Annotated in this window: 59 protein-coding genes, 1 tRNA gene, 1 other RNA gene, 1 pseudogene and 1 riboswitch (1 of these 63 running past the window's edge); of the genes and pseudogenes, 13 read left to right on the forward strand and 49 right to left on the reverse strand. The window is 38.4% G+C overall.

Annotated features, from left to right (window positions below):
- Positions 1 to 445: 445 nt before the first annotated feature.
- Together LRP83_RS10360 and LRP83_RS10365 are read right to left on the reverse strand one after the other, a co-directional pair.
- On the reverse strand, positions 446 to 1,216 hold the full coding sequence (locus tag LRP83_RS10360; protein ID WP_230496773.1) for a sporulation protein: 771 nt from the start codon (positions 1,214 to 1,216) through the stop codon (positions 446 to 448).
- Between the two features lie 168 nt (positions 1,217 to 1,384).
- Positions 1,385 to 1,558 carry a YozD family protein gene (locus tag LRP83_RS10365; RefSeq protein ID WP_230496637.1) on the reverse strand — a complete coding sequence of 58 codons (174 nt, stop codon included), beginning with the start codon at positions 1,556 to 1,558 and terminating at the stop codon, positions 1,385 to 1,387.
- Positions 1,559 to 1,711: 153 nt separating this feature from the next.
- On the opposite strand from LRP83_RS10365, the gene LRP83_RS10370 reads away from it, so the two are divergent.
- Positions 1,712 to 1,858: a hypothetical protein gene (locus tag LRP83_RS10370; protein ID WP_230496638.1), complete on the forward strand. Its 147-nt coding sequence runs from the start codon at positions 1,712 to 1,714 to the stop codon at positions 1,856 to 1,858.
- On the opposite strand, the gene yodN is transcribed toward LRP83_RS10370, so the two are convergent.
- On the reverse strand, positions 1,837 to 2,532 hold the full coding sequence (gene yodN, locus LRP83_RS10375; RefSeq protein ID WP_230496639.1) for a germination protein YodN: 696 nt from the start codon (positions 2,530 to 2,532) through the stop codon (positions 1,837 to 1,839). The genes LRP83_RS10370 and yodN overlap by 22 nt on opposite strands.
- A gap of 143 nt (positions 2,533 to 2,675) precedes the next feature.
- A complete protein-coding gene (locus LRP83_RS10380) occupies positions 2,676 to 2,891 on the reverse strand; it encodes a YozE family protein (RefSeq protein WP_230496640.1) in 216 nt (71 codons plus the stop codon).
- A gap of 274 nt (positions 2,892 to 3,165) precedes the next feature.
- On the opposite strand from LRP83_RS10380, the gene nagZ reads away from it, so the two are divergent.
- A complete protein-coding gene (gene nagZ, locus LRP83_RS10385) occupies positions 3,166 to 4,854 on the forward strand; it encodes a beta-N-acetylhexosaminidase (protein WP_230496774.1) in 1,689 nt (562 codons plus the stop codon).
- A gap of 82 nt (positions 4,855 to 4,936) precedes the next feature.
- On the opposite strand, the gene LRP83_RS10390 is transcribed toward nagZ, so the two are convergent.
- The 3 genes from LRP83_RS10390 to LRP83_RS10400 form a co-directional block, all read right to left on the reverse strand.
- On the reverse strand, positions 4,937 to 5,479 hold the full coding sequence (locus LRP83_RS10390; protein WP_230496775.1) for a helicase: 543 nt from the start codon (positions 5,477 to 5,479) through the stop codon (positions 4,937 to 4,939).
- Positions 5,480 to 5,627: 148 nt separating this feature from the next.
- A complete protein-coding gene (locus LRP83_RS10395; RefSeq protein ID WP_230496641.1) occupies positions 5,628 to 5,918 on the reverse strand; it encodes a DUF2277 domain-containing protein in 291 nt (96 codons plus the stop codon).
- Positions 5,919 to 6,107: 189 nt separating this feature from the next.
- On the reverse strand, positions 6,108 to 6,539 hold the full coding sequence (locus LRP83_RS10400; protein WP_354002342.1) for an amidohydrolase family protein: 432 nt from the start codon (positions 6,537 to 6,539) through the stop codon (positions 6,108 to 6,110).
- 251 nt (positions 6,540 to 6,790) lie between these two features.
- Here LRP83_RS10400 and LRP83_RS10405 point away from each other — a divergent pair, with 251 nt between their 5' ends.
- The gene (locus tag LRP83_RS10405) at positions 6,791 to 7,639 is read left to right on the forward strand and encodes a DUF2935 domain-containing protein (protein WP_230496643.1); all 849 of its coding nucleotides are present in this window, start codon (positions 6,791 to 6,793) and stop codon (positions 7,637 to 7,639) included.
- 349 nt (positions 7,640 to 7,988) lie between these two features.
- Here the strand turns inward: LRP83_RS10405 and ssrA are convergent.
- From ssrA to LRP83_RS10450, 9 genes and pseudogenes are all read right to left on the reverse strand, one after another.
- Positions 7,989 to 8,348: a transfer-messenger RNA gene (gene ssrA / locus LRP83_RS10410) on the reverse strand.
- A 177-nt stretch (positions 8,349 to 8,525) separates the two neighbouring features.
- Positions 8,526 to 8,993 carry an SsrA-binding protein SmpB gene (gene smpB / locus LRP83_RS10415; RefSeq protein ID WP_230496644.1) on the reverse strand — a complete coding sequence of 156 codons (468 nt, stop codon included), beginning with the start codon at positions 8,991 to 8,993 and terminating at the stop codon, positions 8,526 to 8,528.
- Positions 8,994 to 9,099: 106 nt separating this feature from the next.
- The gene (rnr, locus tag LRP83_RS10420; RefSeq protein WP_230496645.1) at positions 9,100 to 11,592 is read right to left on the reverse strand and encodes a ribonuclease R; all 2,493 of its coding nucleotides are present in this window, start codon (positions 11,590 to 11,592) and stop codon (positions 9,100 to 9,102) included.
- A 31-nt stretch (positions 11,593 to 11,623) separates the two neighbouring features.
- Positions 11,624 to 12,370: an alpha/beta hydrolase gene (locus LRP83_RS10425; RefSeq protein ID WP_230496646.1), complete on the reverse strand. Its 747-nt coding sequence runs from the start codon at positions 12,368 to 12,370 to the stop codon at positions 11,624 to 11,626.
- A 473-nt stretch (positions 12,371 to 12,843) separates the two neighbouring features.
- Complete coding sequence (gene secG, locus LRP83_RS10430; protein WP_230496647.1) at positions 12,844 to 13,077, reverse strand: preprotein translocase subunit SecG; 234 nt, start codon at positions 13,075 to 13,077, stop codon at positions 12,844 to 12,846.
- Between the two features lie 161 nt (positions 13,078 to 13,238).
- Positions 13,239 to 14,540: a phosphopyruvate hydratase gene (gene eno, locus LRP83_RS10435; RefSeq protein WP_230496648.1), complete on the reverse strand. Its 1,302-nt coding sequence runs from the start codon at positions 14,538 to 14,540 to the stop codon at positions 13,239 to 13,241.
- A gap of 45 nt (positions 14,541 to 14,585) precedes the next feature.
- The gene (gene gpmI / locus LRP83_RS10440; RefSeq protein WP_230496649.1) at positions 14,586 to 16,124 is read right to left on the reverse strand and encodes a 2,3-bisphosphoglycerate-independent phosphoglycerate mutase; all 1,539 of its coding nucleotides are present in this window, start codon (positions 16,122 to 16,124) and stop codon (positions 14,586 to 14,588) included.
- On the reverse strand, positions 16,121 to 16,879 hold the full coding sequence (gene tpiA / locus LRP83_RS10445) for a triose-phosphate isomerase (protein WP_230496650.1): 759 nt from the start codon (positions 16,877 to 16,879) through the stop codon (positions 16,121 to 16,123). Before tpiA ends, gpmI begins: the two co-directional genes overlap by 4 nt.
- 22 nt (positions 16,880 to 16,901) lie before the next feature.
- Positions 16,902 to 18,059, reverse strand: a pseudogene (locus tag LRP83_RS10450) (phosphoglycerate kinase); the annotation flags it as partial.
- On the opposite strand from LRP83_RS10450, the gene LRP83_RS23370 reads away from it, so the two are divergent.
- Complete coding sequence (locus LRP83_RS23370; RefSeq protein ID WP_435531347.1) at positions 18,024 to 18,107, forward strand: hypothetical protein; 84 nt, start codon at positions 18,024 to 18,026, stop codon at positions 18,105 to 18,107. The pseudogene LRP83_RS10450 and the gene LRP83_RS23370 overlap by 36 nt on opposite strands.
- A gap of 209 nt (positions 18,108 to 18,316) precedes the next feature.
- On the opposite strand, the gene gap is transcribed toward LRP83_RS23370, so the two are convergent.
- The 5 genes from gap to LRP83_RS10475 form a co-directional block, all read right to left on the reverse strand.
- Positions 18,317 to 19,324, reverse strand: coding sequence for a type I glyceraldehyde-3-phosphate dehydrogenase (gap, locus tag LRP83_RS10455; protein ID WP_230496652.1), 1,008 nt, complete (start codon positions 19,322 to 19,324; stop codon positions 18,317 to 18,319).
- Positions 19,325 to 19,360: 36 nt separating this feature from the next.
- The gene (locus LRP83_RS10460; protein ID WP_230496653.1) at positions 19,361 to 20,398 is read right to left on the reverse strand and encodes a sugar-binding transcriptional regulator; all 1,038 of its coding nucleotides are present in this window, start codon (positions 20,396 to 20,398) and stop codon (positions 19,361 to 19,363) included.
- A gap of 136 nt (positions 20,399 to 20,534) precedes the next feature.
- Positions 20,535 to 20,789, reverse strand: a complete 255-nt coding sequence (locus tag LRP83_RS10465) for a glutaredoxin family protein (RefSeq protein WP_230496654.1) — start codon at positions 20,787 to 20,789, stop codon at positions 20,535 to 20,537.
- 14 nt (positions 20,790 to 20,803) lie between these two features.
- Complete coding sequence (gene rpoN / locus LRP83_RS10470; RefSeq protein WP_230496655.1) at positions 20,804 to 22,126, reverse strand: RNA polymerase factor sigma-54; 1,323 nt, start codon at positions 22,124 to 22,126, stop codon at positions 20,804 to 20,806.
- A 180-nt stretch (positions 22,127 to 22,306) separates the two neighbouring features.
- Positions 22,307 to 22,378, reverse strand: a tRNA-Arg gene (locus tag LRP83_RS10475).
- Between the two features lie 179 nt (positions 22,379 to 22,557).
- On the opposite strand from LRP83_RS10475, the gene clpP reads away from it, so the two are divergent.
- On the forward strand, positions 22,558 to 23,217 hold the full coding sequence (gene clpP, locus LRP83_RS10480) for an ATP-dependent Clp endopeptidase proteolytic subunit ClpP (protein WP_290369533.1): 660 nt from the start codon (positions 22,558 to 22,560) through the stop codon (positions 23,215 to 23,217).
- Between the two features lie 42 nt (positions 23,218 to 23,259).
- Here the strand turns inward: clpP and LRP83_RS10485 are convergent, their stop codons facing one another.
- From LRP83_RS10485 to LRP83_RS10515, 7 genes are all read right to left on the reverse strand, one after another.
- Positions 23,260 to 23,514, reverse strand: a complete 255-nt coding sequence (locus LRP83_RS10485; RefSeq protein ID WP_230496657.1) for an HPr family phosphocarrier protein — start codon at positions 23,512 to 23,514, stop codon at positions 23,260 to 23,262.
- A gap of 32 nt (positions 23,515 to 23,546) precedes the next feature.
- Positions 23,547 to 24,494, reverse strand: a complete 948-nt coding sequence (whiA, locus tag LRP83_RS10490) for a DNA-binding protein WhiA (RefSeq protein ID WP_230496658.1) — start codon at positions 24,492 to 24,494, stop codon at positions 23,547 to 23,549.
- Positions 24,495 to 24,566: 72 nt separating this feature from the next.
- Positions 24,567 to 25,526 (reverse strand): gluconeogenesis factor YvcK family protein, encoded by a 960-nt coding sequence (locus LRP83_RS10495; RefSeq protein ID WP_230496659.1) that lies wholly within the window; start codon positions 25,524 to 25,526, stop codon positions 24,567 to 24,569.
- A complete protein-coding gene (rapZ, locus tag LRP83_RS10500) occupies positions 25,523 to 26,416 on the reverse strand; it encodes an RNase adapter RapZ (protein WP_230496660.1) in 894 nt (297 codons plus the stop codon). The genes LRP83_RS10495 and rapZ overlap by 4 nt, the downstream gene beginning before the upstream one ends.
- Positions 26,417 to 26,465: 49 nt before the next feature.
- Positions 26,466 to 26,927 (reverse strand): NUDIX hydrolase, encoded by a 462-nt coding sequence (locus LRP83_RS10505; RefSeq protein ID WP_230496776.1) that lies wholly within the window; start codon positions 26,925 to 26,927, stop codon positions 26,466 to 26,468.
- 383 nt (positions 26,928 to 27,310) lie between these two features.
- The gene (trxB, locus tag LRP83_RS10510; RefSeq protein WP_230496661.1) at positions 27,311 to 28,255 is read right to left on the reverse strand and encodes a thioredoxin-disulfide reductase; all 945 of its coding nucleotides are present in this window, start codon (positions 28,253 to 28,255) and stop codon (positions 27,311 to 27,313) included.
- 106 nt (positions 28,256 to 28,361) lie between these two features.
- The gene (locus tag LRP83_RS10515; RefSeq protein WP_230496662.1) at positions 28,362 to 29,861 is read right to left on the reverse strand and encodes a tetratricopeptide repeat protein; all 1,500 of its coding nucleotides are present in this window, start codon (positions 29,859 to 29,861) and stop codon (positions 28,362 to 28,364) included.
- Positions 29,862 to 30,492: 631 nt separating this feature from the next.
- Between LRP83_RS10515 and LRP83_RS10520 the strand changes: the two genes are divergently transcribed.
- Entirely contained in the window at positions 30,493 to 31,239 is a 747-nt protein-coding gene (locus LRP83_RS10520; protein ID WP_230496777.1) for a CAP domain-containing protein, read from the forward strand.
- Between the two features lie 52 nt (positions 31,240 to 31,291).
- On the opposite strand, the gene hisA is transcribed toward LRP83_RS10520, so the two are convergent.
- Positions 31,292 to 32,023: a 1-(5-phosphoribosyl)-5-[(5-phosphoribosylamino)methylideneamino]imidazole-4-carboxamide isomerase gene (gene hisA, locus LRP83_RS10525; protein WP_230496663.1), complete on the reverse strand. Its 732-nt coding sequence runs from the start codon at positions 32,021 to 32,023 to the stop codon at positions 31,292 to 31,294.
- 154 nt (positions 32,024 to 32,177) lie between these two features.
- A riboswitch (guanidine-I (ykkC/yxkD leader) is annotated at positions 32,178 to 32,312 on the forward strand.
- Between the two features lie 55 nt (positions 32,313 to 32,367).
- Between hisA and LRP83_RS10530 the strand changes: the two genes are divergently transcribed.
- Positions 32,368 to 32,712, forward strand: a complete 345-nt coding sequence (locus LRP83_RS10530) for a DMT family transporter (protein WP_230496664.1) — start codon at positions 32,368 to 32,370, stop codon at positions 32,710 to 32,712.
- Positions 32,709 to 33,023, forward strand: coding sequence for a DMT family transporter (locus LRP83_RS10535; protein ID WP_230496665.1), 315 nt, complete (start codon positions 32,709 to 32,711; stop codon positions 33,021 to 33,023). The genes LRP83_RS10530 and LRP83_RS10535 overlap by 4 nt, the downstream gene beginning before the upstream one ends.
- Before the next feature lie 114 nt (positions 33,024 to 33,137).
- Here the strand turns inward: LRP83_RS10535 and LRP83_RS10540 are convergent, their stop codons facing one another.
- From LRP83_RS10540 to hprK, 5 genes are all read right to left on the reverse strand, one after another.
- Entirely contained in the window at positions 33,138 to 33,665 is a 528-nt protein-coding gene (locus tag LRP83_RS10540) for an acyltransferase (RefSeq protein ID WP_230496666.1), read from the reverse strand.
- On the reverse strand, positions 33,652 to 34,314 hold the full coding sequence (gene ppaX / locus LRP83_RS10545) for a pyrophosphatase PpaX (protein ID WP_230496667.1): 663 nt from the start codon (positions 34,312 to 34,314) through the stop codon (positions 33,652 to 33,654). The genes LRP83_RS10540 and ppaX overlap by 14 nt, the downstream gene beginning before the upstream one ends.
- Positions 34,304 to 35,254 carry a nucleoside recognition domain-containing protein gene (locus tag LRP83_RS10550; protein ID WP_230496668.1) on the reverse strand — a complete coding sequence of 317 codons (951 nt, stop codon included), beginning with the start codon at positions 35,252 to 35,254 and terminating at the stop codon, positions 34,304 to 34,306. Before LRP83_RS10550 ends, ppaX begins: the two co-directional genes overlap by 11 nt.
- Positions 35,255 to 35,296: 42 nt before the next feature.
- Entirely contained in the window at positions 35,297 to 36,118 is an 822-nt protein-coding gene (gene lgt / locus LRP83_RS10555; RefSeq protein WP_230496669.1) for a prolipoprotein diacylglyceryl transferase, read from the reverse strand.
- A gap of 118 nt (positions 36,119 to 36,236) precedes the next feature.
- Positions 36,237 to 37,172 (reverse strand): HPr(Ser) kinase/phosphatase, encoded by a 936-nt coding sequence (gene hprK / locus LRP83_RS10560; RefSeq protein ID WP_230496670.1) that lies wholly within the window; start codon positions 37,170 to 37,172, stop codon positions 36,237 to 36,239.
- Positions 37,173 to 37,373: 201 nt separating this feature from the next.
- Here hprK and LRP83_RS10565 point away from each other — a divergent pair, with 201 nt between their 5' ends.
- On the forward strand, positions 37,374 to 38,105 hold the full coding sequence (locus LRP83_RS10565) for an N-acetylmuramoyl-L-alanine amidase (protein ID WP_230496671.1): 732 nt from the start codon (positions 37,374 to 37,376) through the stop codon (positions 38,103 to 38,105).
- 65 nt (positions 38,106 to 38,170) lie between these two features.
- Here the strand turns inward: LRP83_RS10565 and LRP83_RS10570 are convergent, their stop codons facing one another.
- The 8 genes from LRP83_RS10570 to LRP83_RS10605 all read right to left on the reverse strand — a co-directional run bounded on the left by LRP83_RS10570 (position 38,171) and on the right by LRP83_RS10605 (position 47,167).
- A complete protein-coding gene (locus LRP83_RS10570; protein WP_230496672.1) occupies positions 38,171 to 38,527 on the reverse strand; it encodes a phage holin family protein in 357 nt (118 codons plus the stop codon).
- 57 nt (positions 38,528 to 38,584) lie between these two features.
- A complete protein-coding gene (locus LRP83_RS10575) occupies positions 38,585 to 39,706 on the reverse strand; it encodes a DUF4097 family beta strand repeat-containing protein (protein ID WP_230496673.1) in 1,122 nt (373 codons plus the stop codon).
- A 75-nt stretch (positions 39,707 to 39,781) separates the two neighbouring features.
- Positions 39,782 to 40,102 (reverse strand): magnetosome magnetite crystal formation protein family, encoded by a 321-nt coding sequence (locus LRP83_RS10580; protein WP_230496674.1) that lies wholly within the window; start codon positions 40,100 to 40,102, stop codon positions 39,782 to 39,784.
- 112 nt (positions 40,103 to 40,214) lie between these two features.
- Entirely contained in the window at positions 40,215 to 43,094 is a 2,880-nt protein-coding gene (gene uvrA, locus LRP83_RS10585; RefSeq protein WP_230496675.1) for an excinuclease ABC subunit UvrA, read from the reverse strand.
- Between the two features lie 9 nt (positions 43,095 to 43,103).
- Entirely contained in the window at positions 43,104 to 45,083 is a 1,980-nt protein-coding gene (gene uvrB, locus LRP83_RS10590) for an excinuclease ABC subunit UvrB (RefSeq protein ID WP_230496676.1), read from the reverse strand.
- Between the two features lie 173 nt (positions 45,084 to 45,256).
- Positions 45,257 to 45,496, reverse strand: a complete 240-nt coding sequence (locus tag LRP83_RS10595) for a CsbA family protein (RefSeq protein ID WP_230496677.1) — start codon at positions 45,494 to 45,496, stop codon at positions 45,257 to 45,259.
- Positions 45,497 to 45,766: 270 nt separating this feature from the next.
- Positions 45,767 to 46,699 carry a cation diffusion facilitator family transporter gene (locus LRP83_RS10600; protein WP_230496678.1) on the reverse strand — a complete coding sequence of 311 codons (933 nt, stop codon included), beginning with the start codon at positions 46,697 to 46,699 and terminating at the stop codon, positions 45,767 to 45,769.
- A gap of 87 nt (positions 46,700 to 46,786) precedes the next feature.
- Entirely contained in the window at positions 46,787 to 47,167 is a 381-nt protein-coding gene (locus tag LRP83_RS10605; RefSeq protein WP_230496778.1) for an ArsR/SmtB family transcription factor, read from the reverse strand.
- 197 nt (positions 47,168 to 47,364) lie between these two features.
- On the opposite strand from LRP83_RS10605, the gene LRP83_RS10610 reads away from it, so the two are divergent.
- Entirely contained in the window at positions 47,365 to 48,930 is a 1,566-nt protein-coding gene (locus LRP83_RS10610; protein ID WP_230496679.1) for an ATP-binding protein, read from the forward strand.
- A gap of 278 nt (positions 48,931 to 49,208) precedes the next feature.
- Here the strand turns inward: LRP83_RS10610 and LRP83_RS10615 are convergent, their stop codons facing one another.
- Complete coding sequence (locus tag LRP83_RS10615; protein ID WP_354002339.1) at positions 49,209 to 50,408, reverse strand: PDZ domain-containing protein; 1,200 nt, start codon at positions 50,406 to 50,408, stop codon at positions 49,209 to 49,211.
- Between the two features lie 193 nt (positions 50,409 to 50,601).
- Positions 50,602 to 52,074, reverse strand: a complete 1,473-nt coding sequence (locus LRP83_RS10620) for a S41 family peptidase (RefSeq protein WP_230496680.1) — start codon at positions 52,072 to 52,074, stop codon at positions 50,602 to 50,604.
- Between the two features lie 260 nt (positions 52,075 to 52,334).
- On the opposite strand from LRP83_RS10620, the gene LRP83_RS10625 reads away from it, so the two are divergent.
- From LRP83_RS10625 to LRP83_RS10635, 3 genes are all read left to right on the forward strand, one after another.
- The gene (locus LRP83_RS10625) at positions 52,335 to 52,538 is read left to right on the forward strand and encodes a DUF1657 domain-containing protein (RefSeq protein WP_230496780.1); all 204 of its coding nucleotides are present in this window, start codon (positions 52,335 to 52,337) and stop codon (positions 52,536 to 52,538) included.
- Positions 52,539 to 52,664: 126 nt separating this feature from the next.
- Positions 52,665 to 52,871 (forward strand): DUF1657 domain-containing protein, encoded by a 207-nt coding sequence (locus LRP83_RS10630; protein ID WP_230496681.1) that lies wholly within the window; start codon positions 52,665 to 52,667, stop codon positions 52,869 to 52,871.
- Positions 52,872 to 52,890: 19 nt separating this feature from the next.
- Positions 52,891 to 53,757 carry a DUF421 domain-containing protein gene (locus tag LRP83_RS10635; RefSeq protein WP_435531345.1) on the forward strand — a complete coding sequence of 289 codons (867 nt, stop codon included), beginning with the start codon at positions 52,891 to 52,893 and terminating at the stop codon, positions 53,755 to 53,757.
- A 90-nt stretch (positions 53,758 to 53,847) separates the two neighbouring features.
- On the opposite strand, the gene LRP83_RS10640 is transcribed toward LRP83_RS10635, so the two are convergent.
- From LRP83_RS10640 to LRP83_RS10660, 5 genes are all read right to left on the reverse strand, one after another.
- Positions 53,848 to 55,128 carry a murein hydrolase activator EnvC family protein gene (locus tag LRP83_RS10640; protein ID WP_230496682.1) on the reverse strand — a complete coding sequence of 427 codons (1,281 nt, stop codon included), beginning with the start codon at positions 55,126 to 55,128 and terminating at the stop codon, positions 53,848 to 53,850.
- A gap of 220 nt (positions 55,129 to 55,348) precedes the next feature.
- Entirely contained in the window at positions 55,349 to 56,242 is an 894-nt protein-coding gene (gene ftsX / locus LRP83_RS10645; RefSeq protein ID WP_230496683.1) for a permease-like cell division protein FtsX, read from the reverse strand.
- A complete protein-coding gene (gene ftsE, locus LRP83_RS10650) occupies positions 56,232 to 56,918 on the reverse strand; it encodes a cell division ATP-binding protein FtsE (RefSeq protein ID WP_230496684.1) in 687 nt (228 codons plus the stop codon). The genes ftsX and ftsE overlap by 11 nt, the downstream gene beginning before the upstream one ends.
- Before the next feature lie 318 nt (positions 56,919 to 57,236).
- Entirely contained in the window at positions 57,237 to 57,548 is a 312-nt protein-coding gene (gene cccB / locus LRP83_RS10655; protein WP_230496685.1) for a cytochrome c551, read from the reverse strand.
- Positions 57,549 to 57,601: 53 nt separating this feature from the next.
- On the reverse strand, positions 57,602 to 57,671 hold the end of the coding sequence (locus LRP83_RS10660) for a YitT family protein (protein WP_230496686.1). 794 nt of this gene lie beyond the right edge of the window; the window shows 70 of its 864 coding nt (coding positions 795-864); the start codon falls outside the window, past its right edge; it ends in the stop codon at positions 57,602 to 57,604.

Genomic DNA, 57,671 nt, shown 5'->3' on the forward strand with positions numbered 1-57,671 from the left:
TTTAAATACGGACTCTAACATGGTCCAATAAGCGGATTGACCTTCCTTCACTTCTACTATAAAAAAAATAGTAGCACAAACCATGGCCTTGGTCTGTACTACTAATGTTAGTATGTTTTACTTTCGCTGGTTACTTAATTATGGACAACTCTTCTTTCTCCCGGGGCACCTATTTTTATGTTTAAATATGCCATTCCTATCAAATTTAAACGATGTATTAACAATCGTTTTAGCATATAAACTAACATCATGAGAATGTTCATTCTCACTTTGCTATTCGCATTGCAAATAACCGTGTTAATTCTCAAATTAAAATGTCATAAACGTATACCAATAAAAAATAGCATGCTAAATCATATGATTTAACATGCTACTTGAGTTGTTTTTTCACTTTTTGCACTCCAAAAAGGGTACCAGTTAAAATAACAAGGCGCTTCCGCTTTTCTTATGAATATCTTTCAATGACACTTTGAAGTTTTGAGCGAAGGTTTGGAATGTCGCTTTTCGATACAGACACTCTTACATTTGTTTCATCTGTACCTAGTGACTCAGATAAAAAGCCACCTAACCCTCTTGCCTTACGGTCGACTTGCATATACACTTCCATTTGATCGTTAGATGTTGCTTGGAATACAAGTTCGAGTTCATCCAATTTCCCACGGAAAGGTCCTGAAGTAGGGATAAATTCAAATTCTTGAATAAAAGGGAGACGTTTTCTTAGACGATAAGAAGCTTCTTGACAATCTGCTTCCCGCATTCGGAATCCCATATCTTCAACAGCTTGGAATACTGCTGAAATTAGTGCATTAGGCACAACTTTAATATAATCCTTATCTGTTGGGTCTACAGCATTTTTTATATCTAGACCCGTTTGTACCCATATCTTCGTTCTACCAATTGAAATAGGCGTATCTAATGGCAATTGAAATGAAAAAGGAAGTTCCTTTCTTTCATTAGGACTAATTGTGAAGGACTCTGCAACACGGAAACGGTCAATCATGGCTGAAACCGTGTATTTTTTATCATCTGATTCTTTAATATACGTAGTATGTAACGATAAATAAATCTCATCAACCTTTTGTTCCACATTTCCACCTTGTATTTCAACTACACCTCTTACTAGATCGCCAGCTGTCAAAGTATCTTTTTCAAGTTTTGTATCAACTTTTGCTGCACCGATTCCTACACTTGCAAAAACTTTATTGAAAAATGACATCATAATCCCTCTCTTTACTTTATAGTGACTTCTAATAAATATGTACGTCAAAAAAATGAAAAAGTTTCATATTAGTTGTGATACTTTGAACTTCTGTTCAATAAAAAATAGCGAGCCTCAAGACTCACTATTTCTCGTAAATAGTGGGTGGAAAATTCATTTTAACCCTTAGCCTTCATCTACCTCTTCATCAATAATGCATTTATCTAATAAATATTCAAAGGTGATATCAGCGATTTCTTCAAGCTCTTCTTCTGTCGGAACATAACCTCTTTTGACAAGCTCCTGAAAGAAAAATTCAGCAATTTCCTCTGTATCAATAAAAACTTCTATTTCTTTCATTAAAAATCGCCTCCCTTTCTAAAAAATGTATGATACCTAATCTTAATTAATGCTACCTACTTTTTGATTAGCAAAAACCCTGGCATATTCGAAAAGGGACAAGCATATGTTTGAAGTAACAGGAACTTAAAAAGTGTTGAGAGGGGAATCATAATGGGAACTTGGATGGAAAAACTAAAGGATGATATTAATCAGGAAGATGGAGTTGTTCTTACGATTTTCACTAATGTTACTTCCCAATTATTCAAATGTATCATTTTTCTTGCCATTCCTATTTTTTATATGCTTCTATCGTCGTGACTCAATATCCTCTTGAGCTTACGCAATATACCCTTTTTTATTTTTACGTATTCTTGATCTTGAAACATTTCAGCTAATAGCTTGTAATCATTATAAACATCCAATAAATTATCAATCATTTCTTTTTGGTTTTGTTCATTGTCTTTGTCATTTACGTGAAAATCAACCTTTGGCGAGGGCTTCGGTTCAGGTAGCTTTAACGTGCTTTTTTCCTTATCCAGCATATATAAATACCCTAAGTTTTGAATGAAAGTATCTGCATTTTCTGCTTCAGCAACTAAGGTAAGTTCATCCTCGGCGGCTTCAAGCCATTCAGCATCTGTAATTCTTGATAACTCATAAATTACATCCTCCCAGGAATCCTCTTGATAACGCCAAATTTCTGTTCGGAAGCCAACTACTTTGAATAAGTCTGTACCATAACCCTTCACCTGCACAATATCTCCGAAGAAAAATTGATATTCAATATCAATATGTTCTTTTTCTACAGCTTCCCCCTCGTATTCCGAGAGTAATTGAAGCCGTTCCTCTATAAACAAACCTTCATTCGTATTAATTTCATAAATATACTTACCATCTATCCATTTAATATCAGTAATATCACCCACGATACCGTATGCAATAATCACGACTTTATCACCGATTGTGAATTTTGGTTTTTTTCTTTTAGCCATCGCCTCTACCCTCCTAATGATTCGTCGTGAAGTAAGTACAATATTATATGCGATGATTTTTAACATGATAATGGAAACCTAATATATGTACATACAAAAAGCCTCTTTCAAATAAAAAGAGGCAATGTTTAAAATTATTTACTTTAGTCATTTACATATAAACTCCATGCTTCATCGAAAATGGACATATTATCTAAATAGAAACCATTGAGTTCTAAGTATGAGCTAACTTCTTCATACTTTTTTGATGTTTTTGGAAAGCCATGATCCAAGTAAGCCTGGTTTGCAAACCTACTAATATCGTCTTTAGGTTCAGGATGACGATACTTCATCAGGAAATGGTAAAAGGTTTTGTTCATAATCTTTAACGCCTTTCTTAATTTGTACCATTACTATAAACGATAAGGAAAAATCCGTCCAGATGGAATTTGGCTGCTGTTCAAAGAGGATAAAGTTGCTAAAAGTAGATGACATCCGTAATGTTTGTTTTAAGCTGATTGGCTTTACGATAAATAAAATGTAAAATATAAACTCTATACTTACCATATAAAGGATAGAAAGGGGTATTGGAAATTGAAGAGAAAAAGGGCTTCTAAAAAAAATAAGCTACATATTTTTACGTTTCTACTTTTAATGGTTGCCTTAGTCATTGGAATTTATTATGCAATCAAAGTAAATGATTACGAACAGACTCCAGTTAAAGAAAGCCCAATTATAACTAAGCCATCCGATACTAAACCTTCTGATAACAATACAGTTGATTCGAAGAATGATCAGAAAATAGTAGAAAAAACATTCTCCTTATCTAAGGAAGGTAAAGTTCCGAACATTCCCTTTGTGTCCGGTATAACAGAGTGGAATGAAGTAAACAAAGAGTGGGGAAAATCAGATCATATTTCGGAAACTGCTAAAGGCAGGTATGAGGAATACGAGAGTCATCATTCTACAATCGGCTATACAGATCACACTGTAAATGATATACGCTCTTACGACTCTGAATTACAAAATATTTCATTAGATGAAATTAAAAATATTGGTGGAGAGCCCGATGCCATTCGATACTATGAAGATTCAACTCATGACCAAATGATACTCGTCTATCATGCAACCAATTTTACTGATTTATTATGGGTTTTACCAGTAAAGACAGAGCAGGAACCCAATCCTAAAGTTGACCATATCTCCCTCTATACACAGGTTAAAAAAACACCAAATCAACAAGAAAACCAAACCATTTCAGAAGTAATTTCTAAAATGAGTTTAGAAGATAAAATTGGGCAGATGATTCTTGCTGGGATTTCCGGGACCACAATGGATACAAACGCAAAAAAATTAATAAGCCAATTCCATGTGGGAGGAATTATTTTTTACAAAAATAATTTTGAAACCCCTGAACAAGCCGTTCAACTTGTAAATCAACTAAAGGCTGGAAATAGTTCGAATCTACCGCTTTTTTTAGGCATTGACCAAGAAGGAGGAAGAGTAACAAGATTACCAGGAGGTCTTGTTAACTTCCCTCCAAATAATCAGATTGGAAAAGTAAATAGTCCTGCGTTTTCTTATAAAGTCGGGACACTTTTAGGTCATGAATTAAAAGAATTTGGTTTAAATCTCGATTTTGCACCAGTTCTTGATATTAACAGCAATCCAAATAACCCAATTATCGGGGATCGATCATTTGGGAACAATTCGGAAATAGTAAGTACACTTGGAATTCAAACGATGAAAGGGATTCAGTCTCAAAACGTCATCCCTACCATTAAGCATTTTCCTGGACATGGAGATACATCGATTGATTCCCATCTGGAACTCCCAATTGTCAATAAAAGCCTTAGGGAACTTCAAGAACTAGAGTTAATTCCGTTTGAACGTGCGATTAATCATGGAGCAGATGTGGTAATGGTCGCCCATATCTTATTGTCTGAATTGGATAAAACCAATCCAGCATCCATGTCAAAAGCTGTCATGGCGGATCTTCTTAGAAAACAACTAAGTTTCAAGGGAGTAATCATAACGGATGATATGACGATGGGAGCCATAACAGAACATTTTGATATTGGCAAAGCAGCGGTAGAATCAGTAAAGGCAGGAAGCGATATAATCTTAGTAGGACATGACTATAATAATGTTGTAAAAATTATCTCCTCTTTAATAAATGCTGTTGAAAATGGGGGAATTTCCGAACAAAGATTAAATGAAAGTATAGAAAGAATTATTCAACTAAAAAGGAAATATCTAATTAACGATACGAAAGTAGAAAATCCTAACATAAATGAATTAAATCACTCAATCAATAGTCTTCTGAAAAATTACCTACATTAATAATTTATATAGGTTTATGGGTTAAAAGGATTACTTCTTTCATAATCCGGGTTCTTTAATGAAAAATGAGCGTTATCCTTGTTCAAGGATAGCGCCCATTAAATAATTTACAAAAAATAAAATGATCATCTGGATTCCAAACGTGCAAATGATCAGCACGGTATCCACGCAGCCACAACTCGCCGTTAATGCATCTAAGATAAAAGCCTTTAGGAAAATCATCGTCTTCAGTTAGTATCTCAGACGCTATAGTGATAGATCCTGAAGGAGCCTGATGTCGCTGTAAAGGATCCCCAGAATAACCTTCAGGCTGATCCAAATACTCCATTCTTAGATAAGGTCCCAGTTCAATCGGACACAATTCCAAACCAATTTCTCTCGCTCTATTAAAAATTTGGTCGGTCGTAGCTCCGTCAGGAAAACCAAGGTCTCCAACTGTTAATTCCACGGTCTGAATACTGTATTTAGTATCAGAGGTCGTAAATTTATCATCAGCTAATAGCCTCTCTGCATACTCATTAATCAAGATAGAATATTGTTGTAATTGCTGGATAAGCTGCGATTTCGTAAGTCCGCCAACCTCTACTACTCTGGTAACAAATGGACAATTGGGGTAAATTTTCAAGTCTCGCAATTGTAGTCACTCCTAAACATATTGGTTACATAGGCTTAAAAACTAATATAGTTATATATACAAATATTTTGCGAGACAAACGTAATTGAGACCTGGATACAGTGTATGCGCCTACTTTTGATCGCCATTTTTTCAACTTTCATAATTTATCATCCTCCATATTTGATCCAAACCTTTTAGCTGATCTGGTTCGCGCACGTTCAGCTTCAACCTCACGATTACGAGGCTCGGCACTAGTATCCATTGCGTCCAATAAATTTCTAGAAATCATTGCAATTTCCTTGATTGCTCGATTAAATGCCTCTTCGTTAACCCTTGAAGGCTTGTTAAAACCTGTTATCTTTTTAACGTACTGTAGAGAAGCAGCATGAATTTCCTCATCGGTAGCTGGTGGATCAAAATTAAATAATGTTCTAATGTTTCTGCACATAAGTTACTCCTCTTTGATTTAATGATCAATAAATTGTTCAAGAACCATTAATGTTTGTAAATATGAATAATTACATGTATATTTTTGACCATTAAATTATTTAATTATATTAGAAGTGCATTCGCAATCAGTTTTTCAAATAAAAAAAGTAAGAATCTAAATATATATGACAAAAAATTCCACCTATACTTAGGCATCACTTCTTTCTAAAGATCCCCAAGACAAATTGCCTTTATGAAGGACTGCAGTTCGCTTTGGTAAGCGGGCTACAGCTTCTGCTGAACAGCTAGCCGGAACGAGGACAGCTGTTGCAACGTCTCCAACCTTTGGCCAAATTTGCTTTCCGAATTCATCTAATGGCGTAATTCCGCCAGTAGCCAGTGATAGTGCCCTAGACAAATTATACTCATTGCTCCAGTTATATAATTGTGCTGCGAGATGAGCCTTCTGCAGAATATCGCCAACCCCAAATGGTGACCAATGATCGGTAATACTATCATTTCCAAGCAAAACATTAACACCTTGCTTTTGAAGCAACGGGATTGGCATAACACCCCTACCGATAGGAACAGATGTTGCAATCGATATATCTAAAGAAGCAAGTCTATCTGCAAGTTCAATGCCCTTTCCTTCGGCATACCTTTCGTATCAAATAGAAAATGAGAATGGAATTAAAAACATTGATAACAATACAAATATTGCTAAGATATCTGAAAGTGGTAATACAAAAAATTGATCTAGAAATTCAAGTGGAATCAGATTCGTTTATTTCATAATTTCCAATAGTAAAACGGAACTATTGCTTTAAGGAATATTTATATGACCATATAAATATGATTAGAACGAAAGCAGTATTTCGAGGAGGTTATAGAATGAACGGGGATGAAATATCTTTGCATGCTGATACCGGTGTTACATCTGGAATGTTTGTTGAGCGCTCTTTAAATGAAATTCGTTTTTGGGCTAGGATCATGAAAGAACATTCTTTATTTCTTCGATTGGGTTTTAGAGCAGAAGATACTCAACTAATTCAAGAGGCTAATCAATTTTATCGATTATTTGAACACATCGAACAAATTGCACATTCCTTTAATAATCAAACTGACCCAGAGCAAATAAGAAAATTTAATTCAGAAGTACAGCAAGCTGCAACCAACATTTTCGCTTTTAAACGGAAAGTATTAGGACTAATTCTCACATGTAAATTGCCGGGGGCAAATAATTTCCCACTATTAGTTGACCATACAAGTAGGGAAGCAAATTATTTTAGAAAAAGACTTATTGAATTAAATCAAGGAAAATTACAACCGCTTCCAGATGCCATTATTAAAGAAAATGTCTTCTTTTTAAGGATTATGGCAGACCATGCCAAATTTATTGGCCATCTCCTTGATCCGTCAGAAAGGAAACTAGTTGATGTAGCACAGAATTTCAGCAATGATTTTGATCAATTGCTTTTTCAAGCAAGGGACTTAGAATCTATGAAGCCACAATCTCAAACAGTTCCTCTTTTAGATCAATTTCTCGATCAAAATCGGGTGTCGGTCTCATCTCTTAGGGATTTTAAGAAAACAGCACGTGATTTAATTGAGCAATGTAAAATAAAGAGCATTATTCATCCCCTTTTAGCAGACCATGTTTTCCGAGAAGCTGATAGATTCCTTGAAATAATTGATATGTTTGATGCTCATCTTACAGGAGCTAACCCACAACCTAGATAATACTTGAATGAATATCTCTCCAGCAATCTTTCTGCACTTCATGGAGGCTAACGGGTAGCATTAATCGAGGAATAGGCTGCTTCGACGGCTTTTTTGTTTATTCCACTAAACTAGCAGGTTAATAAATAGTAATCAAAGAGAAGTTGTTTATTTGACGAACGATCGCAAGAATGAAAACAGGGTGATCATTAAACATGATTGCCTTTTTCTATTTTGCGGTACTTTTTGGAATAATAATAAAGCATAAAATTATCGTAAAATATAATAAAATAAAATAAAGCATAAGCTTTCCCAACGGAAAACTTATGCTTACGTCACAAAACAAATAAAAAACCACCAAATATGTATTTGGTGGAGACGGTGGGAGTCGAACCCACGTCCAAAGATATCGGCACTTAAGCTTCTACGAGTGTAGTCGACATATTCGCGTTTCGCTAAATCCATCTGCCTATCGACAGGCGCCCGGCCAGCTAGCCTGGTTGTTCTCTTCCTTCGTCCTCAGGCGGTGGACTCCGGCGTAGCCTACTTAGAGTGAGTCCGCTACCCTACCACATAGGCGATGGAGGGGCGAACAGCTATGCAGTATTAAGCTGCGAAAGCTAAGTTGTTGTTAGTTTTGCCAGTTATAGGCGTTGACGTTTTAACGAGGCCGATCCCCTCGACTCGCCACCCAAGCTCGAACTACCCCTGTCGAATCCGTAGCGTCCCCATATTAGAAGGGTCTAGCTATATTTCAAGCCTGACGTTTTCGGAAGCTCATTTGTAAGTTTGAGCTAAAGTTGCTGTCGCATAAGTTGTATTTCGTTTCCCTGCGACATAATTTATTATAACATAGAGTAGAGCAATTTCAATTGTAAGTTACTGTAAAGTATTTTCCAGTTTATGATTATTGTTTTTGTCGGTCGCGGAACACTCTTTCAATCTCACGTTTTGCTTCCTTCTTCTTTAAGTCCTCACGCTTATCATAATTCTTTTTACCTTTTGCAAGTCCTAGTAACACCTTACAAAATCCATTTTTTAAATATAGCTTCACCGGAACAAGTGCATATCCTACTTCCTTTGTTTCTCCCAAAAGCTTATTGATTTCACGCTTATGAAGCAACAGCTTTCTTGGACGTAATGGATCATGATTATGACGATTGCCTTGCTCGTATGGGCTTACGTGCATACTGTACAACCAAGCTTCACCATTTTGAATTCTAGCATAGGAATCCTTTAAATTGACTTTACCTGCTCGAATAGACTTAATTTCAGTTCCTTGTAGCACAATACCTGCTTCATACGTTTCTTCGATAAAAAAATCATGATAGGCTTTTTTGTTTTGGGCTACTTGTTTCCCTTCACCTTTTGGCATTTGTTTCTCCCCCTTTCAAACTGTTTATTGCTTCATTTTACCAAAATAAAGACAACTATGAAAGAGAGCTGATTCATTTTTCGTGAACCAGCCCTCTTTCGAATTTCTATTTACGTTTTTTCGGCTTTCGCTTTGCATTTGGAGCATTTTCAAAGTACTTCCGTTTTTTTCTAGCTTTATTACCTTCTCCGCTTGCGCCACCAGCACTTCCTGAACTTCCTTGCCCACTAGAGCCGCCTTGACCTCGGCTTTGACCACCTGAACCTGAAGCAGAGCCTGACTTACGAACATCGCCTCTTCGACTGCCTTGACCACCACCTGCACTGGAAGGACGACCTTCTCCTCTACGACCTTGGCCACCACCAGCTCGAGATCCATTACGACCGCCACCTTGACCTTGGCCTTGGCCACCACTAGTTCTAAAGATTTTCTTTGTATCACTTCGTTCTCGACGAGTTCCTTTCATGCCGACAACTTCAAAGTCAATCGATCTTTCTTCTTTATTAACATTGATTACACGAACCGTAATTTCATCACCAATTCTAAAAACATTACCTGTCCGCTCACCAATCATCGCAAAATGGCGCTCATCAAAGCGATAGTAGTCATCAGTTAAATAGCTTACGTGAACGAGTCCTTCGATTGTATTTGGAAGCTCAACAAACATACCGAAGTTAGTCACAGAACTGATAATTCCATCATACTCTTCACCAATTTTATCTTGCATGTACTCTGCTTTTTTCAATTCATCTGTTTCACGCTCTGCATCAACGGCTCGGCGTTCCATTTTCGACGAATGATGAGCAATTTCAGGAAGACGTGCATCCCATTTAGCTCTCGTTGTCTCATCAAGCTTGCCTTCTATTAAATATGTTCTGATCAAGCGATGAACAATTAAATCAGGATATCGACGAATCGGTGACGTAAAATGAGTATAGAACTCGGTTGATAATCCGAAGTGACCGAGGCTCTTATCATCATATTTTGCTTGCTGCATCGAACGTAACATAACGGTAGAAACAACCATCTCTTCAGGCTTGCCTTGAACCGCTTCGATAATTTGTTGAAGAGCACGTGGATGAACATCATTTGCGGTCCCTCTAACAAGATATCCAAAATTCGTAATAAACTCGAAGAATTTTTGTAGTTTTTCTTCTTTCGGATCTTCATGGATACGATAAATGAATGGAACATCTAACCAATGGAAATGCTCCGCAATTGTTTCATTGGCTGCAAGCATGAACTCTTCAATTAATTTTTCTGCGACAGATCTCTCGCGCAACACAACATCAGTTGGTTTGCTGTCTTCATCCACTAACACCTTAGATTCTTTAAAATCAAAATCAATAGCACCACGGTTCATCCGTTTTTCTCTTAAAATGGCCGCTAGTTGCTCCATCATCTGAAACATCGGAACTAATGTTTCATAACGCTCTATAACTTCTTCATCCTTATCGACAAGGATTTTATTCACATCTCCGTAGGTCATTCTTTCCGTCGTTTTGATGACACTTTGGAAAATTTCATGCGAGACGACTTCCCCAGTATCCGAAATTTCCATATGGCACGATAAAGTCAAACGGTCAACTTTTGGATTTAAGGAACAAATACCATTCGATAATCGATGAGGAATCATTGGGATTACACGGTCTACTAAATAAACACTTGTTGCACGCTCTGCTGCTTCGCGGTCAATCGGTGACTCCTCAGTAACATAGTATGATACATCAGCAATATGTACGCCAAGCTTATAGTTACCATTTTCTAATTTCTGGACGGTTACGGCGTCATCTAAATCCTTTGCATCTGCACCGTCGATTGTTACAATCACTTCATCCCGAAGGTCACGACGGTTATGTAATTCGCTCGGATCGATTTCGTCAGGAGTTTCATTGGCATGTTGAATGGCATCATCCGGGAACGGACCTGGCAATCCATGCTTATGGATAATGGAAAGGATATCGACACCAGGATCATTTTTATGACCCAAAATTTCGGTAATTTCTCCTTCTGCACTTTTTCGGCCTTCTGGATAGCCGGTTAGATGCACAACAACCTTATGTCCTTCTACTGCACCTTTCGAAGCTGCTTTTGGGATAAAAATATCACTGGCAAATTTTTTATCATCAGGAAGTACGAATCCAAAGTTTTTACTTTCGACATATGTACCTACAATACGTTGTATTCCTCTTTCTAAAATACGGACAACCGAGCCTTCACGTCTTTGCCCGGACGTTTCGGATGTAATTCTCGCTAATACCGTGTCTCCATGCATTGCCTGATTGGTTTCATTTGGTGGAATGAAAATATCATCCATTCCTGGTTCATCGGGAATAACGAAAGCAAATCCTTTGGCATGACCTGTTAGCTTTCCTCGTATCAGATTCATTTTTTCAGGTAAACCATAACGATTACTCCGTGTTCGAACAACTAGCCCCTTTTCTTCCATAATAACAAGGGCTTTAACGAAATCTTTAAAGTCAGCTGAATCCTCTATTCCAAAAGCCTGCTCTAGCTCCTGTACGGTGAGTGGCTTATAGGCTTCATCTTTCATATGTCGCAATAGTCGATCTATGTGATTTTGTATTACTTCACTCATTTGCAAACCTCCTTTTATAATTTTGATACTCTTATTCTGCCCAATCTAGTTTTTCTAAAAACTGATAAATATCTTCATGTAATTGTTCTTTTTCTTTATCTAATGTGATCACATGACCAGATTCCTCGTACCATTTAATGGATTTCTGCGGTGATTCGATTTCGTTATATATGATGTTGGCACTTTCTGTGTTAATCATTGCATCATGTCTAGCTTGAACGACAAAAGTGGGCGCGTAAATCATATCGACATTTTTACGTACCTCTTGTATAAGTCCCTGCAAGGCTCTCAAAGTACTCATTGGTGTTTTTTCAAAATCGTTCATTTCTTGTTCGATTTGCTCTTCTGATTTTCCTTCTCGTCTTTTATATTCGCGAGCATAGTCTAGTATTCCTTTATACATCAATTCTTCACTTTTGATATGCATCGGAGCGCACATAGGAATAATTCCCTTTATAGGTAAAGTGTAACCTAATTTTAACGAAAATACCCCGCCAAGGGACAATCCGCAGACGGCAATTTCATTGTGTCCTAAGTCTTTTAAATGTTGATATCCTTGTAGGACATCCTGCCACCAATCCTCTGGACCTGTATGGACAAGGTCCTCAGGTGGGACGCCGTGTCCTTTATAGTGTGGCGCATGGCATGTATACCCTCTAGCCTCTAGATAGCGACCTATCATCCGAACATCAGAGGAATTCCCTGTAAATCCGTGCAAGAGGAGGATGGCTCGCTTGCCTCCTGCAAAGGTAAATGGTTTTGGTAAAGCGATTTTCATTCTTGATAGGCTCCTTTTATAAATAACACGTTAGTTTATGTATTAGAATTTTTTCCTACTAATTAGTTTTAACAAACTGTACGGGAATAAGTCCAATATTAGAGTATGGTTGAAGTTTTTTATGGCAAATTTTTTGGTGGCTGTAATGAAAACCCTTTATTTTTGATTTAGATGCTTCCTATTGGATAAATAGGGGATTTGTTGTCTAATAGGCGGAGTCTATCGGACAGTTCGATTGGGTTTCTTAACCTTTTTGTCCAATAGAAGCCCTCTATCGGACAGTTCGACTGGTTTCTTAACCTTTTTGTCCAATAGAAGCCCTCTATCGGACAGTTCGACTGGTTTCTTAACCTTTTTGTCCAATAGAAGCCCTCTATCGGACAATACGTTAATAATAACTAAACATTTTGTCCAATTAAAAAATAATAAAATAAAAAACCACCCTACAAAGTAAGGCAGTTTAATTTTGGTTATTAAAGTTTAAAGTAAGTCACTAGTACCGTTAAGATGAAGAATAATACTGAAAGAACAATGGTAGTACGGTGTAGGTATAAATCAATCCCTCTTGCCTTTTGTTTACCAAATAATTGTTCTGCTCCACCAGAAATTGCTCCAGATAGTCCAGCGCTTTTTCCAGATTGTAGTAGTACGACAAGAATAAGAGCGATAGATACGATAACTAATAATGTAACAAATAGTGCGTGCATGCAAGCCACCTCCTGAAAAACGTACATTTTGCAATATTACTAATTTATCACAAATTTTCGAAATGGACAATAGCTGGTGCCCTTCAAAATACTGGATAGTTTCAAATACGGATATAAGACAAAAGAGGGAGCATAAAAAACAGCCCCCTCCTTTATATAGTTTACTTATTGTTTAGGTTGTAAAAAGATTTACGGCCATGGTATTGTGCCATTTCACCTAATTGATCTTCGATACGAAGTAATTGGTTGTATTTTGCCACACGGTCCGTACGAGAAGGAGCACCTGTTTTGATTTGACCAGCGTTTGTAGCTACCGCAATGTCAGCGATTGTGTTGTCTTCTGTTTCACCTGAACGGTGAGAGATAACAGCTGTGTAGCCTGCACGCTTCGCCATTTCAATGGCATCAAATGTTTCTGTTAGTGTACCGATTTGGTTTACTTTAATTAAGATAGAGTTTCCTACACCTTGCTCAATACCTTGAGACAGTTTAGATGTGTTTGTAACGAATAAATCGTCACCAACTAATTGAACTTTTTTACCAAGACGATCTGTTAATAGCTTATGTCCAGCCCAGTCGTTTTCGTCTAAGCCGTCTTCGATAGAGATGATTGGGTATTTAGAAACAAGCTCTTCGTACCAAGCAACCATTTCTTCTGAAGTTTTCACTACACCTTCACCAGCTAAATGGTATTTGCCATCTTCTTTGTTGTAGATTTCAGAAGCAGCACAATCCATTGCTAACATAATTTGCTCACCTGGCTTGTAGCCTGCTTTTTCGATTGCTTCGATAATCGTTGAAAGAGCTTCTTCGTTTGATCCAAGGTTAGGAGCAAATCCACCTTCGTCACCAACAGCTGTATTTAAACCTTTTGCTTTTAGTACTGATTTTAAGCTATGGAAAATTTCTGTACCCATACGTAGTGCTTCTTTAAAGCTTTCAGCACCAACAGGCATTACCATGAATTCTTGAATATCAACGTTGTTATCTGCATGTGCCCCACCGTTAACGATGTTCATCATTGGTACTGGAAGTTGTTTGGAGTTAAATCCACCAAGGTATTGGTATAAAGGTACATCAAGATAATTAGCAGCAGCATGAGCAGCAGCCATTGAAACACCAAGGATTGCGTTTGCTCCTAGTTTTCCTTTATTATCTGTTCCATCCAGTTCAATTAAAGCATTGTCTAAAGCAACTTGATCTAATACGCTGAATTCTTCGTTAGCTAGATACGGAGCAATAATTTCATTTACATTGTCAACCGCTTTTAGAACACCTTTACCTAAGTAACGGTCCTTGTCACCATCACGAAGCTCAACTGCTTCGTATTCTCCAGTAGATGCTCCACTTGGTACCATTGCACGGCCAAAAGCACCTGACTCTGTAAATACTTCTACTTCAATAGTTGGATTTCCGCGTGAATCTAATACTTCGCGTGCATATACGTCTACGATAAATGGCATGAAAAATCTCTCCTTTTAATCTGTGGGTTATTTTTTATAAAATGGTTATTTCTTAATTAATGAAGTTCCTGTCATTTCCACAGGTTTCTCTACACTTAATAAATCTAACACAGTTGGCGCTAAGTCTCCAAGTTTACCATCTGTACGTAGAGTTACTCCCTCTTTTGTAACAATAACTGGAACTGGGTTAGTTGTGTGTGCTGTCATCGGATTACCGTCTAGCGTTACCACTTCATCAGCATTCCCATGATCGGCCGTAATAATAACTGTACCACCCTTTGAATTAATTAAGTCCACCACACGTCCAAGGCACTCGTCCACGGTTTCAATGGCCTTAATCGTTGGTTCAAGCATACCTGAATGTCCGACCATATCTGGGTTTGCGTAATTTAAAATAATCGCATCAAACTTATCCGCTTTGATTTCCTTTACAAGGGCATCGGTTACTTCATATGCACTCATTTCTGGCTGTAAATCGTATGTAGCGACTTTAGGTGAGTTGATGAGAATTCTTTCTTCACCAGGGAATTCAGCTTCACGTCCACCACTCATAAAAAAGGTGACATGTGGGTATTTTTCAGTTTCAGCAATTCTTAGCTGTGTTAAATTGTTCTGTGCCAACACTTCTCCAAGTGTATTATCAAGGTTTGTTGGCTTAAACGCAACATATCCATTCACTGATTCACTAAAGTGAGTTAAGCAAACGAAATGTAATTTCTTCGGATGCTTCTCTCCGCGATCAAAGGAACGGAAGTCTTCATTTGTAAAGGTGTTGGAGATTTGAATCGCACGGTCTGGTCGGAAATTGTAGAAAATAACGCCATCATTCTCGCTAATGGTCGCAACTGGTTCTCCGTTTTCTTTTACCAACACAGATGGCAAGACGAATTCATCATGGATTCCGTTTGCATAGGAATCTTTAACAACTTCCAATGGTTCTGTATATGTAGGACCCTCGCCATACACCATTGAACGATAGGATTTCTCTACTCGCTCCCAACGCTTATCGCGGTCCATTGAGTAATAGCGCCCAGAGATCGTCGCAAATTCTCCTACGCCATACTCCTTCATTTTCTCCAAAGTTTGCTCAATATATGATTCAGCTGTTGTAGGACCTACATCACGTCCGTCTAGGAAAGCATGAACATACACCTTTTCGACGCCTTCCTCTTTTGCTAGCTTTAAAAGAGCAAACATATGTTGAATATGACTATGAACTCCGCCGTCAGATAATAGACCGAATAAGTGAAGGTTTGTTCCATTCTTTTTCACATGGTCCATCGCAGCACAAATCGTTTCATTTCGCTCAAATTCACCTTCACGAATCGCCACATTTACGCGTGTTAAACTTTGATACACAATTCGGCCAGCGCCAATATTTAAATGGCCAACCTCTGAATTGCCCATTTGACCTTCTGGAAGTCCAACCGCTTCCCCAGAGGCAACTAGCTGTGCATGGGGAAACGAGTTCCAGTAACGGTCAAAATTCGGTTTGTTTGCTTGAGCGACGGCATTACCTTCTCGCACATTTCGGCAAGCAAATCCGTCTAGGATGATTAAAGCTACTGGTGATTTTTTACTCATTTTGAACCTTCCTCCAATAATTGAAGGAAGCTTTGCGCTTCCAAGCTCGCACCACCAACAAGGGCTCCGTCAATATCTGGTTGCGCCATATATTCAGCGATATTCGTAGGCTTTACGCTGCCGCCATATTGAATTCTGATTGCCTCAGCCACTTCTTGTGAAAATTGCTCTGCCACAACTTGACGAATGTATGCACATACTTCGTTCGCGTCTGCTGCAGATGAAGATTTCCCTGTTCCGATTGCCCAAATTGGTTCATAGGCTATTACGGTTTCTTTTGCTTGCTCAGTTGTAAGTCCAGTTAAAGCGATCTTGATTTGGTTACCAACAAGTTCGTTCGTTTGGCCAGCTTCACGCTGCTCAAGTGTTTCACCACAGCAAACAATTGGAACTAAGTTATATTCGAAGGCTTTTAATGTTTTTTTATTCACAGCTTCATCTGTTTCGTTAAACATTTCACGGCGTTCAGAATGTCCTAAAATTACATATTGGACACCAATATCTGTTAGGGCCACTGGACTGATTTCACCAGTAAAAGCTCCTGTTTCTTCAAAGTGCATGTTTTGTGCACCGATTTTCACATCTGAACCAGCTGCCACTTCAACAAGACGCTCTAAGAAAAGCGCAGGGGCACATATAACAGATTCTACTCGATCATTTGTTGGAATGGAGCCTTTTACTTCCTCTACAAAGCCTTTTGCTTCGGAAAGGGTTTTATGCATTTTCCAGTTTCCTGCAATAATTGGTTTACGCAATTGGGTTCATCCTTCCTGCTGATTATTTATCGTTTAATGCGACAACACCAGGTAATGCCTTACCTTCCATAAACTCTAATGAGGCACCGCCACCTGTAGAGATGTGACTCATTTTGTCTGCTAAGTTAAATTTCTCAACCGCTGCAGCTGAGTCTCCTCCACCAATAACAGAATATGTATCATTGGCATCTGCCAGAGCTTCGGCCACTGCCTTTGTACCATTAGCAAAAGCTTCAAATTCAAATACTCCCATAGGTCCGTTCCAAATAACTAGCTTTGATTTTTGAATTACTTCTTTATACAGTTCAGCTGTTTTTGGTCCGATATCAAGTGACTGCCATTCTGATGGGATGGCGTTAATATCCACTGTTTTATGATTAGCTGTTGGTGAGAATTCTTCTGCCACAATCGCATCTACAGGCATGTAGAAATTTACACCTTTTGCTTTTGCTTTTTCCATAAATGATTTCGCTAAATCTATTTTATCTTCTTCTAAAAGTGATTTCCCAATTTCATGTCCGTTTGCTTTAATGAATGTATAAGCAAGTCCGCCACCAATAATTAAGTTATCCACTTTTTCTAAAAGATTATCAATAACGCCAATTTTATCCTTAACCTTTGCACCGCCAATGATGGCTGTGAAAGGTCTTTCTGGATTAAGCAAGGCTTTGCCAAGTACTTCAAGCTCTTTTTCCATTAGGAAGCCAGAGACAGCAGGTAGATGGTGGGCAATTCCTTCAGTAGAAGCATGTGCACGGTGAGCCGCACCAAATGCATCATTTACATAGAGATCAGCAAGCTTCGCGAATTCTTGTGCTAATTCAGGGTCATTCTTTTCTTCCCCAGGATAGAAACGTACATTTTCAAGCAGAAGAACTTCGCCTTCTGTCATGGCAGCGATTTGTGTTTGCACGCTGTCTCCATAGGCTTCGTCTGCTTTCTTTACGTCTTTACCTAAAAGTTCTGAAAGTCTAGCTGCTACAGGTGTTAAACGCATTTCTTCGTTTACTTTTCCTTTTGGTCGTCCAAGATGACTCGCAAGAATGACCTTTGCCCCTTGATCCACTAAATATTGAATCGTTGGTAAAGCGGCGCGAATTCTCGTATCATCCGTTACACTCCCATCTTGCATTGGAACATTAAAATCAACGCGACAAAACACTCTCTTCCCTTTAACCTCTACATCCTTAACCGTCTTCTTATTCATAACCGAAGAACCTCCCAATAGAAATAGAATCATAATTACGCTTTACCACTTCACAGTGACGGGGGACAGTCCCCCGCTGCAGTAGCGCGGTAAAGCGACGTAGGAAAGGAGCGGGGAATCCTCCCCGCTCCCCTTTTCAAGCTTATAGCATGATTTTCCATTTTTATTATAGCCTTCCTTTTTCCATTTGCCAATTTGACTTGATGGATTAGGAAAAACTTTTTGTTGGATTAAAGTCCTTTTTTAGCGATGTAGTCTACTAGGTCAACTACGCGGTGAGAGTATCCAGTTTCGTTATCGTACCAAGAGATAACTTTCGCCATGCTACCTTCCATAACCATTGTTGAAAGTGCATCAATTGTAGAAGAAGCTGGGTTACCATTGTAGTCACCTGATACAAGTGGCTCTTCGCTGTATGCTAGGATACCTTTTAAATCGCCTTCAGAAGCTGCTTTAAGTGCAGAGTTGATTTCATCAACTGTAACATCTTTCTCAAGCTCGACTACTAAGTCAACTAAAGAAACGTTAGGTGTTGGAACACGCATTGCTCCACCGTTTAATTTACCTTTTAATTCAGGTAACACTAGTGAAACTGCTTTTGCAGCACCAGTAGATGTTGGAATAATGTTTTCCGCAGCTGCACGAGCACGACGTAAATCTTTATGTGGTAAGTCAAGAATTTGTTGGTCATTTGTGTATGAGTGAACGGTTGTCATCATACCGCGTTTGATACCAAATTTATCATTAAGGACTTTTGCAAATGGAGCTAAACAGTTCGTTGTACAAGATGCATTTGAAATGACATGGTGGTTAGCTGGGTCATATTTCTCATGGTTAACACCCATAACCACTGTAATATCTTCATCAGATGCCGGAGCAGAGATGATTACCTTTTTCGCGCCAGCTTCTAAATGCTTCGCAGCGTCCGCACGCTTTGTGAAACGTCCAGTTGACTCTACAACCACTTCAACGCCAAGCTCGCCCCAACCAAGTTGAGCTGGATCTCTTTCAGCAATAACCTTTACACGGTGAGGTCCAACTACTAGGTAGTCGCCATCTACTTTTACATCTTCATTTAATTTTCCGTGAACGGAATCATATTTTAAAAGATGAGCTAGAGTATTCGCATCTGTTAAGTCGTTTACTGCCACTACTTCAACATTAGGGTTATTTAATGCCGCGCGGAATACTACGCGTCCAATACGTCCAAATCCGTTAATACCAACTTTTACTGCCATGTTTATTTCCTCCTTTAATATGTGAAAAAAGATTTCTTATTTTAATAAGGGATAACCCTTTAATAAACCTTTTGCTGCCCCTTCATCCGTAATCAAAATCGTCTGAGACGGAGCTTTTTGTAGATATGCTTTAATTGCTTTTACCTTTGAAGATCCACCAGCAACTGCAATGACATTGGGTATCTCATCTAAATCACTTAGTTGTAGTCCAACGGTTAATACCTTATGGACCACTTCCCCAGCTTCATTAAAATAATAACCAAATGCCTCTCCAACTGCATTTTCCGACCTCATTTTTTCCAATTCCTTAGCATCCGTTTTACGGCGTTCTGCCATTGTAATAGCGTCCCCAATACCATGTAAAACAATGCTAGCTGAACGGATTATTTCTAAAACTTCTTTAATCATTGGTTCCTTCATAAATGAGGTATAAATCTCATTGCTAACTTGATCTGGAACATAAAATACGCGATGCTTCGTCCTCGTGTTTGCAGCCATTTTTGAACAAATAGTGTTTGCTTGGTTTTGAACTTCCTCACCAATTCCACCTCTAGCAGGCACAAACAGCAAATCATCCGATTTAAAATCAGGGGTTAACTTATCTGCTACAGCGGCCATCGTGGATCCGCCCGTTACTGCGATAATATTTTTCCCCATAATTAATTTCTTCATGCTTGATGCACAAGCTCTACCTAATTCTGTCTTTACCCAAGGCGTTTCATCACTATCACCTGAAACAATAACCACTTTTTGAATCTGGAAAATTGATTTTAATTGTGCTTCCATTACATCAATCCCAGATGCTTCACGCATAACACTTTCCAGCTTTTCGAGTAAATCTTTACCGATTGAGGTAATCATTGCACCAACACTCGTGATTGAAATTAGATTTTGTTCTTTTAAAAATTCAACCTCACTGCGCAATACACGTTCGGTAAACCCTAAGCTTTGAGCTAAGCTTCTTCTTCCCACTGGCTGCATTCGGTCTATGTATTGGAGAATGAGATAGCGTTTCTGCATAATTTGGAGCAGATCAGGTAATAATTTTTTTTGAATATCTATTAATGAATACATCAGCAAGAACTCCCTCATTAATTGAAAAATATCACTATGGATTAAAAATGTCCCACATAGACATATTATGTCCCACTAGTGACAAAAAAAATCACTCCTGTTTATGTTTTCATTGTAACAGGAGTAAAAACTAGTTTCAACTAATATGTTTTCCTTGTAAACGGTTACTTATGACAAATTTGTTAACATGGCCAAATTCAACTTCTTCCCCATCAATTTCCACGACTGGGATCATCAGACCATACTTTTCTGTTAATTCATCACTTTCGTCAATATCTTTTATAATTAACTCAAAATCTAATTCGTTATGAAGCTCGTCGATAGTTACTATCGCCTTATCGCATAACGAACATTTTTTTCTCGTATAAAAAGTAAGTGTAGGCTTGTTCATTTATTCTTACTCCTTTACTCATATCTTCTTCGTTTTGATGAGGATGCAATCCCTAATTGATCACGGTACTTTGCAACCGTTCGCCGTGATATTACCATACCTTCATTGTTTTTTAAAATTTCAACAATATCTTGGTCCGAAAGTGGTTTTAGCTTATTTTCGTTTTCAACCAATTTAGTAATGGCATTCTTTACCTGTGTCGATGAGGTTGAATCATCACTTGTAGTTTGAATTGTACTCGTAAAAAATGATTTCAGTTCGAAAATCCCAAATGGCGTTTGGACATATTTCTCGCGAACCGCTCGACTTACAGTGGACTCATGGATTTCTAACTCCTCAGCCACCTCTCTCATAATCATCGGCTTCAAGTTAGTAGGTCCTTTTCTAAAAAAGTCGGGCTGCTTTTCTACAATTTTCAAGGCAACCCTTTGTAATGTCTCTTTTCTTTGTTCCAAACTTTTTTGAAGCCATTGGTAATTTTGGAATTGTTGATCCATATAGCGGGCTACCTGCTTGTCATCAGCTTGAGCATATTGTTGGTAAAACCCATCATTAAAAGAAACTCTTGGTAAAAGTTCATCAAAGATCTTAATCGTATAATCATGACCATCCCATATAACGACTACATCTGGAACAATAAAAGATGTTTGTTCGCTAAAATACTTGGAACCTGGCCGTGGGTCTAATGTTTGGAGTAAATCGAAAGCAGATTGAATTTCAACTAAACTGATTTGCAGTTTACTCGCTAATTCCTTCCACTTTTTTTCTGCAAATGGCTGGAAGTGATTTTCTACTAGTCTAATAGCCATGTTATTAGGTTCTGGCAATCTTTTTAACTGTATTAATAAACATTCTTGAAGAGAACGAGCTCCAATTCCCGCTGGCTCCATCGCTTGTAAATGTTGTAAGCATGCTTCAATTTGCTCTGTTGTATACCGTTTTGTTAGTTCGCTGTGTTCAATGGATATGTATCCATTTTCATCAAGAAATTCTATAAGGTGTGTAAATGCTTGATGTAATGGTTTGAATTCTTCATTAATTGGGATTTGGCTTATGACATGCTCAGTTAACGATTTTTTATTTTCACCAATTTGTTCAAGCCAATCATTTTGAATCATTGTTGACGTCGCATTACGTTTCCTTTTTCGGTCTGCAAGGGGATTCACTGGAACCACTGTAGAATCGATGTGAATTAAGGGATTTTCTTGCGCCTTACTTTCAAGGAAAGCAGCTAGCTCTTGGGTTGAATATTGCAATAACGCAATTGCTTGTGAAAGCTCCTGAGTCATTGTCAATTTTAATGTTTGTTGTTGAAAAAGCCCTTGATTAAAATCCATCTTCCCTTCACCCCCCAACGTCTATTTTACAATAAGAATGTAGTTTATGTGAATGGGAGGAAATTGGGAGCGCTTACAGTGAGGTTTTATACACAATTTCTATTTTTGCTATAATTTATTGGGATTCAACATTTATCAAAAAAAATACTCCTACTCTGAACCGAGTAGGAGTACTTAAGACGCGCTCGGAGGGAATCGAACCCCCATTTTAAGAACCGGAATCTTACGTGCTATCCGTTGCACCACGAGCGCATGCTTCTTACAAGCGCTTTACTATTATATAAAAGGTTTTGTCACTTTGCAAGGATATTTGATTAGAGCGACTGGATTTTGGGTATGATGGTTAAAGGAATTTTAACAGGGTGAATGTTGTCGAAAGAATTCATTTATCCTTAAGGTCGAATTGTTTGACCTTAATTGACCATCAGTGTATGATAACAATACATAGCAATTATTCTTTCATAAGTTCAAAGGAGGATATAAAAATGCATTTGATTCCTACAGTTATCGAACAGACAAACCGTGGCGAGAGAGCCTATGATATTTACTCACGTCTACTAAAAGACCGTATTATTATGTTAGGTAGTGCCATTGATGATAATGTTGCGAACAGTATTGTTGCGCAATTACTTTTTCTAGAGGCAGAAAACCCTGAGAAAGACATCACTCTTTATATCAATAGTCCAGGCGGAAGCATTACAGCTGGTATGGCTATTTATGATACGATGCAATATATTAAAGCAAATGTATCAACGGTTTGTATTGGTATGGCTGCATCAATGGGTGCTTTCTTACTAGCAGCAGGTGAAAAAGGTAAGCGTTACGCATTACCGAACAGTGAAGTTATGATTCACCAACCACTTGGTGGAGCACAGGGGCAAGCAACGGAAATTGAAATTGCGGCAAAACGTATTCTATTCTTACGTGACAAGCTAAATGGTATTTTAGCAGAGCGTACTGGTCAACCAATCGAAGTGATTGCAAAAGATACAGACCGCGACAATTTCATGACAGCTGAACAAGCTAAAGAATATGGTTTAATTGATACAATCATTACACGTAGTCTTTTAGACGAAAAGAAAAACAAGTAAAAAGTTAGAAGGACTGAGGCCCACGCCCCAGTCCTTTTCCTTTTATTCGTGACCGATAAATTTTTCTAACGCATCTAAAGCTTCTACTTCATCATGGCCATCGACAGAGATGGTGATGGTCGATCCAGAGCTAACTGCTAAGCTCATTAATCCCATGATACTCTTTGCGTTCACTTTTTTGCCATCCTTTTCTAAAAACACATCTGAAGAAAAACGATTTGCTTCTTGGACAAATTGCGCTGCTGGCCTTGCTTGTAAACCCGTTTTTAACTTAACCTCTATTTGCTTTTCAACCATTGCTATTCTTCCTCCCTTTACCTATATTCATTTTAAATTGTGATTGACTCTCCCATACGTAGCTTATCAGCAATTTCATCTATTTTTCTTAAACGGTGATTAATTCCTGATTTACTGATTGATCCACCCGAAACCATGTCGCAAAGCTCCTTTAAGGTTACATCTTGAAACTGAACTCTTAGCTCAGCTATTTCCCTAAGCTTTTCTGGCAAAATATGAAGACCGGCAGTTTTTTCAATAAATCGGATATTTTCAACCTGTCTAATAGAAGCACCGATTGTTTTATTTAAGTTCGCTGTTTCACAATTGACTAAACGGTTAACTGAATTTCGCATATCTCGGACAATTCGAATATCTTCAAAATGCATTAATGAGTTATGCGCACCTATAATATTTAAAAAGTCGGTAATCTTTTCCGCTTCTTTTAAATAAGTAATAAAGCCTTTTTTCCGTTCAAGCGTTTTACTATTCAAATCGAAGGTGTTCATTAGCTCACAAAGGGAATCATTGTACTCCTTATATAATGAAGCCACTTCTAAATGATAGGAAGATGTCTCCGGGTTATTGACGGAACCACCTGCTAAGAAGGCTCCACGCAAATAAGAACGGCGGCAGCACTTCTTTTTTATTAAATTCTTAGCAATATCTTGGGTAAATGTAAAGCCTTCACCCAATATTAGTAAGTCCTCTAAAATTTCTTTTGCTTGCTTTGCTAAACGAACGATATAAACGTTATTTTTTTTCAATCTCATCTTTTTTCGAACAAGTAGCTCCACTGGCACATCAAAATTTTTCTTAATAAGTGTGTAAATTCTTCTCGCAATGGCAGCATTTTCAGTTTGAATATCCACAACCAGCTGCCGATTAGAGAAGGATAACGAACCATTCATCCGTATTAATGCCGATAATTCTGCCTTTCCGCAGCAGTCCTTTAATTCTAAAGTTGTTAATTCCTTTTTTGTTTCTGATGCAAAAGACATCCCGTCACCCCCTTCGATGATATTTTTTAAAAAGACAAACGCTTGCACATCTCTTTACGAATGAAAGCGCTTTTAAGTTTCATCTTTTATAATTTTAAATAAAATTTCTGCAACCTTTTTGGCGTCATGTCGAATGACATCATCGTCATCACAGACAATTTCCTCTTGAATGACTTCGAGCCCAAGCTCCTCTAACCGACCAATATCATAAATAACCGGCTTAGCTAGCTCCTCATGGTAACGAAGCTGAACGTCTTCAGGAATGTTCTCTTTATTAACAAGGATGGTATCAATAGCACCATCATCCATGTGATCATAAATCGCCTGCACATGATCACTTGCAGTAAATTCATGCGTCTCTCCAGCTTGGGTCATCAAATTACAAATATATACTTTTTTACCTTGCGCCTTACAAACCTCTTGACCTAATTTCGGAACAAGTAAGTTAGGTAATATGCTAGTATATAAGCTACCAGGTCCAATTACAATTAAATCAGCTTGGCGAATGGCTAAAATTGTTTCAGGTAATGGTTTTATATCATCTGGCGATAAGAAAACCCTGTGTATGCGTTTGCCAGAAAAAGGAATTTTAGATTCCCCGGAAACCACTGTACCATCCTCCATTTCTGCATGTAACACGACATTTTGATTGGCAGCAGGTAAAACCTTTCCTCTTACATTTAGCACCTTACTCATTTCTTGGATGGCGTGGACAAAATTACCTGTTATCGAGGTCATCGCAGCTAGGATTAAATTCCCTAAGGAATGACCAGACAATTCATTGGAAGTTCTAAAACGATGCTGAAACATCTCCTCTACTAAAGGCTCAACATCGGAAAGGGCTGCCAAAACATTTCGGATATCTCCTGGAGGTGGAATGTCTAAATCCTCTCGAATTCGGCCAGAGCTCCCTCCATCATCAGCCACCGTCACGATGGCAGTGATATCTAAAGGATATTGCTTTAACCCTCTCAATAGAACTGGAAGACCTGTTCCACCACCAATAATCACAACCCGCGGCTGTCTTGTCATGTTGTGGCGTCCTTTCTCCTCTCAATGTCCCGATGCGAAATACAGGTATGATAATCTTTTTTGAAAAATTGGCCAAGATGCTGAGCCAATGCAACTGATCGATGTTGTCCGCCTGTACAGCCGATAGCCACAACCAATTGTGCTTTTCCTTCACGTTTGTAGTGAGGAAGCATAAAGGAAAGTAAATCTGTTACTTTTTCTAAAAACTTTTGCGTTTCATTCCATTTTAATACATACGTGAAAACATCTTCATCTAATCCAGTTTTTGGTCGCATATGGTCAATATAATGCGGATTTGGTAAAAAACGAACGTCAAATACTAAATCAGCATCAATTGGAATTCCATGTTTGAAACCAAAGGACATTACATTAACAGTGAATATATTTTTTTGATTAACCGTAAATGAAGTTAATATCTTCTCACGAAGCTCTCGTGGCTTCATTTCAGATGTATTAAAAATTTGTTGCGCACGACCCTTTAATTCCTCGAGTAATTGTCGCTCTAATTTTATACCTTCCAAAGGAGAGCTAGAAGGAGCTAATGGATGAGATCTTCTTGTTTCTTTGTAGCGCCTTACTAAAGCCGAATCGTCTGCATCTAAGAAGAGAACTCGAGGTGTTACCCAAGCCGTTTCCGCTAAATCATCCAAAGCTTTAAAAAGGTGGTCAAAAAACTCTCGTCCTCGTAGGTCCATGACCAACGCAACTTTGTTCATTTTATTCCCTGATTCCTTCATCAATTCTAAAAATTTTGGTAGTAATGTGGGAGGCAGGTTATCCACGCAAAAAAAGCCTAAATCTTCAAAGCTTTGAATGGCTACTGTTTTCCCTGCACCCGACATACCTGTGATAATCACAATTTGTGTTTCGTTTGTCGAACCGGTACTCATTGTTCGATCCTCCTCATTAAATGTAGATGAATTTTTTTGATATTGCTGTTCAAGAACTAGGGTCTAATCGGTAGCTAATTAGGTCAAAATCTGGTGTATAGGTAAACGTCCCGTAAATGATACCGTTTCCATGAATCATATATTCAAGAATATGATAATCTCCTGGAGCCATTGGTAGCTCCCTGATGTCTTTAATAGGATGCCAAGATAATAAACCTTCTTCTGACGTATCAACATTGATTCCATCGAAATCGGTAGCAATGAAGGTAAACATCATCCATTCAGATGTAATCGTCCCGTTCTCTTCAATAAAAATCGTAAAAATCCCTTTAATTTGTGGATTCTTTAAATAGATACCTGTTTCTTCTCTATATTCCCTAATACAAGAATCGCGAACGGATTCTCCTGATTCCATTTTCCCACCTGGTGCCACCCACCAACCTCGACGTGGTTTTTGAAGCAATAATATTTTATCGTCCTTCAACAAGACGCAATTCGTAACCCTCTGCACAAAACTCACCTACAGCTTTCCTGCTATTTATCTCTTTTGTGTATGTGATCGTGATCGTTAATATGGATTCTTTTTATTATACTATTTTTGTAAAACGGTAACAATGAGTATGATTTAGTACAATTTGTGGAAGAGCCTTGTCCGGGGATGAAAAAAGCCCTTTTCATGAGGTCAAAAAAAAGGGCACAGGATGTTAATCCTGTGCTTTGAAGGTATATTTAAAAGGGGGTCAATTTCTTACCCTTATAATAACCTATCAATATTTCACTACTGTTACATTCTAATTAAAACAGCGTTACTTTTTTGTTAATGTTTTGTTAAGAACACTTAACACTTTAAAGTGTGTGGGGACTGTCCCCCGCTGCTTTAAAGCGTTAAACCCCTTATGCTTTTAGTTCTTCAAGTAGTTCTTCAATATAGTGTTGCGCGCTTTGGGCTGCTATGCTACCGTCTCCTGTTGCGGTGACGATTTGACGTAATGTCTTTTCGCGAATGTCTCCCGCTGCGAATATTCCTGGTACTTTAGTTTCCATACGTTCGTTTGTTTCGATATAGCCTTGTTCGTTTGTAATGCCTAATGCGGCAAACGGCTTTGATAATGGTACCATTCCGATGTAGATAAAAACACCATCAGCGTTATACACTTGTTCTTCGCCCGTTTCGGTCGAAACAAGGGTTACACTGCCAACCTTACCATCTTTATCATTAATTTGCTTAATAGTATGGTTCCATATAAAGTCGATTTTCTCATTTGCAAAAGCTCGGTCTTGAAGTATTTTTTGAGCACGAAGTTCGCCACGTCTGTGAACAATTGTCACTTTGGAAGCGAAACGTGTTAAGTATACTCCTTCTTCAACAGCAGAGTCTCCTCCACCAATAACGACTAGTTCCCTTTGCTTAAAGAAAGCACCATCACAAACAGCGCAATAGGATACACCACGACCACCAAGTTCTTTTTCACCAGGGACACCAATTTTCTTATATTCAGCACCTGTAGATATGATAATTGATCGGGTTTTATATTGCTTTGATCCTGCAATAACTGTTTTATATTCTTTGCCGTCAATGATTTCTTTAATATCACCATAAGCGTATTCAGCACCAAATTTCTTAGCATGCTCAAACATTTTAGTGGAAAGATCAGGACCTAAAATATGATCAAAACCAGGGTAGTTCTCAACTTCCTCGGTGTTGGCCATTTGTCCTCCTGGAATCCCACGTTCAAGCATTAACGTCGAAAGGTTTGCACGAGATGTATATACAGCTGCTGTCATCCCTGCAGGACCCGCACCTGCTATAATAACATCATAGATTTTTTCTTCAGTCATTTCCTTCACTCCTTCAATGAACATTCATTTTATAGGAATCATTACAATATTATTTACCTAATATCTTTATCCTATAAAACAAAGGGAGCATAGTCCACGAATATGCTCACTGAAGACAGTTATTCACTATTTTGACATATTTTTTCACAGTTGAGACGGACAGTTGATATTTCTTTGCCATGTCAGTCTGGGATACTTTTTCACCGCGAAGCTTAAACCATGTATATTCAATCGCTGCTGCCCATGCTTGGTGATTTTGAAACGATGGGTTCATTGCCATTGATTCTTGGAAAATGGAAAACCATAGCAAATAAATTCCTGCTTTTAATGCCCCAATTGGGCGGTGATACTCATATAATTGTAACCCGATTTGGTGTGCATCCAAAATCCTTTGGTGTATAGGACGAGCTTTTTTTACAAAACTTAAATAATCTAGTTCAAGCTGCGTTAATTTCATTGCAGGCTTCGATTGAAGGGATGCTAGTAATTGCTCTTTTGTAGAAGAAACTTCTATTAAGAAGATCGCAAATAAACGCTCTTCAATATAATCACTATCTAGTTTTTGAAAAATCGAAGCCGTATGATCTTCGTATCCTCCTAAAACGGGTGGTTCATCATTCCATGGTTCATGCCCATCCTTATCAGGACTCAATTCAAGAACAATTTTCCAAATAGACTTTGCAAAAGCTGGGTGCCCAGAATGAAAAGCAGTATAGGATAACCAATAATAAAAAGCACCTTCGCCATCAAAGCCCCTTTTATAAAGCTTTCGAAGCCATAGATGACCTAGTTCAAACTCACCTATTAATGCAAAAGTTGCGCCTAATTTATATTGATGCTCATCAATCATTGGATTGATTTTAGCGAGAATTGAAATTAAACTTTGGAGCTCTTGCTCATTATTTTGATAATAAGCAAAAACGGCTTGATTACAAATCGCGTGTAAATTACCAGGGTTTTTAGAAAGAACATCATTTAAAATGCTATAGGCTTTATCGGCTTCACCAAGGTAAAAATTGGCCAATGCAAGATTATTATAGGCTGACCAATATTCTGGATAGTCATCGACAACCTCCTCCAAAACCTTAATCGCCTTAGGGAAATAGCCCGACTCGAGTAATTCTCTAGCGTGTTCTTGCTTGACCATTAAATCATCTTGTTCATAAAGATCTTCGTCTAACAAGTCAGCCTCAAATGTTAATAGCTCAATTAATTCATCCGTGTCGGAGTTAAATTCACCGTCCGGTTCTAAATGTTTATATAAATTGGCGTGATGATACGCATCCTTAAATAAGCCTAAGTGAGCATAGTTATTAGCTAGAAAATAGTGACATTCAACCATCTCTTCATCTAATTCTTCAAGAATCTGATGTAATAGGTGATTGGATTGCTCAAACTCACCCATTTCGGTTAAAACAATCGCAAATTGACAGACGATCATTGGTTCACCTGGCTCTAGCTGCATTGCGCGCTGCAAATACTTTTTCGCACGAATGAAATCCCTGCGTCCAAATGCTTTCAGACCCTTTGTAAAATAATATTCACCTGTTGGTAAAAAGGAAAGTAACATTCCTGTCTCTTGAGTTGCTTTAGAATCTCTAATCATGGATTCCTCCAAATACATTAATAACTTATGTATTATAACACAATCGTCAACACATAGAGAAGAGAAACCGACAATTTAACACTTTAACGTATCGAGGGACTGTCCCGCTCTGCACTAAAGCGTTAGTGCAATGAGGGACTGTCCCCAAGTACTTTAAAGTAGTAAAGTTTCCTTTTTTCTCGTTATTTGCCACCTATAGTTTTTGGGGTTAGGTTTAAAATAAGAAGGCTTCATGTTGCGATTAAAAAGGAGGAATTGAAGAATGAAAAAGCCGTTCAAAGTCCTTGCCACAAGTAGTTTATTGCTAATGTTGGTTGCGTGTAATAATAACGACAATGCTGCTTATGATGGACTTAATAATAATGATAATGTTAGAAACGTATCGAATCACAGAGGAGATAATCTAGGTGATGCCTTCCGTTTAAGGAATGGTCAAGATACAGCTGAAGAGATCAACACACGAAATGTAGGATATCGTAACAATGATACTTTTGGTTTCAATAATAATGGAAATCGAAATAACGATACCTATGGTTTCAATAATGTTAATTATATGGGAGATAGAGGTAACGGCCATTTCGATACAACTGGTAATCAACGACGTTTTTCAAGTAATGAATTAGCTGGAAATATGAATGATACACTTTCAGCTGATTTTACAACCATTAATAGTGGTAAATATCCACATACACAGCCTATCCGTATTCAAGAAGCAAAATATGGATATGTAGTGGCAAATCCACAAGGTAAACAGATTACGATTCCAGATTTACAGTCAATTACTGAACAATTTGCACGCCGTTTCCAAACCCAATCGCAATTTGGTGGACAAGGTCAGGCTGGACAAATGTTCCAACAACGCCCAATGCAGCAACAACCGGTACAACAGCAACCAACACAGCAACAGCCGACACAACAACCAGTTCAGCAACAACCAACACAGCAAGCAAAACCTGTTACACCAAACAAAACAACACAGCAAACACCAGCAACAAAAGGAATTAGTGCTACTGAACAAAAAGTTATTGAATTAACAAATGCTGAACGTAGAAAAGCTGGTTTAAAGGATTTAGTCGGTGATACAAAACTTAGCTCAGTGGCAAAAACAAAATCAAACGACATGCAGAAAAATGGATACTTTTCACATACAAGCCCAACCTACGGATCTCCTTTTGACATGATGCGTGACTTTGGAGTGACATATAGTACTGCTGGAGAAAATATCGCTCAAGGACAACGGACACCTGAAGAAGTTGTACGTGCTTGGATGAATAGTGAAGGTCACCGTAAGAACATCTTAAATGGTGCCTTTACACACATCGGTGTGGGGCATGATACGACTGGTAACCATTGGACACAGATGTTTATCGGAAAATAACCAACTTTGTTTAGCATTAAAAATTAAGGGGTCAGTAATGCTGACCTCTTATTTAACTTTTTACTACTCTCAATGCTTCCTCCAGTGTGAAGCGCTCCTCATATAATGCCTTACCAACAATGGCACCAGAAACTCCTTTTTTCGCTAAGGACTTTAAACCTCTTAAATCATCAAGGGTACTAATTCCGCCTGCTGCTATAATATTTTTGCGGATTTCTGACGCAAATTCCTCTAATGTGTCAAAGCTTGGCCCTGCTAGCGTACCATTCGTAGCGATATACGTGTAAATGAATGTTTCCGCTCCTGCATCTGCGAATGCCTTCCCTACTTCAATGGCTTTCAACTTGGATTTATTTAACCAGCCATTTGTGGCCACATATTCATCTTTAACATCTACACTGATGGCAATCGGCTCACCATATTTACGAATCATTTCTACGGCAAAGTCAGGATTTGAAACAATTACACTTCCAAGAATCACTCGGTTTATTCCATTTTCTAAATAATGAACTATGTCTGCTTCGGATCGGATACCACCTCCAACTTGAATATTTATTTTTAGGTTTTTGGCACATTTAATTATATTGTTAACATTTATAGGCTTACCTTTCCTTGCCCCATCAAGGTCTCCGATATGAACCCATTTAGCTCCATTTTGATAAAAAAACTTTGCCATTTTAAACGGTGAATCTCCATATACGGTCTCTTTTTCAAAATCACCTTGGAGTAAACGGACACATTTTCCCTCTTTAATATCAATCGCAGGATAAATTGTAAAGCTCAAATAGAATACCTTCTTTCTACGTGTTTTTAATTTTTGAACGAACGCATATAGTCTCTTTTATAAAAAAAATTTACATATCAAAAATTAGTATTGCCAAAAAGTTCATTCTTGCCAAGTTGAATTGAATGTGTATAATAAATGTCATGTGAATATCGTAAAAGTTTTCTAGGGTTCCGCATTTTGTGAGAGGGTTTAACTTACTTACAAAAGAATGGTCTGGTCCGAGAGAAAACTCACAACTTCTGACAAATCAGCAACTGTGCCACGGAGGGATAAAAGCCCGGGAGATTATAAGAAATTATAATCTTCTGGGCTTTTTTATTTTTTATGTGAGGTGATTGGAAATGAACAAAGAGTGGGTAAAGGTGTTTATCGCAGCATTTTTTGAAGTGTTTTGGGTGATTGGACTAAAGCATGCGGATTCTTTATTAGAGTGGATTGGTACTGTCATCAGTATCTTAATTAGCTTCTATGTGCTTATCATGGCAGGAAAAAAGCTTCCTGTTGGAACGGTTTATGCGGTCTTTGTCGGTTTAGGAACGGCTGGTACGGTTGCAGCCGAGATTCTTCTTTTTGATGAGCCATTTAAACTCGCTAAGCTTCTCCTTATTTTCTTACTATTAATAGGAGTCGTTGGTTTGAAGCTTGTGACAAATGACAACGAGGAGGAAGGAGCGTTAACCAAATGAGTTGGATTTTTTTATTGTTAGCTGGATTATTAGAGATGTCAGGGGTTGTGATGATCAATCGCTATCATCAACATCGGAACTGGCAATCGCTTCTACTTCTTGCAGCAGGATTCGGAGGGAGCTTTCTCTTCCTAGCACTAGCCATGAAAACCTTACCTATGGGGACTGCATACGCAATCTGGACTGGAATTGGTGCATCTGGTGGGGCAATCCTCGGTATCCTTTTATATCGTGAACCAAAAGACTGGAAACGACTAGTTTTTATTTCAATCGTGCTCGTATCAGCTATCGGATTAAAGCTCGTTGGTTAGTTTCCTGGCACTTTAACCTATTAACGTAGTCGGGGACAGTCCCTCAATGCTTCACCTCGGTAAAGCGATGAGGGACTGTCCCCGAGCGCTTTAACGCGTTAACGCGTTATTTTTTTATTTTCCGTAGATTGGGTCGTTTGCCCAGCGTTCTGATAGTTGTTCTTTTGTGTAGATGATACGCATCGGGTTACCGCCAACGAAGCTTCCTTCTGGAACGTCTTTGTGAACTAATGTGCCAGCAGAGACGATTGCCCCATCACCGATAGTGATTCCCGGAAGTATGGTAGTATTTGCACCGATCATAACCTCGCTACCGATGTGGACATCCCCGAGACGGAATTCTTTAATTAAATACTCATGAGCGAGAATGGTCGTATTGTAGCCGATTACCGAATTGGTACCGACGCTAATTTTTTCAGGAAACATTACGTCAAGCATGACCATTAAGGCAAAGGATGTGTTGTCACCAACCCTCATACCTAAAAAGGTGCGGTATAACCAATTCTTCATTCCGAGGAAAGGAGTATATCTGGCGATCTGGATAACGACAAAGTTTTTAACAACCTTCCAAAAGGGTACGGTTTTATAAACATGCCATAAGGAATTAGCTCCCTCTACAGGGTGTCGTTCAGTGTTTCTCATGAGAACTACCTTCCAAAATCTTCAATAAGTCTGCCATTTCTTCTAGGATGTAGTCTGGCTCAAATTGGTCTAGGTAATCCCGACCTTTAATTGTCCAAGCCACACCTGCTGTTTTGGTGCCAGCATTTTTACCAGCAAGAATATCATGGTAATTATCACCGACCATAATCGCTTCATCAGGGTTAGATCCTAGCTGCTCCAATGCTTTGAAAATCGGTTCTGGATCTGGTTTCGCCTTTTCAACATGATCGAGTGCCACAATTACATCGAAATAGGAATCCAATTTAGTAAGCTTGAGACCTTTCATCACGACATCGGAGATTTTTGTGGTCACTATACCTACCTTGTATCCCTTCTCCTTAAGAATTTTAATAGTATCCAGGACAGTCGGGAACTCCGTAACAAAAGTATCGTGATGGGCAAGATTATATTTCCGATAGGTTGCAATCATTTCGTCTACTTTCGTCGCATCCATCGGTTCAAACGTTTCCCGAAGTGTTGGTCCGAGAAAGGGAAGAACATCCTCCCTATTGTATTGGTTAGGATAGTAGTGCTCAAGCGTGTGTAAAAATGAAGAAATAATCAATTCATTCGTGTCTATTAATGTTCCATCTAAATCAAAAAGCACCGTGTTAATTTTATTGTTCATAGGTGGTGACTTCCTTTCTACTTGTTGCAATGGTCCGATTCCAAATAAATGAAACGACTAACGTTAAAACAATCGCCACTCCAAGTCGAATAAGTAGTAATGGTAAAATCGGGATACCTAATGGTATAAAGATAAGCGTATCTTCTACCACGGCGTGACAGGCAACCAGGAAAATTAAGGCGGTCGTTACATCCTTGTGGCTGACACCATCTTCCTTAACCGCTTGTATCATGACCCCTGCTCCATAAGCTAATCCGAATAATAGTCCTGCCGCTAATGTTGTCGACGTATTTTCCTTCATTCCTAACGCTCGAGTCACTGGAGACATCCATTTAGAAAACACATCTAACCATTTTTTATCTTTTAAAATTTGTATACCAATCATCAGCGGAATGACGATAATTGCTAACTGAAGTATTCCTGTACCTGCTTTTAAAAAAGCATTAAGTATTATTGCTAAAATTCCTGAAACATTTTCTTCTTTTGCAGGAATGAATCCGTATTGGGCTATATGGCCTCCACCATGCCAAACCAGATTGATGACTATGGCTGATAGAAAGGCTAGACCAAGTCTGACGAGTAGAATCACCCACAGCTTTACACCAACCTTGATTGCTACCCCAGTTTCAACTAGTAAATTATGTGAAAAGGAAAGCATCACAGCTATGATGAATACTTCCTTTACCGTTAAATCTAAAGTTAAAATGGCTCCTATTGCACCGTAAAGGTTCAGGAAGGTTCCAAGAACTAATGGAATGGCAGCATCACCTGAAAGCCCAAATAGCCCCATCAACGGTTCAATTAACTTCATCACCCATGGTAATATCGGAGTATACTGCAATAAGGCGACGATAACGGTTACTGGAAAAATAATTTTTCCGAGTGTGTATGTTGTTTTTAATCCTACAAAAAATCCTCTTTTTATGGAACCAGCTAACATTCTCCCATTTCTCCCTTTTGTGTACGATGATATATATGTAATCTAAGAATTGGTTGCATCCAAATAACGAACCTCTGACAGACCTGTTTTACGTCGATATATTATTAAAATCACAGCGAGTACAATTAAGAAAATAGATATTGTTTGGGCAACACGTAAATAATCTGTCAGCATGAGGCTGTCCGTTCGTAAACCTTCGACAAAAAAACGACCGAATGAATACCAGATCACATAGGTTAAAAACATTTCCCCACGTCGTAAGTTTACTTTTCTTAAGGATAATAAAAGAATTAATCCAAGGAAATTCCAAATCGATTCGTATAAAAAGGTTGGATGGTAATAGGCACCATTAATATACATTTGATTAATGATGAAATCTGGTAAATATAAGTTCTCTAAAAAGGCTCTAGTGACTTCCCCGCCATGTGCTTCCTGGTTCATGAAATTTCCCCAACGACCAATCGCTTGTCCCAGAATGATACTAGGTGCAGCGATATCTGCGAGTTTCCAGAATGAAACCCCTTTAGATTTCGAGAAAATATAGGCGGTGACAACAGAACCGATTAAGGCTCCGTGGATTGCGATTCCACCTTCCCAAATTTTTGGGATTTGGCTCAAATTCTTGGAGTAATATTCCCATTCAAAAATGACATAATAAATTCTTGCTGAAATAATGGCAATCGGAATAGCCCATATTAACAAATCAGCAAAAATTTCTTTTGGTAAATGGCGTCTTTCTGACTCTCTCATTACTAGCCACATCGCTAGTGCTAAACCGGTTACAATAATAATCCCATACCAATGAACTTGAAACGGACCCAGTTCAATAGCCAATGGATTAAGTGGTTGAATATTTTCTTCCATCCCTATTCCTCCTCCTTTAACACATTAACGTGATGAGGGACTGTCCCCCAGCGCTTTAACGCAGTAAATCAATGAGGGACTGTCCCCCGTCACTTTAATGTGGTGAAGCGATTGCTTTTTATTCTTCTTCTTGGTCGCCTTCTTCGATGACGTCGTGTAGGCGGGCGTTGAATTGTTTGGCAGCGTCCATGCCCATTTTTTTTAGGCGGTAGTTCATTGCTGCTACTTCGATGATGACGGCTAAGTTACGACCAGGTCGGACTGGGACGGTTAGCTTTGTTATTTCGGAATCAATGATTTTCATTTTTTCTTCGTCAAGGCCAAGTCGATCATATTGTTTCGTCTTGTCCCAAAGTTCTAAATTAATGACGAGGGTAATTCGCTTATTACTGCGGATTGCTCCGGCACCAAACAAAGTCATGACGTTGATAATTCCTAGTCCTCTAATTTCTAGAAGATGCTCAATTAAATCAGGTGAGTTACCTATTAAAACCCCTTCATCCTCTTGGCGAATTTCAACGCAGTCATCCGCCACTAAACGATGCCCCCGCTTCACTAATTCAAGTGCAGTTTCACTTTTACCTACTCCACTTTTTCCTGTAATCAAAACGCCAACACCATAAATATCCACTAAAACTCCGTGTACAGCTGTCGTTGGTGCGAGCTTGCTTTCTAAAAAATTCGTCAATAGGCTGGAGAATCGGGTTGTTTTTTGTTTAGATCGCATAAGTGGTACGGCTTCACGTTCACAAGCCTCTACTAATTCTTGAGCAATATCCATCTCTCTGGTAATAATAATTCCAGGAGTAATGTCCGTACATAAGCGCTCAAGTCTTGAGACCCGATCGAAATGATTCAATTGCTTTAAAAACGACAACTCCGTTTTTCCGAGCAATTGAATTCGTTCCGCTGGATAATACTCAAAATATCCAGCCATTTCAATTCCTGGTCTAGAAATATCACTAGTTGAAATCGGACGATTAATACCTTCCTCACCACTTATCAACTCTAACTCAAATTTTTCAATGACGTCTTTCGTACGTACCTTTACCAAAAAAGTTCTCCTCCTCGTGAACGTAGTAGGAATATGTATGCTTTCCCTATTTTAGCATTATTTTAAATAGAACAAAAAGATGCTGTTTGACATTTTTGATTTATCCAGTATTTACCACAAAAATCAACCATGTCCTTTTTCGACTTTCAATCATAAGATAATAATGAGGCAATAAAATTAAAGTTAGAAAGGAGAAAAAGTATGAAAATTATGATAGATGCTGGGCATGGCTATAACACTCCTGGAAAAAGAAGTCCAGATGGCCTTAAGGAATATGAATTTACTAGAGCAGTGGCAAACTATGCAAGAAGATTATTGGAATCGTATCAAAATGTAAATGTCTTTTTTTCTCATTCTGACGAAAGAGATGTTCCTCTTCAAGAACGAACCAAAAGTGCCAATACCCTAAAGGTAGACTTATTTGTTTCAATCCATGCAAATGCCTTCGGTTCCACTTGGAATGATGCAAATGGAATTGAAACCTATGTCTATGTGACAGAACCACGTGTTTCCTATGAGCTAGCTCAAAAAATCCAAAGAAATCTAGTTACATCAACAGGATTAAAAAATCGTGGAGTCAAAACAGCTAATTTTCACGTGTTGCGCGAGTCCAAAATGGATGCAGTCTTAGTGGAATGTGGATTTTATACGAATCCAGAAGAAGTAAAATTAATCCGGTCAGAAAGCTATCGTCGAAAATGTGCTGAGTCGATTACAAAAGCCATCGTGGATCAATATAAGCTCATCAAAGAAAAAGCATCTTCTACCTCTACTACAACACCTTCCGGGCCAAAACCACCCTCCACTTCAACTGCAAAAGGGTTATATAAAGTGCAAGTAGGGGCTTACTCAATTCGAGAAAATGCAGAAGGCTTAGTTCGACAACTTGAATCAGATGGTTATCAAGCTTTTATCACGTTTGAAGAATCTTAAGTTTTTTTTAAAAAAAAGGGTGACCACACATCAGTTGATGTTGGCTCACCCTTTTTTCAGCTAAACTAGTTTTTCTTTTCATCAAAAATGGTCTTCTGAATTATAGTATTGGCAATCGACATGATGACTGAAATGATAAGGGCCATTCCAAATCCTGATAGTTCAAAAGCGTCTCCCATCATATTATCTGTTAGTAATAGGGTAATGGCATTGATAACGAATAGAAAAAAACCTAATGTCAAAATTGTGAATGGTAAGGTTAAGATGATTAGTAATGGGCGAACTAATACGTTTAAAATGGATAAAATAAAACTTCCGATTATGGCAGCTCCAAAGCCTGATATATAGAAGGAATCCTGAAAAAAGCCTGCTAATGCCATAAATAATACTGCATTGATAATGATACTAATGAGCCACCGCATGAAAAATAATGCCTCCTTCTAATTAAGCTCAGGTGTTAAAGTTAGAACAAACTCCCGTTAAAAGAGCTTTTGATCACGATCTAATGGTTTAATTCGAATTGCTCCTGTTTTTGTTTCAGAATTCACTTGAACTACTTTTTCCATTTGTTTAATGGTTTCAAAACGAAGGTATTTTTGAACCATTTCACTCTTTTCTTCAGTTATTTGAATGCCTTCCAATTTCACATTAAAATTACCAAGATTAGATTTTAATTCCCCTGAAATGGCGATTTCTTCGGGAACATGTAGTTCAATATTTCCTGTAGTAGCTTTTAAGGATAATGTTTCGCAGGTCGTTCCTGAAATAGCACAGAGGATATTCCCATTGAACGTATGAAGATTTCCCTTTTGAAGATCGCCTTCGAATTTTATAGCTCCATTGATGGTTTCGGCCTCGAATTCTTCTAAAAGGCTCTTTTTCACTTGGATACTTCCATTTGCAGTCTCCACTTCTGCCTTTTGACTTTGCAAATTATCTATCGTAATTTTGCCATTGGCCGTATCCATTTTTAAATCTTTAACCTTCATATTTTCAGCTGAAATCGGTCCATTATACAAACGTACCCTTACCTTCGCATAATCCGCTTGAGGAATAAACACTTTGGCTTCGACTTTCATCCATTTATGCTGCGTTTGGAGGGTTAAGCAATTATTTTCAATTGCAAATACTACCCCTTGTAGGAAGATGGTGCGGGCTTCTTCTAATGTTTCAACCCGATAAATTTTTGCTTGGCATTCTACACGAACTTCTTCCTGGTCCCAAGGAATAAGACGAACTGAACCATTCGCAATATGGATGTCCAAATCGGAAAAATCCGTGCTTGGTTGTTGAAAAATATGAGCGATTTCAATCGACTTTCCAAAATTGAAATCAATATCAATTTCCTTTAGCTTTTTAAAAGCTGAATCAACGAATTCAAAAACCTTTTCCTTTGCGGATTGGAATTTATAATACGGTTCATCCTTTTTCTCCGTCTCTGCTTCCGCTTCATCTGACTTAACAAAAGCTGAGAGTTTTTCCTCCTTGCTCTCTGGAACAACCTTATGATTCTCTAATCCTTCTAATAGTGTTAGTGCCTCATCAACAGAGAGCTTTCCCTCCTCAACCAATTTCAAAATCCGTGCACGTTGTTGCTTCATTTGATATCCTCCTCTAATTTGCGGTATTCCGCTCTTTATATTTTTAAAAGAATAAACTATTCACTCCCTATATGCTTATTCGTTTTGTAGAACTTTTACGCCTTTGATAATGTTCCAAATTAAGACTACTACACTTAATATGATGCTTAAGCCCACTCCAATAAAAAGAAAAGCAGAATACATCATTTGTCCTACATCACTTAGGATTCCTATTATGAAAATCAGTCCAACTACTGGTATTGGAATTAATGGGATTAAATGTGAAAATAATGCCTTTTTGGCATGGGATTTTACATTAGAGTTTGTCGTGACAAAGTAAACAATAATGGGAAAAATAATCCCTGCAAACAGTACACTGAAATAGCTTAACGCCGCTAACACCTTATCTGTGTCCACTATAATCAACTCCTTCTAATCATATTTACGGATAGGGTTATCGGAAGGTTTCAGAATTTTGAACATAAAAAAGAACTAACCTGAAGCTTATGGTTAGCTCTATTTTTAAAATTTAGACTCTAGCGGTATGGTTCTCTAGCTCTTCAAGGTCCTTTTCCATCCGAGCACGGTCACGAACTAAAATCGGTTTTAAATATTTTCCTGTGTATGATTGTGGGACTTCCGCCACTTCTTCCGGTGTTCCGGTAGCAACGATTGATCCACCTTTATCTCCGCCTTCTGGGCCGAGGTCGATTATATAATCGGACGCTTTAATCACATCAAGATTATGCTCTATTACAAGAACTGTATCGCCATTTTCAACTAAGCGTTGGAGGACAACTAATAATCTCGAAATATCGTCCACATGAAGTCCCGTGGTTGGTTCATCTAAAATATAAATAGTTTTTCCATTAGAACGACGGTGTAATTCTGAGGCAAGCTTAACGCGCTGCGCTTCCCCACCTGACAAGGTTGTTGCAGGCTGGCCTAAAGTAATATAGCCCAGACCTACATCGTAAAGGGTTTGCATTTTACGTGATATTTTCGGGTGGTTTTCAAAATAAACGACCGCTTCCTCCACAGTCATATCGAGAATTTCAGATATATTTTTACCTTTGTATCGTACATCTAGCGTTTCTCTGTTATAGCGTTTACCATGGCAAACTTCGCAAGGAACATAGACATCTGGCAAGAAATGCATTTCTATTTTAATAATTCCATCTCCACGACAAGCTTCACAACGTCCGCCTTTTACATTAAAGCTAAAACGTCCTTTTTTGTAGCCGCGTACTTTTGCTTCATTTGTCGAGGCAAATAAATCACGAATATCATCGAAAACTCCTGTATAAGTGGCAGGATTGGAACGTGGAGTTCGACCAATTGGTGATTGATCAATATCGATGACCTTGTCAAGGTGGTCCAGTCCCCTCATTTCCTTATGCTCACCTGGTTTCGTTTTTGCATGATGTAGCTTCTGCGCTAATGATTTATGGAGAATCTCATTGATTAACGTACTTTTTCCTGAGCCTGAAACACCGGTAACGGAAATGAATATGCCTAATGGAATCTTTACATTTACCTTTTTTAAGTTATTTTCGACCGCACCTCTGATTTCAATCATTCGACCGTCTTGTTTACGGCGCTCAAGTGGCAGCGGGATATATTTTTTCCCTGAAAGGTATTGCCCGGTTAAGGAATTAGAATCATTCATTACTTCTTCTGGGGTACCAGCTGAAATAATTTGACCACCATGAACACCCGCACCCGGTCCAATATCGATTAAATAATCCGCAGCCATCATCGTATCTTCATCATGCTCTACGACAATGAGGGTGTTACCAATTTCTCGCATATTTTTCAATGTTTCGATTAATCGATCATTATCACGCTGGTGAAGCCCAATCGACGGTTCATCTAGAATATAAAGTACTCCCGTTAAACGCGAGCCAATTTGTGTGGCCAACCTAATCCGCTGAGCTTCTCCCCCAGAAAGGGTTCCAGCTGCCCTACTTAACGTCAAGTAATCTAAGCCTACATTGATGAGGAAACCGAGACGTTCAAGAATCTCGCTAAAAATAAGTTTAGAAATTTGCATTTCTTTTTCCGTTAATTCGATTTGACTAAAAAATTGATACGAATCCTCAATTGAAAGCTCGGTGACTTTACCGATATGTTGACCTGAAATCAAAACCGAGAGCGTTTCTTCTTTCAAACGATAGCCTTTACATTTTGGGCAGGCATGCTGTGACATATATTTTTCCATTTGTTCTCGAATATAATCAGAACTCGTTTCTTTGAAGCGACGTTCGATGTTCGTGAGTACACCTTCAAATTCGACATAGCCTTCGCGTTTTTGACCAAAATCATTTTCATATTTGAAAAAAATCTTGTCCCCATCAGACCCATGCAGGACTTTATCAAGGAGATTTTTCGGAATCTCTTTCACTGGGATGTCCATGTCAATTCCATAATGATTACAAACTGCTTCCAGCAGCTGTGGGTAGTATTGTGAACTAGTCGGCTCCCATGGGGCGATGGCATGTTTTTTTAACGATAAGTCCCAATTAGGAATGACTAACTCAGGGTCAACCTCAAGTCTGGAACCTAATCCATCACAGCTCTGACAAGCTCCAAATGGACTGTTGAAGGAAAACATACGCGGCTCTAATTCACCTATGGAAAAATCACAAAGTGGACAGGAATGATTTTCGTTAAATAGGATCTCTTCTTCCCCGATTACATCGATGATCACTTTTCCCTCTCCTAATTTTAGGGCACTTTCTAACGAATCAGCAATCCGCGGACCTGTTCCTTCTTTAATAACTACACGATCAATGACCACTTCTATGGAATGTTTTTTATTTTTATCAAGTGTGATGTCATCACTTAAGTCCATCATTTCGCCATTGACGCGAACTCGGACATAGCCTTGCTTTTTAATATCTTCAAAAACCTTTACATGTGCACCTTTTCTTCCTGAAATAATCGGAGATAAGATTTGCAGCTTCGTTTTTTCTGGGTATTCTAAAATCCGATCCACCATTTGCTCAACCGTTTGGGAGGTTATTTCAATACCGTGTGTCGGACATGTTGGACGGCCCACACGAGCATATAATAGACGTAAATAATCATAGATTTCTGTCACGGTACCCACTGTTGAACGAGGATTTCGGCTTGTTGTTTTTTGGTCGATCGAGATCGCTGGAGAAAGTCCTTCAATCACATCGACATCTGGCTTGTCCATCTGTCCAAGAAACTGCCTCGCATACGCCGAAAGGGATTCGACGTAACGTCTTTGACCTTCTGCATATATCGTATCAAAAGCAAGTGAGGACTTTCCAGAACCGGAAAGCCCTGTTAACACAACAAGCTTATCTCTCGGAATGGTGACATCAATATTTTTTAAATTATGCGCTCTGGCACCTTTGACAATTAGTTTATCCATTGCCATATTCGTTCGTCATCCTTCCGCTTTTAACTCTAATATTAGGTCACGAAGCTCTGCAGCACGTTCAAAATTAAGCGCTTTGGCTGCTTCCTTCATTTCTTTTTCCATATCGGTGATTACTTTTTCTCGCTCTTTTTTCGTTAGCTTGCTAAGCGACTTTTCTGATTTGTATTCTTCTTGGTCCTCGGCAGCATGTGTAGCTCGTATGACATCGCGAACGCCTTTTTGAATGGTTTGTGGAGTGATTCCGTGCTTCTCGTTATACGCTTCCTGGATTTCTCGGCGACGTTTCGTTTCACGAATGGCAATCTCCATGGAGTTCGTCATTTTATCAGCATACATGATTACATGGCCATTTGAATTACGTGCAGCACGCCCAATGGTCTGAATAAGTGAACGCTCTGATCGCAAGAAGCCTTCTTTGTCTGCATCTAAAATTGCCACAAGCGAGACTTCAGGAATATCAAGACCTTCTCGAAGTAAGTTGATACCGATTAGAACATCATATTTTCCCAGTCGAAGGTCGCGGATAATTTCAATCCGCTCCAAGGTTTTAACTTCAGAATGTAGATATTGCACCTTTATACCGATTTCCTTGAGGTAGTCGGTTAAGTCCTCTGACATTTTTTTCGTTAACGTTGTGACTAAAACACGTTCGTTTCTCGCCACTCGGTCATGAATTTCACCAATCAGATCATCGATTTGACCTTGTATTGGACGGACATCAATATTTGGATCAAGTAATCCCGTTGGACGAATAATCTGAGGAATCATTTCTGGAGTATGTTCCAATTCATACGGTCCTGGTGTTGCTGAAACGTAAAGGATTTGATTAACATGATCTTCAAACTCATTAAAGATTAATGGTCGATTATCTAAAGCTGATGGAAGGCGGAAGCCGTGATCCACAAGCACTCCTTTTCTGGCACGATCCCCATTATACATACCTCGAATTTGAGGCAACGTCACGTGTGATTCATCCACGACAATGAGAAAATCCTTTGGAAAAAAGTCGATGAGTGTATATGGTGTCGAGCCTTCTGGTCTAAGTGTGAGATGACGGGAATAGTTCTCGATCCCTGAGCAAAAGCCCATTTCTCTCATCATTTCTAAATCATATTTCGTGCGTTGCTCTAAACGCTGCGCTTCCAGAAGTTTTCCGTTTTCTCTTAATTCAGCTAAGCGTACCTCGAGTTCTTTTTCGATATTTTCAATCGCTACTCGAAGTTTTTCTTCCCTAGTTACGAAGTGGGACGCTGGGAAAATGGCTACATGTTGTCGTTCGCCCATAATTTCACCCGTTAAAGCATCCACTTCACGAATTCGATCAATTTCATCACCAAAAAATTCCACGCGAATGCATTGCTCATCGCGTGAAACAGGGAAAATTTCGACCACATCTCCACGAACACGAAATGTTCCACGTTTAAAATCAATATCGTTACGTTCATATTGGATATCAACAAGTTTATGTAAAAGCTGGTTACGTTCCACTTCCATTCCAGTTCGTAAGGATAGAACCATTTCCCGGTATTCTTCAGGAGAACCTAATCCGTAAATACAGGAAACACTAGCAATAACGATAACATCTCTTCGCTCAAGTAAAGAGGAAGTGGCTGAGTGGCGCAGCTTGTCAATTTCATCATTGACACTAGAATCCTTTTCGATAAAGGTGTCTGTTGATGGTACATAGGCCTCTGGTTGAAAATAATCGTAATAGCTAACAAAATATTCGACTGCATTGTTTGGAAAGAATTCTTTAAACTCGCTATATAATTGTCCTGCTAATGTTTTATTGTGGGCAATAATCAAGGTTGGCTTATTAATTTCCTGGATAACATTAGAAACAGTGAATGTTTTCCCCGTTCCGGTTGCACCAAGCAACGTTTGATGGCGTTTGCCTTCACGAAGACCTTCCAGGATTCTCTTTATTGCTTCAGGCTGATCTCCTGCTGGGGAATACTTTGACACAAGTTCAAACTGGTCTTTCAACGAATAAGCCTCCAGTACAGTTTAATTAAGATTCTATCATCATTTTACCACAAAGCATCCAAAACAAACCAACATTATGCGAACTGATATTCGTTTTTTTTTTGAATTGAAGTAGGTAAGAGGGATTTTTTTATTAAAGAGAAGAGCCTGGCGATTGAACTCGACAGGCCCTTTTATGCATCTCGTCTCGTTTTCGGCTTCATTTTAGCTGCAAGCCAAAATCCAACTGTTAAGGAGAAGGAATCTACGATAATTAGTGAAGGTGTATTCGTATAGCCCTTATATACTGATGCGGCAATGAGAGCAACCGTTAAGACAAGTCCAATGACCCGATTATAGGTTACACGAGTAAAAAAGATAACAAGAAATCCTGGAAGAAATAAACCAGATAAATGACGAATAATTTCAATCATGATCCTACTCCTAAATTGGCATTTGAATTTCTATAGTTATAGGCGTTAAAACTATTTTAACTATAGTTGAAAGTGAGTTTCTAAGGCTCTTTTCGTAAACTTTGTTGCTATTATTTCTTAAAGACAAACAAAACAAAGAAATAACACAGGCTAACTTATTACAATGACGAAAAGATGCCCCGAAGCCTTAATAAATACGGGTTAAGACAATGTTCGAAAAGCATCAATATGTGCGAAAACAGCCATATCTAAAAAAGATTCTATATTCTTCTAGTTACACGACCCATGAGGATTTGGGCAGCCATTTTCTGCTCGTTCCACTTGAATGGTGCTATGTTCAATCCCAAAATCATCATGAAGTAGCTTTTGGGCTCTTTTTAAAACATCATCATGATTCCCTATTTCTGTAATGGCTAAGTGACAGCTTAAAACAGGATATCCCGATGTGATCGTCCAAATGTGCAGATCATGAAGCTCATTGACTGCGGGAATTTTCAACAGGGCTTCTTTAACTTTATCGATATCAAGCTGTGTTGGAGCCCCTTCCATTAATACGTGGAAAGATTCCTTTGTGACGCGATAGCCGCTGACTAAAACGAGAGCTGCTACAATTACGCTAGCCAATGGATCCGCCCAGCCCCAGCCAAAAACCATAATAAGAATGGCCGCGATAATTGCACCAAAGGATCCAAGCATATCTCCAAAGACGTGAAGCAAAGCGCTACGAACATTTAAGTTCTCTTTATCGCCCTTCATCAAAATCATTGCTGCGACGATGTTGACAATCAGTCCAATCGAAGAAATGACGAGCATGCCCGTACTTTGAACGGATGGCGGGGCTAAGAAGCGGTGATAGGCTTCAAAGGATATATATAGGGCAATTAGAATTAATGTCAAACCATTCAGTGCGGCAGCAATAATTTCAAACCGTTTAAATCCATAGGTTTTATTTTTCGTTACTTGTTTTTCTCCTAATTTCAAAGCAAAAAAACTTAATCCTAACGCTACTGCATCACTTAGCATATGTCCAGCATCTGACAATAAGGCTAAGCTATTTGTAAGAACTCCTCCAATCACTTCAACGATCATAAAGGAACTAATTAATAAAAACGACCAAAATAGTGCAGTTTTGTTCGTTGAATGATGGTGGTGATGGCCATGACCATGACCGTGATCATGCGAATGGTGATGATGGTGACCCATAAAATATTCCTCCCTTTGTTATCGACGCTTTAACGCGGTGCATAGACGGGGGACAGTCCCCCAGTGCTTTAATGCGGTAGAGCGAATTTATTGTTTGGTCTGTGCCGGGTGGTGCAGATGTTCATGATGGGTAAAGGCTAGGTCAATGAGCTGGCGAACGTGTTCATCATCTAAGGAATAGTAAACGAGTTTTCCTTCTTTGCGAAATTTAGCGAGCCCTAAGTGATGTAAATGTCTTAAGTGATGTGATGCAGTGGCTGTTGTAGCACCTACAATATTTGCGACATCACAGACACAAAGCTCCTTTTCTAGCGAAAGTGCATAGGCAATCTTCATTCTCGTTTCGTCTGATAATGCTTTAAATAGCTTTGCCACATCGATTATACAGTTTGAATTTAGCTTCTTTTGAATAGATGCTACTTTATCTTCATCAACGCAGTTGACTTCACACATATTTAAGTCTTTCAACGCTATCACCTCAATTAATTTGATGGACTACTCCTACATTATTGTTCAAATGTTCGTTTGAATATATAATATTCAAATACAGGTTTGAGTGTCAATATTTTTTTTACAACAATGGAAAAATTGAGAAAACTAAAGTATAATTAGGAAAAATTTTGTCAATTTATGTTTGGCGCATTAAGGGATTAGGAGTGGAAAAAGTGGATCAAAGGTCAAAAATCTTACAATATCTAAACTATGTAACGGAGACTAATGGTACATTAATCCTGCACATTTTTTGTGTCTTCATTGGGATTCGTGTCTTTTTTGAAATGAATTCGATGAATCATAGACTTTTGGCCATCACTTTTTTAATTGTCTTTTTGTTATCATCCTTTTTTAAAAAAAGAACTCTTGTATTCTATCCTTTCATATCCGCTTCCATACTACTTTTCACCCTTATTACCATTTTTGCTAAAATGGATTTCTTTACCCTTCTTTCACTTGCAAACAATTTCCTAATCGTCGCTGCCTTTCTTTTTCCAAATCCATTTACAATTGTCCTTGTTGGCGGGGTTTTTACTAGTTTACTATTAACCTATCAGGATAGTTTGTCTTTGTATTTTATTAAAGGTAGTGTCGTAGGACTTGTAATTAATACCATTTTCTATTCATTATTTGCCTATCTAATTAGATATTTGTATAAGAAAAAAGGAGAATTACAGGAAAGTGAAAAAAACAATCAGCTGTTATTAAGCTTGCTACCTAACCCGTTATTCATCCATCAAGAAGGTGTGATGGTCTTTATTAATCAAGAAGGGCTCAGGTTAATCGGAGCAAAAAATATAAAAGACTTAAAGGATAAATCGATTTTTCAGTTTGTCAAACCAGACTACCATAATGCAATTAGAGACCGAATTGACGCAACTTTTTTGTCTGAAAAATCAACTACTCCCTTTCAAATAAAAATTTCCAACCTAAATCAAGAGGTTTTCGATATCGAGACAACCGGAATAGCGATCAAATACCAAGGCAAACCTGCTATTTTAACGATTGTACGTGACATTACCGCTATTAAAAATCAAACGGACGAGTTAATTAGAAAATCCGACAAGCTTTCCTTAGTCGGACAGCTTGCTGCGGGAATTGCTCATGAAATTCGTAACCCTCTCACCTCATTAAGAGGTTTTATTCAGCTGCTACAATATAAATCAGAGGATAATAAGGATTATTGTGGTATTATGCTCTCGGAACTGGATCGAATTAATTTAATTGTTGGCGAATTTTTAATTTTAGCTAAGCCACATATGGTTCAATTCAATGACAGAGATATTAATCAAATTATTCGACACGTTTTAACCTTAATTGGCACACAAGCGATTATCAATAATATTCATCTTGACCATAAACTAGCCGATGAGCTTCCTACTATATCCTGCGAAGAAAACCAATTAAAGCAGGTTATTATTAATTTAATCAAAAATGCGATTGAAGCAATGCCAAACGGAGGCACGATAACGGTGGAAACAGGGATGCACGATGAGAATCATCTGTATATTAGAGTAACGGACGAAGGAAATGGAATTTCAAAAGAAATGCTTGATAAGCTCGGTGAACCCTTCTACACCACTAAGGATCACGGCACTGGCTTAGGCTTGATGGTTTGCTATAAAATTATTGAAAATCATCTAGGGGAACTTAAGGTCCAAAGTGAAATAAACCAAGGAACCACTTTTGAAATTATCTTAAAAACCTCCATTTCTAATAAAGAATTAGTAACTTCATAATAGTTTACTAATAATGCGTGGATAAGTATGTGGATAATCGACAGATTTTTGTGGGTAAGTATTAATGATACGTGGATAACGTTAACTTTCCTGTGGACAATAGACTTAAACTACTAGAATAACTGTTGATAACCAGAGATATCCACAAAAACCTGTTGATATCCATGTTAATAAGTTTAATTTTCAAAAAATAATAAGACTGATTCCTGCTGCCCTTGTTGGCAACTTCGAATCAGCCTTATTTGATTTCATTAGTCAGTAGCAAAAACGAATGATTGTTACACTGCCTCATTTCCCCATTTTTCCTGATCAGATACAAATAGGACACCGAGTTCATGGTGCTCGCCTTCATATAATGCCCGTCCAACAAAACGAATTTGTCCGTTAATGTCGATGACCTCTAGCTTACATTGGGCTCGATTCCGAACTAAGCCTTCATAAAAATGAGATTCATTGTAAACCTTTGTTCCGTTAACTTTAGTAATTAATTCCCCTACCTTCAGCCCCATCTTTTCAGCTGGTGAATCAGGTAACACATCTAAAATCATCACACCATTGTCTCTCTTCGAAAAATAAACAGGTGCATTTTCTTCTGAAACTCGCTGTTGTATCGTAATGGCTTCACGACCAATCATAGCTAATGCTACCACAATGATTGTTGCTAGCGGAAACCAAAAACCAGTGATGGCTAAAGCCGTTGTGACCACTCCTAGTTTAATTACTTTTTTACCTAAACGTTTGACAGCCTCTTTCGGGAGCTGAGCCAGAATTTGCTGATGAAAACCAATTGCAAAAGGTACTAGTAATATGGAATAGGATTCTCCACCAATGGAAAATATCGGCCACCAGTCAAAGGGGAGTGAAAGTGATTCACCTGGAATAAGAAGCAACATTGGGACGGCCCAAATTCGTTTTGCTTCATGGATCCCAACCCATTGTCCACGTTTACTTTTTAATAGCTTCGGCGAGGTAGCAGTTGAACCATTCCGGACAATTAATATTCCCTCTATAATGATGAGGGTGGTCAAGAAAATACCGATGGCTGGGTAGATTTTTTCATCTAAGCCCACGAATGCATTTGAGAAAAATGGGATAGGTAGAGTTCTTCCAGCAGCAAAAATTAATGCAAAAAAACTTGCCCCAATAATATAGGCTGGTGAGAGCACTCTTATCTTTGTGGTTGCACTCAATAAGAACGAGAACAACACGAATAGCAAGACTGCCCCAAGGGGAATGACTAGACCAACTGCTATCGTTACGATAGAGGCAACAAGTCCAAGGACAACTCCTAGTGGAAAAAGCTGACGGAGCTCAAAGTAAGCATCTTGTACACGTACGTGGAAATTTCTTCTCTCCCTCTTAACACGTGCAACTCCAAGTACCGCCGCTAAAAAGAACAAATAATAGAATAACGGATTCCAAAACATCTTTCCCACGCCACCAAGCAAAGCCCACAGCCAATCCTGAACCATCTCCATACCCATCCACCTTCTCTCTTTATCAAAAATCCCTACAAATCTATTAATTCCTATTCTACCAAATAATTGGAGGACAGTCGACAATAGATATAGTAGTAAAGGCTTTAATGCGTTGAAGTACTCGGGGACTGTCCCTCAGCACTGCAACGCAAAAAAGCATTGAAGTCTGGCTTCGATGCTTTTTTGTGTTTGGTTATTTTAGGTCTGATGCTGCGACTGCGGCTAGTTTTAAGGCTGTTTGAAGCTGTAAGTCGTTTTCTTCTTTGCGAACCGCTTTAATGACTTCTGCTTCAAGTGATTCCGCTGTTTTCTTGTCAATTTCACCCGTAGGATTTAATGTATGCTGACGTTGGAAGGCTTTAACAGAGAGCTCCGTCCGGCTGTTAAAGTAACCGTCCAAGCGTCCTGGGTCATAGCCTAATCCTTTTAATATCGTCTGAGCATTTTTCACCTGCTCATTATTCATGTCAATTTTCAACGGCTTCTCTATTTGGAGCGGATGTGCCTGATATAACTCTGATTGTTTCACTTCAATATCAGGTTTGACACCCTGCTTGTGAATCCAGTTCCCATCTGGGGTTAACCATTTAAACAACGTCAGTTTGATATTGCTACCATCGCCCATCGGCACTGCTTGCTGGACTGTGCCTTTTCCAAATGTTGTTTCCCCAATCACCTGATAACCTTGTGCTTCCTTTAAAGCGCCAGCCAAAATCTCCGATGCAGAAGCACTTCCTTTATCCACAAGCACGACAATTGGATAATCCTTTTCTCTCTTTAACGAAGAAAAATAGCGCTTTTTCTCACCATCACGCATTTCAATCTGCACATAAGGCTTTTTTTCTGTAACAAGCTCTTTTAAAATTTCCTCGACACTGGATAATAATCCACCAGGATTGCCACGCACATCTATTACTAGTCCCTCAATTTCATCCTTCTCTAATTCCTTTAGCTGCTTTTTAAAATCTTCAGCTGTATTTTCAGAAAAAGAGGTAAGCTCTAAGTAGCCAATTTTTTCACCATTTTCCATTTTGACAGCTGAATGAACTGTTTCAACTGGAATTTCATCACGCTTAATGTTTACTGTAATCGGTTCCTTTAATCCAGATCTTAAAATTTCTAATTTTACGGTTGTTCCTTTTTTGCCTCGAATTTTTAAAGTCGCTTCATATAAATCCAGTCCTTCGACAGAAGTATCATCTACTTTAATGATTTGATCATTTGGCTTCACACCTGCTTTTTCCGCTGGCGAATTTTTAAATGGAGATACAATGATGATTTTTCCATCGGATTCACTTACCTCAGCCCCTATTCCTTCAAAAGAAGAATCTAGAGAATCGGAAAACTGCTTGGCGGTATTTTGATCCATGTATACCGAATACGGGTCATCTAATGTGGTAAGCATACCTTTAATGGCCCCTTCTATCAGTTGTTTTTCACCAACCTTTTCTACATAACGCTGCAGGATAAGGTCATATGCCTGTTCTACCTTTGCTAAAGTTGTATGATTGGTCCCTTCCGTTAAAGTTACCCCAGGTAATTTACCGGTATGTTGCTCTAGCTCTGATGGGGACTTGTAATCCAGCCACTTCATTCCGATATACGTTCCACCTGCACCGGTAATGAGCGAGCCAGACATAAGTATCGCTAGCCATTTACGATTCATCGTTTTCCTCCTCCTGAAATGCTCCCTTAGGCTGTTTCTCTCTATTCGTCACGACACAACCAATTTCCTTAGGTATGTAGCCGAAAATGTAAGACGTATGTCTCGATTATTAACATATATGATTAAAATGGACGAGTTATTCTAAAAGTGATAAATTCGCCATTTTAAATTCCAGTATTTGTAACCTCATATTTAATAAACAATAGTGCAATACTACTTAAAGTAGTTAATAAACTTTTTTGAAGGAAGGTATTATCCATATGACAGTTGCATCTGATGTAAAAACAACATTAGCTGGATTAAAAAGTGCTCAAGCAAGTTTAGAAACATTCTCCTTATCGACAGAAAATCAATCAGCAAAGCAATTATATCAAACGGCAGCACAACAAACACAGGCGATTATTGACACGATTGAACCTCGTCTGCAAGAAATTGAACAAGAAGAACCTCAGTATAAACAATAATAATTAGCTGACCAGGTATTGATTATTTTCACCAGATGATACCTGGTCTGGTTATACCTAATTCGGTTGGCTCCTAGCCAACCCTTTTCGATTTTTTAAAATTTTATTCTTAGGAAGTTGATAAAAATGACGGTTGCAGCCAATGTAAATCAATGTCTTTCAACGATTAAAGGAATAGAAGCTCAACTATCACTGTTTGCATTAAATTTTCAGGATGAAAAAGCCAGAGTTGTTCTGCATGAATCGATGATGCTGATGGAGGAGATTAAAAAGGATTTACAAACCCGAATTACAGAGCTAGAACTTGAGGAACCACAATATAAAAAAACTTAGATAGTAGCAGGTGATGGTGATGGAATTGGCAGATCCAATTGATATTATTTTCCGGTCCTTTTTATTCATCCTTATCCTATTTTTAATTACGAAAATAGTAGGGAAAAAACAAATTTCACAAATTACCTTTTTTGAATATGTCTCAGGTATTACTGTCGGGAGTATCGCGGCTGAGGTCATTACAGGGCTTGAAAGTAATATTTCTTATGGCATAATGTCCATTCTTATTTTTGGATTAACGGCTGTTTTAGTTGACTTTACTGCTTTAAAAAGTAAAAAATTCAGAGACATCGTAGAAGGGCGTGGCACTGTTTTTATTGAAGATGGAAAAATCCAAGAGGATAACCTAAAAAAGGAGCGCTATTCAACGGATGAATTAGGATCGTTACTGCGACGTCAAAATGTTTTTCGGGTGGCTGATGTTGAGTTTGCCGTGTTAGAGCCCACAGGAGATCTAAGTGTGTTATTAAAAAAGGAAAATAGACCTTTAACTCCTAAAGATCTTCAGCTAACTGTAGCAGATGAAAAAGTACCACAAACGATTATAATGGATGGGAAAGTTCTCAATGATCCGTTAGCTAAATCAGGGAAAAATCGTGCATGGCTTAACATTGAATTACAGAAGCTTGGTGTCACTATCGATAATGTATTTTTAGGGCAGGTTGATTCATTTGGCGAGTTAACGGTCGACTTATATGATGATAAAATTCAAGTCCCTTCGCCGCAGGAGCGCCCACAGGTAATGGCACTGCTCAAAAAGTGCCAGGCTGACTTGGAGCTTTTTTCCTTAGGGACCGATTCTGAAGGCGCAAAGAAAATGTATAAAAGAAATAGTCAAAAGCTTACTGAAGCGATTGAGAAGCTATCACCATATCTAAATGGATAAAGAAGGCGGTACGAGCAGAACTTTCTCTTCTAGACCTTAAAAAAACACAACTTATCAAATTAAACAATTTGATAAGTTGTGTTTGGAGTTTTAAATAGGTACGTAACTTAAAGGATTGACTGCGTTTGATTTCGCATCGTTCCATGGTCCTCTATGCAGCTCGAAGTGTAAATGTTGCCCTTGTGAGTCACCCGTATTACCCATAATTCCAATTTGTTGGCCTTTGGATACAACAGCACCTTCTCCGACGTGACGACTGCTCATATGTGCATAGACGGAGGTAAAGATTTGTCCATTAATCGAATGGGCAATGAAAATTACATTTCCATAGCTGCTAGAATAATAGGATTGGATAACCACTCCGCTTGCAGCGGCAACAATCGGAACATCACTTCGGTTTGCGATATCCACACCGTAATGGAATCTTCCCCAACGATGTCCAAACCCTGAAGTGAAAGTACCTTGTGCAGGCTTAGTAAAGCTTCCATCCGAAACTGGTGGTGTTGTGTGACTACCTCCACCTTGGTTCGCATTATTTTTTGCTGCCTCTGCTTCTCTACGTCTTCTCTCTTCTTCTTCAGCTATACGTTTTTGTTCCATTTGTATGGCTTTTTTAATGGCAGATTCTTGCGCTGCAAGGATAGCCGCTTGCTCTTCAGCAGCTAATTTATGCTCATGAATTTCTTCTTCCTGTACTTCAAGCTTAGCCAATAATTTATTTTGTTCTGCCTTTTTCGCATGTAAACTAGCTTTCAATGTTTCTAGTTCTTTACGCATTTTTACGAGATTAGCAAGCTTTGTTTCTACTTCTACCTTCTTTTTCTCTAAAAGTTCTTTATCTTCTGTATGTTTACGTAAAATATCCTGGTCTGCCTCCATAATGGTTGCGACAGCACTAAAGCGGTCGATAAAATCACTAAACGACTGCGCCCCCATTAGAACGTCTATGTAACTTATCGCTCCACCGGTTTCTTGAAAGTTTCGGGCACGATCCTTTAATAGCTCATTTCGCTTCGCAATTCGCTCTTCCAGTTCTTTGATTTCGACTTTTAAAATGCCGATATCCTTCTTCGTATTGTCAATATGGAAATTTTTCCCGCTAATTTTATTGGAAGTATCATTAATCGCCAAATCAAACCGTTCGATTTGATTACGGACCTCATTTTGTTCCATCTTTATTTGATTAATTTGCTTCTTTGCAGCATCGATTTCCGAATCTACTCCATCACGTTCATTAGAGATTTGATCTTTTTGATTTTTCAAGTCTGATAGTTTGCTAGCTAGCACTGTATCAATTGACGTTGCGGTAAATAAGCTACCAAAACCGATCATAGCCGCAATGACTAGCATTTTTACGGATTGTTTGTTCATTTTCGATTTCTCCTTTCCACTTGGCTCTTTTCGAAAACTTTTTTGCTATTTGATAGTAAGTAAAAATCGGCACTTGGATTTTTACGATTAAAATCTTAGGCTTAAAAATGTTGCATAGCGAAAAGGGCTCTACTTTCTCAGTTGTACAGGTAAATCGTGGATGTTTATTTAGACGAAATCCCCCTGCAGAAAAACTTTCTCCAGGGAGTCATTCGATTTTTTATATTTTTAAGAACTTTCTTATCGACATCATACTCCCCCACATTCCAATGAACGCTCCCATTAAAATGAGCAATCCTGAAACTTGGTAGATAAATGGTTTGTAAGCTAGCAATTGAATAAAATTACCCTCTAGCTTTGGTGCTAAATAGTCGTAAGCATAAAAGTAAGAGCTCGAAATAAGCATAATCGGGACCACGGCACCAAGAATTCCTAACCATAAGCCTTCAAGGAAAAACGGCCAACGAATAAAGGCATTTGTTGCCCCCACTAATCTCATAATTTGAATTTCTCTTCTTCTCGCAACAATCGTAATTCGAATCGTATTTGAAATGAGGAACATCGCCGTAAATAATAATCCGATAATTAAAGCTAAGCCAACATTCCTGCTAGCACTGATGAATTTAAATAGCTTTTCTACATGGCCTTGTCCATATTTCACTTTAGAAGCGTATTCCATTTTTTCAATTTGCTTAGCTACCGTCATTGTGTCAGTAGGCTTTTTCGTTTTTACAATAAATACGTCGTTCAACGGGTTTTCCTGTTCAATAAGCCTAAAGGCTTTTCCCTCTTCCCCCATGCTCGTAATCATATTGTTAAGTTCGGTTTCTTTTGAGGAAAAAAGGATTGATTTCACTTCCGATATGTCATTAATCTGTTTCTTTAAAGCCTGTTGATCTTGTTCATTAGCAGCAACATCGATATGAACGCGAATAATAACATCTTCCTCAATGTTTTTTGCTACTTGATTTAAATTCATCATAATGACGAAAAAAACTCCAACTAAGATGAGGGTTACGGTCACAGCACTTACAGATGCAAAGGTCATCCAGCCATTTCGAGCCAAACTTTTAAAGCTTTCTCGTGTGTGACGGCCAAGAGTTCTAATTTTCATAGCCGTAATCACCTCTTAGCTCGTCACGGACAATTCTTCCACCCTCGATAGCAATAACGCGGTTTTTAATTGTGTTGACGATTTCTCGGTTGTGTGTTGCCATCACTACTGTTGTTCCTCTAGTGTTAATTTCTTCAAATATTTTCATGATCTCCCATGAAGTCTCTGGATCTAAGTTCCCTGTAGGCTCGTCCGCAATCACGACCTTGGGAGAATTCACGATGGAGCGAGCAATCGAAATCCGTTGCTGTTCTCCACCAGAAAGCTCGGTTGGAAATACACGCGCTTTATGTTTTAAATTAACAAGCTCTAGGGTTTCCATGACTGCTTTTTTAATATACTTCGGGCTTTCTTCAATAACCTCTAGGGTAAAAGCTACATTTTCATAAACAGTTAACTTAGGAAGTAATTTAAAATCTTGGAAGACGACACCTATGTTTCGTCGTAAAAGAGGTACCTTTTTCGGTCTCAACTTTGATAGGTTGACGCCATTGATTATAATATTGCCAGATGTCGGAACTTCCTCCCGATACATCATTTTAATAAATGTCGATTTTCCTGCTCCACTAGGACCTACGACATATACAAATTCACCTTGCTTTATATGAACATCTATACCGTTAACGGCTCTGACCCCGTTCGGATATTGTTTATAAACATCTTGCATTTCTATCATTATTAATCACCTTATGGGTACTAAGTATTTTTGTTTCGACAAATTATTATTTGATTAGAAAACAAATCGACAAATAAATAAGCATTATTTTGCCCTTCCCTATTATAACATCATAATCTGACAAAAAAACCGCCAAATATATTACAGTTTCTTTTCAATAATGTCGAAAAACGGTTAAGATTACTCTTAATACCAAGAAACACAAGTGTAAAATAGGTCTATCTTCTCTTTCTGAAGTAAGCTTTTTATGCTTCAAAAAAACTTTTCAAAATAAAAAACGCTCTCACATATGAAGAGAGGCGTTTTTGGTTTTAACTATTATTTTTTAGAAGCTAACCATTCAGCAACAGCAGATGCTTCCTCACCTTTAATGATTCCACCAGGCATGCCGCCTTTACCATTTAAGATGATATTTTCAATTTCTTCTTTAGAATAGCGGGAACCAACGTTACTAATTTTAGGAGCGCCGCCGCCTTCAAGATTTTGTCCGTGGCAAGTAGAGCATTTCTGAGCTGCAATTTTTTCAGCGTCTACAGTGTCCCCACCAGTTGCTTGATCATCTCCGCCGCCCCCACAAGCAGCTAAAACTAATCCTGTTCCCATTAATAATGCAAGAAGCTTCTTTTTCACAAGATTTACCCCCTAAGTTAAAATATGGCATAGCACTTAACATTATAGCAATGTTACGCACGTTTGAAACCCTCCCCCAACACCTCAGAAGCGTCCATAACGATGATAAATGCAGTCGGATCA

The sequence above is a fragment of the Pseudoneobacillus rhizosphaerae genome (assembly GCF_917563885.1).
Lineage (GTDB): Bacteria > Bacillota > Bacilli > Bacillales > Cytobacillaceae > Pseudoneobacillus > Pseudoneobacillus rhizosphaerae.

Bases quoted from the DNA above. Each gene is read 5' to 3' on its own strand.
- LRP83_RS10360 (WP_230496773.1), bottom strand. From the start codon at position 1,216: ATGTCATTTTTCAATAAAGTTTTTGCAAGTGTAGGAATCGGTGCAGCA.
- LRP83_RS10365 (WP_230496637.1), bottom strand. From the start codon at position 1,558: ATGAAAGAAATAGAAGTTTTTATTGATACAGAGGAAATTGCTGAATTT.
- LRP83_RS10370 (WP_230496638.1), top strand. From the start codon at position 1,712: ATGGGAACTTGGATGGAAAAACTAAAGGATGATATTAATCAGGAAGAT.
- yodN (WP_230496639.1), bottom strand. From the start codon at position 2,532: ATGGCTAAAAGAAAAAAACCAAAATTCACAATCGGTGATAAAGTCGTG.
- LRP83_RS10380 (WP_230496640.1), bottom strand. From the start codon at position 2,891: ATGAACAAAACCTTTTACCATTTCCTGATGAAGTATCGTCATCCTGAA.
- nagZ (WP_230496774.1), top strand. From the start codon at position 3,166: ATGGTTGCCTTAGTCATTGGAATTTATTATGCAATCAAAGTAAATGAT.
- LRP83_RS10395 (WP_230496641.1), bottom strand. From the start codon at position 5,918: ATGTGCAGAAACATTAGAACATTATTTAATTTTGATCCACCAGCTACC.
- LRP83_RS10405 (WP_230496643.1), top strand. From the start codon at position 6,791: ATGAACGGGGATGAAATATCTTTGCATGCTGATACCGGTGTTACATCT.
- smpB (WP_230496644.1), bottom strand. From the start codon at position 8,993: ATGCCAAAAGGTGAAGGGAAACAAGTAGCCCAAAACAAAAAAGCCTAT.
- rnr (WP_230496645.1), bottom strand. From the start codon at position 11,592: ATGAGTGAAGTAATACAAAATCACATAGATCGACTATTGCGACATATG.
- LRP83_RS10425 (WP_230496646.1), bottom strand. From the start codon at position 12,370: ATGAAAATCGCTTTACCAAAACCATTTACCTTTGCAGGAGGCAAGCGA.
- secG (WP_230496647.1), bottom strand. From the start codon at position 13,077: ATGCACGCACTATTTGTTACATTATTAGTTATCGTATCTATCGCTCTT.
- eno (WP_230496648.1), bottom strand. From the start codon at position 14,540: ATGCCATTTATCGTAGACGTATATGCACGCGAAGTATTAGATTCACGC.
- gpmI (WP_230496649.1), bottom strand. From the start codon at position 16,124: ATGAGTAAAAAATCACCAGTAGCTTTAATCATCCTAGACGGATTTGCT.
- gap (WP_230496652.1), bottom strand. From the start codon at position 19,324: ATGGCAGTAAAAGTTGGTATTAACGGATTTGGACGTATTGGACGCGTA.
- LRP83_RS10460 (WP_230496653.1), bottom strand. From the start codon at position 20,398: ATGTATTCATTAATAGATATTCAAAAAAAATTATTACCTGATCTGCTC.
- LRP83_RS10465 (WP_230496654.1), bottom strand. From the start codon at position 20,789: ATGAACAAGCCTACACTTACTTTTTATACGAGAAAAAAATGTTCGTTA.
- rpoN (WP_230496655.1), bottom strand. From the start codon at position 22,126: ATGGATTTTAATCAAGGGCTTTTTCAACAACAAACATTAAAATTGACA.
- clpP (WP_290369533.1), top strand. From the start codon at position 22,558: ATGATAACAATACATAGCAATTATTCTTTCATAAGTTCAAAGGAGGAT.
- LRP83_RS10485 (WP_230496657.1), bottom strand. From the start codon at position 23,514: ATGGTTGAAAAGCAAATAGAGGTTAAGTTAAAAACGGGTTTACAAGCA.
- whiA (WP_230496658.1), bottom strand. From the start codon at position 24,494: ATGTCTTTTGCATCAGAAACAAAAAAGGAATTAACAACTTTAGAATTA.
- LRP83_RS10495 (WP_230496659.1), bottom strand. From the start codon at position 25,526: ATGACAAGACAGCCGCGGGTTGTGATTATTGGTGGTGGAACAGGTCTT.
- rapZ (WP_230496660.1), bottom strand. From the start codon at position 26,416: ATGAGTACCGGTTCGACAAACGAAACACAAATTGTGATTATCACAGGT.
- trxB (WP_230496661.1), bottom strand. From the start codon at position 28,255: ATGACTGAAGAAAAAATCTATGATGTTATTATAGCAGGTGCGGGTCCT.
- LRP83_RS10515 (WP_230496662.1), bottom strand. From the start codon at position 29,861: ATGATTAGAGATTCTAAAGCAACTCAAGAGACAGGAATGTTACTTTCC.
- LRP83_RS10520 (WP_230496777.1), top strand. From the start codon at position 30,493: ATGAATGATACACTTTCAGCTGATTTTACAACCATTAATAGTGGTAAA.
- LRP83_RS10530 (WP_230496664.1), top strand. From the start codon at position 32,368: ATGAACAAAGAGTGGGTAAAGGTGTTTATCGCAGCATTTTTTGAAGTG.
- LRP83_RS10535 (WP_230496665.1), top strand. From the start codon at position 32,709: ATGAGTTGGATTTTTTTATTGTTAGCTGGATTATTAGAGATGTCAGGG.
- LRP83_RS10540 (WP_230496666.1), bottom strand. From the start codon at position 33,665: ATGAGAAACACTGAACGACACCCTGTAGAGGGAGCTAATTCCTTATGG.
- ppaX (WP_230496667.1), bottom strand. From the start codon at position 34,314: ATGAACAATAAAATTAACACGGTGCTTTTTGATTTAGATGGAACATTA.
- LRP83_RS10550 (WP_230496668.1), bottom strand. From the start codon at position 35,254: ATGTTAGCTGGTTCCATAAAAAGAGGATTTTTTGTAGGATTAAAAACA.
- lgt (WP_230496669.1), bottom strand. From the start codon at position 36,118: ATGGAAGAAAATATTCAACCACTTAATCCATTGGCTATTGAACTGGGT.
- LRP83_RS10565 (WP_230496671.1), top strand. From the start codon at position 37,374: ATGAAAATTATGATAGATGCTGGGCATGGCTATAACACTCCTGGAAAA.
- LRP83_RS10570 (WP_230496672.1), bottom strand. From the start codon at position 38,527: ATGCGGTGGCTCATTAGTATCATTATCAATGCAGTATTATTTATGGCA.
- LRP83_RS10575 (WP_230496673.1), bottom strand. From the start codon at position 39,706: ATGAAGCAACAACGTGCACGGATTTTGAAATTGGTTGAGGAGGGAAAG.
- uvrA (WP_230496675.1), bottom strand. From the start codon at position 43,094: ATGGCAATGGATAAACTAATTGTCAAAGGTGCCAGAGCGCATAATTTA.
- LRP83_RS10595 (WP_230496677.1), bottom strand. From the start codon at position 45,496: ATGATTGAAATTATTCGTCATTTATCTGGTTTATTTCTTCCAGGATTT.
- LRP83_RS10600 (WP_230496678.1), bottom strand. From the start codon at position 46,699: ATGGGTCACCATCATCACCATTCGCATGATCACGGTCATGGTCATGGC.
- LRP83_RS10615 (WP_354002339.1), bottom strand. From the start codon at position 50,408: ATGGAGATGGTTCAGGATTGGCTGTGGGCTTTGCTTGGTGGCGTGGGA.
- LRP83_RS10620 (WP_230496680.1), bottom strand. From the start codon at position 52,074: ATGAATCGTAAATGGCTAGCGATACTTATGTCTGGCTCGCTCATTACC.
- LRP83_RS10625 (WP_230496780.1), top strand. From the start codon at position 52,335: ATGACAGTTGCATCTGATGTAAAAACAACATTAGCTGGATTAAAAAGT.
- LRP83_RS10630 (WP_230496681.1), top strand. From the start codon at position 52,665: ATGACGGTTGCAGCCAATGTAAATCAATGTCTTTCAACGATTAAAGGA.
- LRP83_RS10635 (WP_435531345.1), top strand. From the start codon at position 52,891: ATGGAATTGGCAGATCCAATTGATATTATTTTCCGGTCCTTTTTATTC.
- LRP83_RS10640 (WP_230496682.1), bottom strand. From the start codon at position 55,128: ATGAACAAACAATCCGTAAAAATGCTAGTCATTGCGGCTATGATCGGT.
- ftsX (WP_230496683.1), bottom strand. From the start codon at position 56,242: ATGAAAATTAGAACTCTTGGCCGTCACACACGAGAAAGCTTTAAAAGT.
- ftsE (WP_230496684.1), bottom strand. From the start codon at position 56,918: ATGATAGAAATGCAAGATGTTTATAAACAATATCCGAACGGGGTCAGA.